The organism is Streptosporangium sp. NPDC050284 (assembly GCF_044459525.1).
Taxonomy (GTDB): Bacteria; Actinomycetota; Actinomycetes; order Streptosporangiales; family Streptosporangiaceae; genus Streptosporangium.
On the sequence record NZ_JBITIZ010000021.1, the window covers coordinates 55566 to 112229 of the forward strand.

Below are 56664 nucleotides of genomic sequence, written 5' to 3' on the forward strand. Positions count from 1 at the left end.
GGAACAACGGCTGGGGCTTTTGGCAGCTGTCGTTCAAGGAATGGCGCAGCGGCAGCGCCCTGGCCTGAGCCCTCAACCTTCGAAGCCCTCCCGAGCCCCCGGGGAGGGCTTCGGGGGTGTGATGGCCGCATGAGCTCACGGGCTCCCCGGCGCGGCGGAAAACAGGACGCGCCGGGCCCGGCGGGCGCGGTAGCGTGTGCGCCGGACACGGTGAAGGCACGATGAAGGCGGCCAAGACCGCCGATGACGACGTTCTCGGGGGAGGACCGGGTGAGACTCCAGGGGCAGGTGCTCATCTTCGACGCCGACGACACGCTGTGGGAGAACAACGTGCTGTTCGAGCGAGTCGTGGAGGACTTCCTCGACTGGCTGGCGCACCCGACCCTGGAGCGCGCGCAGATCCGCGCCGTCCTCGACGACATCCAGGCGGCCAACGCCGTCACCCACGGCTATGGCAGCACGATGTTCCTGCGCAGCCTCGGCGAGTGCTTCGAGCGGCTGCGCGAACGCCCGGCGACCGCGGCCGAGCGCCGCCACATCGACGAGCTGGCCCTGGCCCTCCTGCAGCGCCGCCTGGAGCTGGTCGCGGGCGTCACCGAGACGCTCACCGCGCTCGGCGAGCGCCACGAACTGCTCCTGCTCACCAAGGGCGACCTGCAAGAGCAGCGGCGAAAACTGGAGGCCTCACAGCTGGCCCACCACTTTCGCGACGTGCACATCGTGGCCGAAAAAGACGTCACCACCTATCGGTGGCTGGCCCGCGAGCACGCCCTGGCGCCCGCGACGACCTGGATGATCGGCAACTCCCCGAAGTCGGACATCCTTCCCGCCCGGCAGGCGGGCCTGAACGCCGTCTTCATCCCCAACGACCACACCTGGGCGCTGGAGCACAGCGAGCTGGACCCCGGCGACGAGCGGGTGCTGCGGCTGGACAGGTTCTCCGAACTGCTGGACCACTTCTGAGACCCCCGGGGGCCGCCAGGAGAGGCCGCCGGCCTACAGCAGGGTGAGCTGGGCCTGCCGGGGCAACGCCAGCGGCAGAGGCTGCTCGGGCCGGGTCGGCCCCATCCCGTAGCGGGCGGCCAGCTGCAGGATCTGGCCGGTCAGGCGGCGCACATAGCCGGGTTCGGCGTCGGCGCCGCGGCCGTACAGCTCGGCGTAACGGGGCTCAAGCGCCGGATGGTGCTCTCGAAGCCAGGTCAGATACCACTCGCGCGCCCCGGAGGGCAGGCGCAGCACCTGAGGGACACAGCTGACGGCCCCGGCGTCGGCGATACGGCGCACGGTGGCCGACAGCTGGTCGGGGGAGTCGGTCAGCAGCGGCAGGATCGGCGCCATCGCCACCCCGCACGCCACCCCGCGCTCGTTCAGCTCCGCCACCAGCTCCAGGCGTTTTTGCGCGCCGACAGCACCGGGCTCCACCGTGCGGCGGATCCGGTCGTCGACGAACGCGATCGAGACCACCACCCCGGCCCCCGGTGTGGCGGCCAGCAGGTCGGCGTCGCGCAGGATCAACCGGCTCTTGGTGTGGACGGTGAACGGCGCCCCGGCCTCACGCAACGCGGTGACCAGGCCCGGCATCAGCCGGTAGACCTCCTCCACCTGCTGGTAGCAGTCGCCTCCCATCCCCACGGTGATGTGCTCGCCGTCCCAGCGTGACCTCAGCTCCGCGCGCAACCGCCGCACGATGTTGGTGCGCACCACGATCCGCGCGTCGAAGTCACCTTCGGCGTCCAGCCCCAGGTAGCGGTGTCCCCGGCGCGCCGAGCAGTAACGGCACGCCTGGGCGCACCCCCGATACGGACTGACCGCCCAGCCCTCGGGCGTAACGTCCAGCGCGGTGCGCGCCTGCACCTCGTAACAGGTCAGGGCCCCGTGGACCCTGGTCAGCGCGGAGCGCTCGATCCGCGGCCTGGCGTCGGGCGGCGCGGCGAGCAGGGGAGGCGCGTCCCATCGCATACGGCTCAGTGGAACACGCTTTCGATGCCGCTCGCAAGCCGGGCAGGTCGTGGCGCCGGACGGTCCCGCCCCGGGAGACCACCCATCTGTGATCAGCGAAAAATGGTATGTTTGGCCCGATTTACGGGGGAGTGGTGACAATGGCGTGGTTAATCCTGGCCGGGGCGATCATCGCCGAGATCGTGGCGACCACCGCCCTCAAACTGAGCGACGGATTCACCCACAAAGGCTGGTCGGTCCTCGTCGTCGCCGGCTACGCCGCCGCCTTCATCCTGCTGGCCCAGGCACTCAAGCTCCAGATGGAGGTCGGCACCGCCTACGCCGTCTGGGCCGGAGCCGGCACCGCCGCCATCGCCGCCATCGGCGTCCTCTTCCTCGGCGAGACGATCAACCTCGCCAAGATCGCCGGAATCGCCCTGATCATCGGCGGCGTCGTGGTCCTCAACCTGGCCGGAGGCACCCACTGACCCCCGCACGCCCCGCCCCCCAATATCCCCTCGCCCCCCACCCGGCCACTGTCCTAACCTGACCGGATGCTGAAGCCCGTCCTGCCCATCCGGACCGACCGCCTGACCCTGCGCGCCTACACCCCCGCCGACCTCGACGCCCTGCACGCCATCCACCGCCTGCCCCAGGTCGCCCGCTACCTGTACTGGGAGCCACGCGACCTCGAACAGACCCGCCAGGCACTGGAAAAGAAGATCAGCGAGACGGCGCTGCTGGAAGAAGGACAATCCCTCACCCTGGCGGTGGAACTGACCGCCACCGGCGAACTCCTCGGCGACGCCCTGCTCATCTGGCACAGCCGCTCACAACGCGCCGGCGAGATCGGCTACGTCCTGCACCCCGACCACCACGGCAAGGGCTACGCCACCGAGGCCGCCCGGGTCATGCTCGAACTCGGCTTCGAACACCTGAACCTGCACCGCATCGTCGGACGCCTCGACGCCCGCAACGAGGCCTCGGCCCGGGTGCTGGAGAAACTCGGCATGCGCCGCGAGGCCCACTTCCTCGACAACGAGATCGTCAAAGGCGTATGGACCAGCGAGATCGTCTACGCCATCCTGCACCGCGAGTGGCGCCCCCACCACTGACACCGCCCGCCCCCGGTTGAACGACGGCGACGCACACGGCACGATGTCTGCGATGACCATCCTGCATCTCGCCCTGGCCTCCGACTGGGAGGCCGCCCGCCAGGCGGGGGAGTACCGCGTCTCCACCCTCGGCCGCACCCTCGACGACGTCGGCTTCATCCACGCCTGCGCCGGCCACGAACAGCTACGCGGCGTCGCAGAACGCTTCTACCGCGACGTCACCGACCCCCTCGTGCTGCTCAGCGTCGACCCCACCGGACTCGACGTCCGCATGGAGGTCCCCGACGACACCCCCGAGGCCTTCCCCCACATCTACGGGCCCCTCCCTCTCAGCGCGGTGACCTCCGTCCTGCCCTTCACCCCGCCCGGTCCCGGCCCCGCCAGTAGGGTCCCTGCATGACCGACGTATCCGGACCGACGATCCGCACCCTCGACTCCATGGTCGTCTACACCAACCCGTGGATCAGCGTGCGCGAGGACCGTATCGAACGCCCCGACGGCTCCCACGGCATCTACGGCGTCGTGGACATCCCCGACTTCGCCATCATCATCCCCATGGAGAACGACGGCTTCCACCTCGTGGAGGAATACCGCTACCCGGTCAGACGGCGCACCTGGAACTTCCCCCAGGGCGGGGTCAAGGACAGTCCCTCGCCCCTGTTCACCGCCCACACCGAACTCACCCAGGAGACCGGTCTGCGAGCCACCTCGATGACCCATCTGGGACGCCTGGACAACGCCCACGGCACCTCAGGCCAAAATTACGACATCTTCCTCGCCACGGGCCTGACCGCCGGCGCCCACGAGCGCGAGCACACCGAACAGGACATGCGCCAGACCTGGGTCCCCCACGCCGAACTGGAACGGATGATCTTGTGCGGCGCCATCACCGACAGCAACTCGATCGCCGCCTACGCCATGCTCCTGCTGCGCGGCGTGACCCGGCAGACCTGACAGGGCGGCCCCGCGCCTTCGGCGCTCTCAAGCCGCATCACCGTCAAATCCGGTGATCTCACCCCACACACGCGGACCTCACGGCGGTACGCTCACCCCATGTCGAACCTGATCGTCATCCTCCTCCTGACGGCGGTCATCGTGGCGGCGCTCATCGCCCTGATCGTCTTCGCGGTGCGAGCGGCACAGCGCCCCAGAAACGCCCTGGTCGGTGGGGGAGTAGGCCCCGAGTTCATCGAACGGCTCCTGGAACTCAAGGCGGCCGGCCAGTTCGACCAGGCCGTCTTCCTGGTACGCGGCGAAACCGGCATGAGCCACCGCACCGCCGCCCGCTTCGTCAGAAGACTCAAGCCGGCACCTCCGCCCTGACCCCACCGCCTGCCCCGGCACAGGAGGCCGCCCACACGGCCGACAGCGCACGCCCCGCGAGGGCCCTCACCCGACGCTTCCGGCCGCCCAGTTCCGTACGGCCGGAACGTACCCGGCCGGCTTGTCGCCGACCTTGACACCGGGACTGACCAGCCGGCCCTGATAGCCGGGCATGAACATCTGGTAGACCGACGAGGGCGGCACGCGACTCGCCTCGTCGAGCCGGGCGCGCAGTTCGGCCGGCAGCTCGAAATCCAGTGCGGTCACGGTGACGTCGAGCTGGTCGGCGCCACTCGCCCCGACGATCGCGGAGGCGCCCCCGGGCTGGGTGGCGACCCAGTTGACCGCGACCTGAGCCATCGTCACCTCCAACGTGGCGGCGACCTCCTCCAGGCCGGCCAGGAGGTGAGGTCACCGAGCTGGGGCCGCTGGTCCTCCAGCACGCGATCGGCTTCGAAACGGGCCACGGCCAGCAGCAACTCCTCCCGCCCACCCGGAAAACAGTGAAACAGCTGGCTCTTGCTCGTCGCCGTCCTGGCCAGGATGTCGTCAAGGGTCGTGCCCACCACGCCGTACTCGCCGATGTCGGCGGCCGCGCCCTCGAGAGTGCGCTGCCGCGTCGCGGCCCCCTTGCGGGTCAGCGAACGCATGGCACCCCCCAGATCAGACTTTCCAGTCACTGTAGTGCGGACGCTCCGGCGACATACGAGGAGCGCGACCCCAAGGACCCGGCGGGCATGGTCGGCGCGGGCCGCTTGGGCGGCGAGATCCTGACCTCAGACCAGGCCCTGACCCGACGGCGCCAGGTCGCCTCCAAGGCCATCCGCCGCGCCCCTCGCCGTCGACGAAGGTCTTTCACACATCACCAAATAAAACCAATAAACGACCCAATTTATTATAGATCAATATAAATTTGGATAAACCAGGGAGATCTATGCGCCGATATCAAGAAGATATGTGCCAATATCGAGACGGGTCGAAAAACACAGAAGGAAGAGATGGTCAATGGTGGCCACCGAAGACAACGCCGCCACTGCCGGCGAGTGCTTCACGGCCGCCGTCGGCGGCACCGGACAACGCCTGCTCCAACAGCACCCAAACCAGGCGTTCCCCCAACCCCTTTCCGGCGCGAAACCTCCCGCCCACGACACGGAAGCCCCCGTGACCGACAGATGGCTGCTCGCCGTGAGCGAACCAGGCATCGGCCGACTCGCCCTGCAGGCACGCGAACGACTCAACCTGCTGTGCGACGCCGGCTCCCACATCGGCACCTCACTGAGCGTGACCCGAACCGCCGAAGAACTGACCGAAGTCGCCGTCCCCCGCTTCGCCGACTACGTCGGCGTCGACCTGTACGACCGCGTGCCACGCGGACAGGAACCCACCGGCATCAACGACGGACTACGCCGAGTCGCCTTCCTGGGCGTACGCAAACACTCCTGCCTGCACCCGGTCAACGCACTCATCCAACTGCTCGCCTCCACACCACAGGCCCGCAGCGTGGCCGCCGGACAACCGGTACTCGAACCGGCGCTACCCACCAACCTCGGCTGGATAGCACAAGATCCCGAACGCTGCCGGAAAGCCTGCGAACACGGCATCCACTCCCTCGTCGCGGTACCGATGCGGGCCCGCGGCATCACCCTGGGGGTGGTGAGCTTCTACCGTTGCAGGACCAGGAAGACATTCGAGGAAGACGACCTCTCGCTGGCCGAGGACCTGGTCAACCGCACGGCGCTGTGCGTGGACAACGCCCGCCTCTACACCCGCGAGCGCATGATCTCCACAGAGTTGGAGCAGACCACCGTGTCACTGCGAGACGCGCTCGAGCGCCAACGGCGCTTCACCGCCGACGCCTCCCACGAACTACGCACCCCCCTCGCAGGACTACGGGTCCAACTGGAGGAAGCCCGGCTCCACCCCGGCGAGACCGACCTCACCGACCTACTCGGCCACGCGCTGAACGACGTGGACCGACTGCAGGCCATCATCACCGACCTGCTCTCACTGGCCCGGACCGGAACGGCCCCGCTCACCGCCCTGGAGCCCGTCGACCTCGCCGAACTCGTCGAAGCCGAAGTCACACGCCGGATCGGCGACCATCACCCGACACGGCTCGACCTCGCCCCCAAAGTGCTGGCCAGCGCCGTCCCCATACAAATCTGCCGGGTGCTGAACAACCTGCTCGACAACGCCCAACGGCACGCCGCCCACCACATCACCGTAGAGGTACGCCGCACCGGCGACACCGGCGACACCGGCGACACCGCCGAACTCAGCGTCACCGACGACGGCCCCGGAGTCCCCCCGGCCGAACGTGAACACGTCTTCCAGCCCTTCACCCGGCTGGACAGCGCTCGCAGCCGCGACCGCGGCGGCACCGGACTCGGCCTGGCCATCGCCCGCGCCATCGCCCGCGACCACCACGGCACCCTCCACGTCGAGGACGCCTTTCCGAACGGGGCACGCTTCACCCTCCACCTCCCAGCCACCACCTCGTGAAACGACCGACTCGCCAACGCACCCATCGAGCACACAGAAAAGTCAGCCACAAAGAACCGGCAGCAATTCACCGGCCCGACAAGAAAACCCGCGCACAAAGGATTTGTTCATTGTGAGGACGTTGTGGGCGTGAGCCGAACGGCGAATGTCTTGAACACCACGGGACAACACGCCGGCGAGATCATGGAGCGCCTCCTGGACGGGACGCTCACGGAGGACGAGATGCGCACTCCGATCTTGAATTCGTGGCGACGCTGTCAAGCCGCCGGACTGCCCCCCGGCGGCTTCCGAACACGCCTGCTCGACGACCTCGACTACGACAACATCCTGATACGCGCGGCCCGGCCCGTACTCGACCGACTGCAAACGACCATCGCCGGCACCTCCTCAGGGGTGTTCCTGAGCGACTCCTCCGGAGTGCTGTTCCTACGCGCCCTGGGCGACACCTCAATGCGGGCGGCAGCCGACGCCACCGGCGTCATTCCGGGCTTCAGCTACGCCGAGTCCGACATAGGCACCAACGCCGTCGGCTCCACGCTGCTGGAACGGCGAACCTACCAGGTCTCAGGCAACGAGCACCTGTGGGAAAAACTCCACAAGTTCGCCGCCGTGGGAACACCCGTGCTCAACCCCCTCAGCGGACGCGTGGAAGGAGTCATGTGCATCGCCTCCCTCGACGAGCGGGCGAACACGCAGATGACGGCCATGGCCCAGCGATCAGCCCACGACATCGAGCAAAGACTGCTCGAATTCAGCGCCGAACGCGAACGGGCCCTGCTGAAAAGATTCCTCGGCGCGGCACGGGAAAGCGGAAACACACACGCCTCGCCGGGGTCCATGCCCTCAGACCTGTGCCATCGCGACCGGACCGCCCTGGAAGACGCCGCTGTCAGCCTGGTAGCGCAAGGCCGGGAAGCCACGGCGAAGATAGCCCTCTCCGACGGCCGGACCGCCACGGTCACCGCACACCTGGTGACCGACTCCACCGACCTGACCGGCATCGCCGTACAAGCGCGACTCTCAGAGGAAACCCCGCGAAATCGGCGATAGCGGCCGCCATCCCCTCGGGCCGCAGCCGACGCGGCAGCGGGGGAGCGGCGACGCCGAGCCGATGAAGACGACCCGCCCAAAACGGCTGATCACCCAGGAACGGGCGGACAACCTGCGGGACACCCGCGCGCAGCGCCGCCAGGCCCGTACGGCCCCGCGACGCGGGCCTCGACCGCCGACAAGGCGCGCCAGGTCACCCGATTGAACACCGCAGGCACCCGTGCAGGCAGGCTGGGGGAGGGGAAGGCGGCCCTGCCACACCCCCGAACCGGGGGAGTCGCCCGATCCAGGACGGGTTGCCGGCCGTGAGCATCTTCACAACAGCGCCGAGCTACCCACATTCGTCCACCGAAGCGGGTAACTGCTCTGACGACCCAGGGGAGAGCCATCCGGGCGCCGATTTCGTGGACGACCGCCACCGCCGTCAAACAGCCAAAGAAAGACATCCAACAGAACAGAACAAATAAGACAAATCGACCATGGGGCAGAGCGCTCGAGATAACCATGATCACAAAGCGGGTCGACCTGGACGCGACCCCCGGTCACATCCACCGGGCGGCTACCGGGCAGAACGGCTGCGACGGAACCGGTCCCGGGCGGCACGCATCGACGAAACCGCGCCATTTCTTGATCGCTTTAGGCGACCCGGAAGATCGTGGATCTTGCTCAACGGAACGATCAAGCGGGGGTGATCATGCACAGAAGGAGACTCCGGCGCCATGACGCACCCGTGAGGGAGTCGCCCCGTTCTTCGCGCTCCCGCGCGACGGGGAGCATCCGACGGTAACAACCTTCACGCCGCACCAAATAGGTCCTATCAGCACAAAGCATCGTATACCAGACAGAAGCTCAATTCTGTCTGGTATAAAATATAGCCGTTTAGACCCCTATGGATGCCTAACAGGCTGGCGATGATCCGGCTCCGCGGTAGCGACACCTCGGTTCTCGCCGCAGGTGTCCCTCCGGGCGCGTGTTCGCGCTCGACCGCCCGCACGTGCTGACCGGCGGCCTGAGCGCGCTGCCGGTCACCTGGTGACGCGATGCCCAGCCCTGGTCGGTGCGGCAGGCGCTCGCCCTGGCCGATCGTCTGCGTGCGGTCCTGGCCCCAGGCGGTGAGGGGGTGATCTTTCAGAAGGTCTGCCCGGTGGCGGGGTTCACAGGTGCATGACGCTGCTGTGGTGGTCGATGTGGTCGGCGGTGTCGTCGTCGAACCACAGGCCGCCGGTGGCGAGGTAGCGGAAGCGGTGGATTCCGGGGGGCAGGATGATCGAGATGGTGCGGGTGCCGTTGCGGCGGCGGCGCATCTCGTGGCGGCCGGGTTGCCAGTCGTTGAAGTCGCCGACGACGCTGACGACGCCGAGGGGGTGGTCGGCGGGCAGGGCGAAGGTGACGCGGGTCTTGCGGCCGAACAGTTGGGTGCGTTTGAGCATGTGCGTCCTTTCCGGGGCTTTCCGGGGCTTTCCGGGGGTGGGGGTGAGGTCAGCTTCCCGGTTGGCGTGGTGATTCGGTAGAGGGGTGTGCAGGCCGTAACACACTGTTCACGCTGGTTTCGTGTTGTTCGCCACCTGGGTGATTCGCGGAGATCGGCTACGTGTGACCTGCTGAAGGACGCGGGGTCTCACCGGCGGGTGCTGGCCGGGGTCTCCCCTGCCATGACTCCGCGCGGTGTGAGCGGGCCGGAGGCGAGGCGGTAAAGCCATTCCGTCAACGCAGATCAGTCGAATCCGGTAAAAACATCTTCGGGACTTCCGTGAGGCCGGGCGGCGGGGCTTTTCTCGGCGGCCCTGCGGCGGGCGGGCGTTCGTCTACCGTGGGGGAATGAACATGATCGGCGAGGTGGCCGGTGGGCCACTCCCCCGCAGCCGCGACCGGCTGTGGCGTCGGTAGCCGGTGGCGGCATGTGGGAGGCGGGGTGTTTCGGCGGGCGGGGATGTGGCACTGGTGGCGGGTGAGCGGCCGTTGACGACGGCCAGGATGCGAAAGGGGTGTCGCCGGGATCATGCGGCCTGCTGATCTGAATCGTCTCAGCGTGGGCGAGTCGGCCGATCGTTATGTGGAGTTGGTGCGGGCCAAGACCCTGACCGGCGCGTTGTCGGCGTCGACGGCGGAGGTGTACGCGCGTGATGTGGCCACTTTCGTGGATCTGGCGGGTGAGGAGACGGTCCTGGACGATCTGACCGGTGAGGATGTCGACGCCGTCCTGCTGGCGTTCGCCCGTAAGCCCGACGGGCGAAGGCGTTCGCGGCCCGAGGAGGCGGCGGGCTCCACCTCTCAGCCGGTCTCCTCCGCCTCGCAGTCGGCCTCCTCTCAGGCGCGGTTTCGGCGGTCGATCTCGGCGTTGTTCAAGCACGCGGTGCTGGCGGGGTGGGTGCAGGTCAATCCGATGGCGACGGCGACGGTGACGGCCAAGGAGCGCGGCGGGCTGCGGCCGCAGCGGCGGGCGCTCACCCGCGAGCAGGCGCGAGGGCTGATCGGCGCGGCGCGTGAGCTGGGAGACGGGGCCGAGGCCGCAGCACCGCAGGAGGTGCCTGCGGCGAGGGCGGGGCGGGTGCGCCGGCGTGACCAGCACACCGAGTTGCGTGACGGGCTGATCGTGTTGATGCTCTCGACGATGGGGCCGCGGGTGTCGGAGCTGGTCCGGGCCAACGTGGAGGATTTCTACACCAACGACGGGGTGCGTTACTGGCGGATCTTCGGCAAGGGCGGCAAGACGAGGGATGTGCCGCTGCCGGGCGACGTCGCGCTGGTGCTGGAGGCCTATCTGTTGCACGGGCGGATGGCTTCCGCCGACAAGGCGTTGCTGCTGTCGTGGCGGGGGCGGCGGCTGGCGCGGGGGGATGTGCAGGCGGTGATCGACCGGGTGCAGCGCAGGGTGGATCCCGATCGCCGTCGTTCGGTGACCCCGCACGGGTTGCGTCACACCACGGCCACCCATCTGCTGGCCGACGCGGTGGACATGGACGCGGTGCGGCGGGTTCTGGGCCACAGTGATCTGGCGACGCTGGGGCGTTACCGCGATGAGCTGCCCGGGGAGTTGGAGGTGGCGATGCGCTCGCATCCGTTGCTGCGCGGTCCCTCGTCGAGCTGAGCGGCAGGCGGCCCGCCTCGGTCTCTGCGTCGTGTGAGGGGGGCAGGCGGCGCGGTGTTCGACGGCGCGCGGTCAAAGGCGCGAAGGTTCGATCGGGTACGGTGCGGCCGGGCGCCTGCCGAAGGTTCTTACCCGAGCAGGCGATGGTCCCGGCCGCTGTTGTTCAGGCCAGCAACTCCCCTACCAGCTGCCGCATGGAGCGGGCGAACCTGCCGGGGTCGGTGTGGGGGGTGAGGCGGCGCACCATGTCGGCGTCGAACATGCCCAGCAGGGTGTGGGCCACGAAGTCGGCGTCCAGGTCGGGGCGAGTCTGGGTGATCAGGGTTTCCAGGTGGGTGTGCCAGCGCACGTAGGTGGGGTCGGCGTGGCGGTCGGGGGCGCAGGAGCGTTCGTGGGCGGCCAGCAGGGCGAGGTTGTCGGCGGCCAGCCGGCACAGGGCATCCAGGAAGGCGACGATGCGCTCGAAGGAAGGCGCGCCCGGTCCCAGGGGTGGCGGTCCCGACTCCAGTGCCTCGCGCAGTTGCGCGGCCCGTTCCTGCAGCAGGGCCTGCATCAGCCCGGTGCGATTGCCGAAGCGTCGAAAGACGGTGCCCTTGCCGACTTGGGCGTGCGCGGCGACCTGGTCCAAGGAGATGTGGGCGCTGTCGCGGGTGTCGTGGGCGGCCAGTAGTTCTTCCGTGGCGCGCAGGATGGCGCGGCGGTTGCGGGCGGCGTCGGCGCGCTCGCTCACCGTTTCTCCCCTCGGTTTTTCTTTGCACAATCGGACTGTCGGTCCGTATATTAGCCCACAGCTAACCGGACCAGCGGTCCGATTGGTTCGGTGCGCCGAGACCTCCCGCACACCGCCCTCTCCCCACAGGAGCCTTTCTCGTGCACGCTCTCCTCGTCGACCCCTCCGCCCCGTGCGGGCTGCGCCTGGGGGAGGCCGCCGACCCCGAACCCGACCCCGGCCAGGTGCTCGTGCAGGTGTACCACGCCTCCCTCAACCCCGGAGAGCTGGGCATGCTCGCCCAACTGCCCACCGGCCACGTGGGAGGCTACGACGCCGCCGGGGTCGTCGTGCGCCCCGCCGCCGACGGCACCGGCCCCGCGGCGGGCACCCGTGTGCTGGCCTTCGGGCCCGGCGCCTGGGCCGAGTTGCTGGCGGTCCGTGTCGCCGACGTCGCTCCCCTGCCCGACGCGGCCGCCCTGGCCGAAGCCGCGGCGCTGCCCATGGCGGGCATGACGGCCCTGCGAACCCTGCGCGCCGCCGGTTCCCTCCTGGGCCGGCGGGTGCTGATCACCGGCGCCACCGGTGCCGTGGGCCGCTACGGGGTGCAACTGGCCTTTCTGTCCGGCGCCCACGTCGTCGCCTCGGTTCGCGACGGCGCCCAGGCCCCCGCTCTCGCCGCGCTCGGCGCCCACGAGGTCGTCGTCGGCCTCACCGGCCTGCGGCAGGTGAGCGAGCCGTTCGACGTGGTGCTGGAGACGGTCGGCGGGCCGCACCTGGTGGCCGCGTGGGCGCTGCTCGCCCCCGGCGCCATCTTGCACAGCATCGGGTGGGCAGGCGCCGAGCCGGCCGTCTTCCCTGCCGGTTCCACCTTCTTTCCCGGTCAGGCCCGCACCTTGAGCTCCTTCGGCGACGCCGCCGCGGTCGGGGCCGACCTAGGCCTGCTCGCCGGCCTGCTCGCCTCGGGCGCGCTGTCGGCGCAGGTCGGCTGGCGTGGGTCCTGGGAGCGGGCCGAGGAGGCCATAGGGGTGGTCCGCGAGCGGAAGGTCGCCGGCAAGGTCGTCGTCGACATCACCGGGGCCCACGCCGACGAACCTGGCGCGGGCCCCGGTGCGACCCCGGCACGAGCGTGAGGACGCAAAATCTTCATGAAGGAGCGGTGAAGGCGGGCGCGCCGGGGCGCGCCCGTTGACCCGGCCACCTCCCCCGCGTTTTCGTGCCCTCATACCGGCGGCGCGAAGGGCCCGCATGCTCAGCGGGTGGCCGCGGTGGTGGCCTGCCGGTCGAACTGGGTGCGATACAGCTGCGCGTAGCGGCCTCCGGCGGCCAGCAGGCCGGCGTGCGTGCCGCGCTCGACGATCCGCCCATCCTCGACCACCAAGATCAGGTCAGCGGTGCGGATCGTCGACAGCCGGTGGGCGATGACCAGCGCGGTCCGTCCGGCCAGCGCCTCGGTCAGCGCTTCGGCGACCGCGGCCTCACTGGTGGAGTCCAGGTGGGCGGTGGCCTCGTCCAGCACCACCACCCGGGGGCGGGCCAGCAGCAGCCGGGCGATGGTCAGCCGCTGGCGCTCCCCGCCCGAGAGCCGGTAGCCGCGCTCGCCGACCACGGTGTCCAGCCCATCGGGCAGCGCCGAGACCAGATCGGCCAGCCGGGCGCGCCGCAGCACCTGCCACAGCTCCTCGGTCGTGGCCTCGGGGCGGGCCAGCAGCAGGTTGGCGCGGATGGAGTCGTGAAACAGGTGCCCGTCCTGGGTCACAACGCCCAAGGTCTGACGGATCGAGGCTGCCGACAAGTCGCGTACATCCACCCCCGACAACCGCACCGCGCCGCTGTCGACGTCGTACAGGCGGGCCAGCAGCTGCGCGATCGTCGACTTGCCCGCTCCCGAGGAGCCCACCAGCGCGACCATCTGCCCGGCCTCGGCGCGAAAGGACACCTCCTGCAGCACCGTCGCACCGCCGCGCGCATCCAAGGTGGCGACCTCCTCCAGGGAGGCCAGCGACACCTTCTCGGCCGAAGGGTAGGCGAAGCCGACGTGGTCGAACTCCACCGTCACCGGCCCTTCCGGCACCGCCCGGGCGTCGGGCCTGTCGGTGATCAGTGGCCGCAGGTCCAAGATCTCGAAGACCCGCTCGAAGCTGACCAGGGCGCTCATCACCTCCACCCGCGCCCCGGCCAGCGCCGTCAGCGGCGCGTACAGGCGGGTCAGCAGCAACGCCAGCGCCACCAGCGCGCCCGGCTCCAGGTCACCGCGCAACGCGTAGAAGCCTCCCGCTCCGTACACCAGGGCGAGCGCCAGCGCCGAGACCAGGGTGAGGGCGGTGACGAACACCGACTGCACCATCGCGGTGCGCACCCCGATGTCACGTACCCGCCGCGCCCGCGCCAGGAACTCGGCCGACTCCTGGGCGGGGCGGCCGAACAGCTTGACGAGGGTGGCGCCGGGGGCGGAGAAACGCTCGGTCATCTGGGTGCTCATCGCCGCATTGTGGTCGGCGGCCTCGCGTTCCATCCGGGCCAGCCGGCTGCCCACGCGCCGGGCCGGCACAACGAACACCGGCAGCAGCACCAGTGCCAGCGCGGTCAGCTGCCAGGAGATGCCGGCCATCACCACCAGGGTCAAGGTGAGCGTCACCAGGTTGCCCGCCACGCCCGACAGGGTGTCGCTGAAGGCGCGCTGGGCGCCGATGACGTCGTTGTTCAACCGGCTGACCAGCGCGCCGGTACGGGTGCGGGTGAAGAAGGCCACAGGCATACGCTGCACGTGGTCGAAGACGGCGCCGCGCAACCGCAGGATCAGTCCTTCACCGATGCTCGCCGACATCCACCGCGTCAGCAGGCCCAGCGCCGCCTCGGCCAGCGCGATCACCGCGATCACCGCGGCCAGCCGGACCACGACGCCCGCCGCGGCACCGCCGACGATCGCGTCGACGACCCGGCCGGCCAGCACCGGCGTGGCCACCGCCAGCACCGCCGACACCACACTCAGCAGCAGGAACCACGCCAGCAGAAAACGGTGCGGGCGGGCGAAGGCCGCGATACGCCGCAGCGTGGCCACCGAGAAGGGCCGCCGGTCCTGCTGGGCGTGCATCGTGGCGTACAGCGAATGCCAGGCCGCCATCTCCATGCTCATGGTGCGTCACCGTGCTTTCCGTGCTCGTCGGGTGAAAGACGGGCGGCCTCGCCGCCGCCCGGCGGCGGGGGGCGAAAAGCCCGGCGGGCGCCGCCTCTGCGAGGCTAGAAGCTGAAGTTAACTTCAGGTCAAGGGTGGGGTGTCCCGGCCAGGGCCCTCCCCCTCCCCCGCCCCCGGGCACTGCGCCTGCCCTTCGCGCACCCGTGGCCGTGCCCCGGCGGGGCGGGCGCCACCTCGCCCCCATAGGCTGAAGGCCGTATTCCCCTGTCCGGACGCCCCCTCGTCTCGACGTCTTCCCCTTCTGAGAGGTGTACGCGCCGTGCCGACCGCACTCCGCCTGTTCCGTTACGTGGCGATCGCCGAAGCGTGCTCGTGGGCCGGCCTGCTCATCGGCATGTACTTCAAGTACGTCGCCGCCACCGGAGGCCTCGGTGTGAAGATCTTCGGCCCGGTGCACGGCGCCTTGTTCGTCCTGTACCTGGCCGCGGTGTTGTACGCGGCCCGCCAGGACGGCTGGAGCCGGGGCACGGTCATCGTCGGCCTGGTGTGCTCGGTGCCGCCGCTGGCCACCTTGTGGTTCGAGCGGCGTGTGCTGGCCCGCCGCGGCGAACCGCTCGCCGCCTGACCAGCGCCCTGCGGCTTCACAGGTCCAACACGGCGCGGGTGGCCGCCCGGCAGCGCCGCGGATCGGTCAGCAGGTCGGCGCAGTCGCCGAACTGGTCGATCGAGCCCACCGCGGGCAGCGCCCGCACGCGGGCGTCGGTGATGGCCGCGCTCAGAGCGTCGGCGAACCGGCCGGCGCCGATCACCTGGAAGGGCCGCCGGTGATAGGGGCGCAGGCTCCCCTCCAGCGCCGCGGCGCCCCCCATCCGGTTGTGCCAGGCGGCCACCCGCCGATACACCGCCCCCAGGTGCTCTTCTCGTTCACGCCAGGCGGTGGCCGCCACCGCCGCCGACAATGCCTCCCCCAGCTCTGCCGTCCCCGGCAGGCGGGCGAACGCGCTGCCCAGCCACTTGGCGTACGGCGGGTAGCGCCGCCGCATCAGCACGACCAGCCGCATCAGGTCGCGCGCCAGGTCCGCGCTGACCAGCGCCGAGCCCAGGTCGTCGCCGACCTCCCCGCACCGCCCGGGGAAGGCCTCCTGCTGGGCCAGGCGCCTCCACTGCCCGGCCAGCACGTAGCGTTCCAGATCGGGCGGATACCAGCGCAGCGCGGCGCGGGAGCGCCCCATGACCTCCAGGCCGTCGTGGAAGACCTCCCCGCTGGTGACCTCCGCCAGCCGCTGCCAGGGAGTCGACAGCCAGTCCAGCACGCTCACCCCGCCCAGCGGGTCGAATCCCAGCCGGTCGGTGAACCAGGTCCGCGGATCGCTCACCTGCACCCCGTGACGCTCACCGCCCACGGCGGTGCGATAGCCGCCGAAGTCCGCGGGCAGGCCCTCGCCGACGGCGCGCCGCACCTCCTCGGCGCGGTGGGCGGCCACGAACACCACCACCCTGGGCCCCCAGTCATGGTCGGTGGAGCGTTCGGTGTCGAACGCCAAAACCTCCGACCCGGCGCCGATCAGCGCGGCACTGTGCGGCACGTCGGCCACGATCGGTCCCACGACCTGGGCGTAGAAAGCACGCGAAAGCTCCAGGCCAGGTATGAAACTGGACATCATTTCGTCCACTCTGCCTGGCGTGACCGCGCCCCGCACCAGGTTTTCCTCCCTGGGCGCCCGCCCCGAGACCACACGGGACCGCGCGAGGGCCCCACCTTCGTCACCTGCTCGCGCAACTCCTTGTCCGGGACGGAAAACTCAGGCGTCCTGAAGGGCAGCGGCCGCCAGCGGGCGCCCGCGCAACCCCAGCCGCTCGTACAGGGCGATGGCGGCGTGGTTGCCGGTGTCGACCATCAACGCGACCCGCTCGTGCGCGGCCGCCAGCTCCCCCAGCACGAACCGGCACACCCTGCCGCCATGGCCGTGGCCGCGCACGGCCGGCGCGGTGGCGACCCCGGCGACGAAACCCACCTGCGCGCACGACCAGGCGTCGGCGGCCACCGCCACCAGATGGCCGTCCTGGCCGCGCACCCCCGCCCAGCGCCGCACCCCCGCCACGCCCGGCGCCGCCCAGGAGCCGGGAGCCGCCCGCGCCAGCAGGGCGGCGACCTGCCCCTCCTCGGCCTCCCCCAGCCACCCCACCCGCCCCGCTTCCGCCTCCGGCCGGGGCCAGGTGAGCGCGGACGCGGCCGCCTCCATCCACTCGAACACCCCCAGCGGGCGCAGCCGCGCCGATCGGGCGACCAGCCGCTCCATCAGTTTTCGCTCCCCCACCACCCGGTAGGAGGGGCCGACCTCGGCCGCCAGCGGCTCCAGCAGGGCGGCGACCGCATCGGCCTGCCCGTACACCGTGAGGCGATCACGGCGGTTGAGGTCGGGGCAGGCCACCGCCACCGCCTCCCCCAGCGCCCACGCCCGCACCCCCGGCCCCATCGCCTGCGCCCCCCACAACACGAGCGCATCCCCCGAGCAGGCCTGCGCCAACTGTGCGACGTCGCGCAACCGCACCGGCACGCCGCTCAGAGGATCGCCCCCGGCCGGTAGGCGGCCGCCTGCGGGTAGCGGGCCACGACCCGCTCCACCCGCTCCACGACCGCCTCCACCTGGGCCGAGGCCGCCCCGGTGAAGGAGATCGGCTCGCCCAGCAACGCCTCCAGCTGTGCCCGCTCCAGCGGGAAACGCTCGTCTGCTCCCAGCCGGGCGATCAGCTCGTTGCCGCCGGAGCCCTCGCGCATCGCCAGTGCCGACGCCACCGCGTGTTCCTTGATCAGCTCATGGGCGCTTTCGCGGCCCATCCCGGCCCGTACCGCGGCCATCAGCATCTTCGTCGTCGCCAGGAACGGCAGGTAGCGATCCAGCTCGGCGGCGATCACCGCGGGGAAGGCGCCGAACTCCTCCAGCACCGTCAGCATGGTCTCCACCAGCCCGTCGAACGCGAAGAAGGCGTCCGGCAGCGCCACCCGGCGCACCACCGAACACGACACATCCCCCTCGTTCCACTGGTCACCGGCCAGTTCCCCGGCCATCGACGCATACCCCCGCACAACGACCGCCAGTCCGTTGACCCGCTCACACGAGCGGGTGTTCATCTTGTGCGGCATCGCCGAGGAGCCGACCTGCCCCTCGGCGAACCCCTCGGTGACCAGCTCGTGCCCGGCCATCAGCCGGATCGTCTTGGCCAGCGAGGAGGGGGCCGCCGCCAGCTGCACCAGCGCGCTGAGCACCTCGTAGTCCAGCGACCGCGGATACACCTGCCCCACGCTGGTCAGCCGGTGGGCGAACCCCAGGTGGGCGGCCACCTCCTCCTCCAGCGCCGCCAGCTTGGCCGCATCCCCGCCCAGCAGGTCCAGCATGTCCTGGGCGGTGCCGACCGGCCCCTTGACGCCGCGCAGCGGATAGCGGCCGATCAGCTCCTCCAGCCGGGCGAACGCCACCAGCAGCTCGTCGGCGGCCGAGGCGAACCGCTTGCCCAGCGTCGTCGACTGCGCGGCCACGTTGTGCGAACGCCCGGCCATCACCAGCTGCGAGTGCCGCGTCGCCAGGCCCGCCAGCGCGGCCAGCATCGCCACGCACCGGTCCCGCACCAGCACCAGGCTGTCGCGGATCTGCAGCTGCTCGACGTTCTCGGTCAGATCCCGCGACGTCATGCCCTTGTGCACCTGCTCGTGGCCGGCCAGCGCGTTGAACTCCTCGATGCGGGCCTTGACGTCGTGGCGGGTGACGCGCTCACGGGCGGCGATCGACTCCAGGTCGACCTGCTCGACCACCTTCTCGTAATCCCGCAACACCGCGGGGGAAACCTCCACCCCCAGCCGCGCCTGCGCGGCCAGCACGGCCAGCCACAGGCGCCGCTCGGCCACCACCTTGTACTCGGAAGACCACAGGCCGGCCAGCTGCGCGGAGGCATAGCGGGCGGCAAGAACATTGGGGATACGCGGCTTGGCAGTCACGTTGGGTCAGTATATTCCGCCGCCCGCACCCACCCGGCCCCCGGGCGCCACACCTGCGCAGACCAAGGTGAAACCGGGTGAAAGGGGGGCAGGCCGGTGGGTCCCGCGCGGGACCCACCGGCCTGCCCCCCTTCGAAACGGGCTACTGCCGGGCCGTCGGCGCCAGCTCGTCCTTGTCGTAGACCTTCAGCCGCGAGTGCTCACCCCTGGGCTTACGCCGCAGCCGCTCCTTGAGCCGTTCCACCGTCACATACAGGGTCGGCACCAGCACCAGCGTCAGCAGCGTCGACGACAGCAGCCCGCCGATCACCACGATCGCCAGCGGCTGGGAGATGAACCCGCCGGAACCGGTCAGCCCCAGCGCCATCGGGATCAACGCGCAGATCGTCGCCACCGCGGTCATCAGGATCGGCCGCAGCCTGCGCCGGCCGCCCTCGATCACCGCCTCCACGATGCCCATGCCCTGCTCGCGGTACTGGTTGATCAGGTCGATCAGCACGATCGCGTTGGTCACCACGACGCCGATCAGCATCAGCATGCCGATCAGGGCGGGAACCCCCATCGGCGTGCCCGTCGCCAGCAGCAGACCGACCGCGCCGGTCGCCGCGAACGGCACCGACACCAGCAAGATCAGCGGCTGTACGAAACTCCGGAACGTCGCCACCATGATCATGAAGACGATCGCGATCGCCGCCAGCATCGCCAGCCCCAGCTGCCCGAACGCCTCGTCCTGGTCCGCGCTGACCCCTCCCATGGTGAAGCTCGCCCCCGCCGGCAACGCCAGAGCGTCCAGCTTCGACGTCAGCTCCGTCGTCACGCTGCCCAGGTCACTGGCCGTCGCCGTACCCGACACCGTCGCGCTGCGCTCACCGTCGATCCGCGTCACCTGCGTGGGACCGTCCACTACTGCCACCTGCGCCACCTGCGACAACCTCACCACCCCCGTGGCCGTCGGCAACCTCAGCGCCTCCACCGCCTTGACATCCTCGGGCGCGTCCGCGGTCCGCAACACCACCGCACCCACGCGGCCGTCCAGCGTCAGCTCACCCAGCGGCGCCCCCCGGAACTGCTGCGCCACCAACTGGCCGATCTGCGTCTCGGTCAGCCCCCTGGCCGCCGCCTTCTCCCGGTCGACCCGCACCTCGACCCGCTCGGCACCGTCCTCCAGGTTGGAGGTCACATCCCGCAACCCGCCCAGATCCGCCATCGCCGTGCGAACCGTCTCGGTCGCGGTGCGCAGCGTCTCCACATCCGGCGCCTGGACGATCACCTGCAACTGGTCGGTCGACCCGCCGCCGGGGCCACCCTGGCCGCCACCCACCGTGACCGTGCCGATCTCCGAGGAGTCCAGCCGCGCCAACCGCTCGCGCAGCTCCTCCTCCAGCACCGAGCTGTCGGCCTGCTCGGCGACCGTCACCGAGTACGACGCCCGATCACCCCCGCCGCCGCCACCGCCCAGGAAACCGCCGCCACCGCCCACGTTCACCTGGTAGTCGCGCACCCCCTCCAGCGACGACAAAACCTCCTCGACCTTCTTGGCCGCCGCGTCCGTCGCCGCCAGGTCGGTGCCCGCCGGCATCCGCTGGCTGATCGAGACCGTGTCCTGCCCGGAGGAGTCGATGAAGTTGGTCTCCAACCGGCCCGCCAGCCCCATCGTCGCGGCGAACACCACCACCCCCACGATCACCGTCACCAGCCGCCGCCGCGTCGCGAACCGCAGCACCGGCAGATACGCCCGCTGCAGCGGGCTGCGCAACTCCTTGGCCTCTGCCTTCTCACGCACCACCCGCGCCTGCTCCGGCGACAACACCGGCGCCTTCAAGAACCAGTACGCCAGCACCGGCACCACCGTCAACGACACCAGCAACGACGCCAGCAACGCCACCGTCACCGTGATCGCGAACGGCGCGAACAGCTGCCCCACCATGCCGCCCACCACCGCGATCGGCAAGAACACCGCCACCGTCGTCAGCGTCGAGGCCGTCACCGCGCCACTGACCTCGCGCACCCCCGCCAGCACCGCCTTGCGCTTGGCCTCCCCATAGCTCAGATGACGCTTGATGTTCTCCAAGACCACGATGGAGTCGTCGACCACCCGGCCCACCGCGATCGTCAGCGCCCCCAGCGTCAGCAGGTTCAGCGAGTAGTCGCCCACCCACAACGCGATCAACGCGATGATCACCGACAGCGGGATCGACGCCGCCGTCACCAGCGTCGAGCGCACCGACAACAAGAAGACCAAGATGACCAAAACCGCGAACGCCAGTCCCAGCAACCCCTCGGTCGTCAGGTCCTCGATCGACCGCTCCACATACGGCGCCTGATCGAAGATCACCGTGATCTCCGAGGAGTCCCCGATCGCCCGCACCATCTCCGGGAGCTTCTCGCGCACCGCGTGCGAGATCGCCACCGCGTTGCCGTCCGCCGCCATCGTCACCGACAGGCCCAGGCTCGGCTGCCCGTTGGTCCGCGTCAGCGACGTCGCCTCGGCCGGCGTCCGCTCCACCGTCGCCACCTCACCCAGCCGCACCGGCCTGGGAGCCGCCTGCACACGCGTCTGCCCCTGCGGTGCCTGCGCGGCCGCTCCGCCCCCCGGCGCCTGCCGGGCCTGCGGCGGTGCCTGCGGTGCCTGCGGCGCCGCCGCGGGCATCAGATACAGCTCCTTCAGCTCCTCCAGCGTCTCGACCCGCGCCCCCACCTGAACCGTGAGCGACACCTTGTCCTCGGTCACGCTGCCCGCCGGAACCGGCTGCCCGTTGGCCCGCAGCACGTCTCCCACCGCGGCCGGCGACAACCCCAGCGCCGCCAGCTTCCCGACATCCGGAGTGATCGTCACGACCTCGTCACGGGCGCCCGTCACCGTCGCCTCGCGCACCCCCTCCACAGCCCGCAACTCCGGCACCACCAGCCGCTCAAGCCGCTCGGCCATGGCCCGCTGATCACCGCCGTCGCCCACCGCCAGCTGCATCACCGGGATGTCGTCGGTCCCGCCCGACAGGACCTGCGGATCGACCGCCTCCGGCAGCTGCGTCCTGATCCGCGAGATCGCCTGCTGCATCTGCGCGACCGCCGCGTCGATGTCGGTGCCGTACTCGAACGCCACCTGGACCTGCGCCATCCCCTCCCGGGAGGTCGAGGTCACCTCCGAGACCCCCTCCAGACCCTGGAAACTGTTCTCGATCGGCTTGGTCACCTGCTCCTCGACGATCTCAGGGGAGGCGCCCGGATACGGGGCCGCCACGAACGCTCCCGGGAACGACAGCGAGGGCAGCAGCTGTTGTTTCAATGAGGGGATCGCGAAAAGGCCGAACGCGCTCAACACCAGCGTGATCATTATCACGAGGCTGCGGTTGGCGAGGCTCAACCTGGCCAGGGACGTCATGGAGGCAGGCTCCTCAGGGAGGGACATCACAACAAGATTCGCCCCAGACTAACACTTCGCCTCAGGCGAATATTTAACGATGCTTACCAATCCTGATAACCTTCTCAGGAAGCGAGAGGTGAGCGTGAACAACGACGACCGCGAACAACTGATCGACCACATCGGCGCCGTCCAGCGCGCCCTGGGCCGGCTCCTCGCCCAGCAAGGCCCCCCAACGCCGCTGTTCGACTCCAACCTCACCATGCGCCAGCTCAAAGTCGTCCTGATCCTCTCCGGCCAGGACCTCGCCTCCGGCCAGGACCTCGCCACCCACCTGGGCGTCGGCCTCGGCACCGTCACCGGCATCGTCGACCGCCTCGTCGCCCGCGGCCTCGTCGCCCGCCGCGAAGACCCCCACGACCGCCGCATCCGCCGCGTCGAACTCACCCCCGCCGGGCGCGCCCTCACCGAGGAGATCACCGACGCCGGCCTCAACGAGTTCCGCCGCCTCCTGCAACACCTCGACACCCCCACCCTGCGCGACCTCGCCGCGATCATGAACAAGATCCAACACGCCGCGCTCACCCGCTGAAAACACCACTCACCAGCCAAAAACCACTCCCGCACCAAAAGGTAGGATGATAGGTTCTGTCGCTGTGACAGAACCCACAAACACCCTCTTCTCCCTCACCGGCCGCACCGCCCTCATCACCGGCGGCAGCTCCGGCATCGGACACACCATCGCCCACGCCCTCGGCCACGCCGGCGCCAACATCGTCATCGCCGCCCGCCGCACCACCCACCTCACCCAAACCCTCACCGAACTCCACCACCACAACATCAACGCCGCCGCCATCACCACCGACCTCGCCAACCCCGACGACATCACCCACCTCTGCCACCAAGCCCCCACCTTCTTCGGCGACATCGACATCCTCGTCAACAACGCCGCCAACAACATCCGCCCCCCCATGACAGAACTCACCACCGACGACTACCAACAGACAATGGCCGTCAACATCACCGCCCCCTACCTCCTCGGCCAACACTTCGGCCCCCTCATGGCCCAACGCCGCTGGGGCCGCATCATCAACATCGGCTCCCAGCAATCCATCAGAGCCTTCGGCAACAGCGGCGCCTACGGCATCTCCAAAGCCGCCATCACCGGCCTCACCCGCTCCCAAGCAGAAGCCTGGTCCCCCCACGGCGTCTGCGCCAACACCATCATCCCCGGCTTCGTCCTCACCCCCCTCACCCAATCCGTCCAAGACACCCCCGGCCGCCTCGAAGCACTCGCCGCCCGCACCCTCACCCGCCGCAACGGCCACCCCTCCGACTACGCCGGCATCGCCGTCCTCCTCGCCGGCGACGCCAGCGCCTACATCACCGGCCAAACCATCTGCGTCGACGGCGGCTTCTCCGTCCACTGACCACCCAGCACCCCGCCACCACAAAACCCACATGATTGAATACGCCCCGGATCCAACACACCGGCCGGGAAACACCCATGACCACCACCCAGCGCCCCACCAACGCCCGCAAAGCCCTCTCCTACTTCTTCATCCTCCTCGGCATCACCTCCGGAGCCTGGGCCGCCCGCATCCCCGCCGTCAAACACACCCTCGACCTCAGCGACGGCCAACTCAGCTACGGCCTCCTCGCCACCGCCCTCGGACTCGTCACCGGCATGCGCTTCGCCGGACACCTCACCGACCGCCTCGGCAGCGCCCGCCTCATCACCCCCGCCGCCATCGCCACCGCACTATCCGTCATCCCACCCGGCTACGCCACCACCCTGCCCACCCTCATCGCCGCCCTATTCCTCTTCGGCCTCACCAACGCCTTCCTCGACGTCTCCATGAACGCCCACGGCGTCGAAGTCGAACGCGCCTACCACCGCCCCCTCCTGTCCTCCTTCCACGGCATGTTCAGCATCGGCGGCCTCATCGGCGCCGGCATCGGCGCCACCTTCGCCTACCTCCACCTCAGCGCCGCCGCCACCCTCACCGCCGTCGGCATCCCCCTCGCCCTCATCTCCCTGTACGCCCGCCGCCACCTCCTGCCCACCCCGCCGCCTCCCACAACCCCCACCCACCACCGCGCCCCCGCCCGCGCCCCATGGACCGGCTGGATCATCCTCATGGGAATCGTCGCCTTCGCAGGCCTCGTCGGAGAAGGCGCCGCCAACGACTGGACCGCCGTCTACCTCTTCCAGAACCTCGGCGCCCCCCAGGCCCTCGCCGCCGCCGGATTCGCCGTCTTCTCCACCACCATGACCATCGGCCGCTTCGCCGGAGACCACCTCGCCCAACGCTTCGGACCGGTACGCCTGGTGCGCTACTGCGGCCTCATCGCCGCCCTCGGCCTCGGTACAGCACTGCTCGCCGGCCAGATCCCCATCGCCTTCATCGGATTCGCCCTGTTCGGCTTTGGCCTGTCCACCATCGTTCCCCAAATCTTCTCCGCCGCGGGCAACCACGCCCCCGCCCGCGCCGGCCGAGCCATCGCCCAGGTCGCCACCGTCGGCTACGCCGGCCTTCTCGCGGGCCCCGCCATCATCGGCGGCGCCGCAGAGCTCATCGGCCTGCCCGCGGCCCTGGGCATCCCCGCCCTGCTCGCCGCCTTCATGGCCGCCTCCGCCGGAGCACTGCGCCCCCGTACGACATCATGACCGGCCAACGGCGCGGCCCTGCTTTTGGTGGGATGGTCTTTAGTCCGCTGTAAATGATCTTGAGCCTCGCCGGACGCCTTTACAATGTAGATTAATAGATGTTGATGCCGCACACCACAGGCAGGCGAAATCCGGATGAGCCCAGGGCGCCCGGGTTGTTAGAGTGACCGTCATGGCACGAGGTATCTGGTCGCAGAAGATCCGCTCCGCCCGCTGACGGCGGCGCCTTCTTCCTGCTGAATCCGCGCTCGCCGTCCCGGTTCCCGCCGGGCGGCCTCTTACCGCTGCCCGGCTCCACTGCGAGCTGCGGAGCACCGTTGAACCTCACCCCGACCCCCGAAACCATCTCCCTGCCCATCGAGGCAGGCGACAGCGCACACGTCCGCGCCACGAACGTCACCGTCACCCTTGGATCCCGGCGTGTCCTGAACGACGTCTCGGTCACCGTCTCCGCCCGATCGAAAGTCGCCGTCGTCGGCGAGAACGGCCGCGGCAAGACGACACTGCTGCACGTCCTCGCCGGACTGATCACGCCGGACGAGGGCACCGTGCACCGGGCCGGCACGATCGGCCTGGCCCGTCAGGAACTGTTCGCACGAGACGGTGAGACCGTCGCCACCTTGATCTCCCAGGCACTGGCCGCCTCCCTCGCGGCTCTCGGCGCGCTGCAAGAGGCGACCCTCGCCATGGCCGAGGGCGATCCCAGCGCCGACGACCGCTACGCCGCCGCGCTCGACGCCGCCACCCGGCTCGACGCATGGGACGCCGAACGCCGCCTCGACGTCGCCCTCGAATCCCTCGGCGCCTGCACCGACCGAGACCGTCCCCTGGCGAGGCTGTCGGTCGGGCAGCGCTACCGGGTGCGGCTGGCGTGCCTGCTCGGCGCACGGTACGACGTTCTACTGCTCGACGAGCCGACCAACCACCTTGACGCCGGCGGGCTGGACTTCCTGACCGGCAGACTGCGCGAGCACGACGGTGCCCTCGCCGTCGTCAGCCACGACCGGGCACTGCTGCGCGACGTCGCGGACCGCTTCCTCGACCTCGACCCGGCCCGCGACGGCAAACCGCATCTGTACGCCGGCGGTTATGACGCCTGGCAGGACGCCCGGCGTCGCGAACGTGAGCGCTGGGAGCAGGACCACGAGCAGCAGCAGGCCGAGCGCCGGCGACTGCAGGAGGCGGTCTCGAAGGCCCGCGACCGGCTCTCCACCGGCTGGCGGCCGGACAAGGGAACCGGCAAGCACCAGCGCCAGTCCCGCGCGCCGGGCGTGGTACAGGCCCTGAACCGGCAGCAGGACGCCCTGCGGGCGCACCGTATCGACGTGCCGCAGCCGCCGTCGGCACTGCGGTGGCCGGACCTGGGCGTCCGGCAGGGTGCGCCGCAGTTGCGCGCGCACGGCGTCGCCGTCGACGGGCGGCTGGCCGGCCCGGTCGACCTCACTCTCGACGGGGGCGACCGGCTGCTCGTCACCGGGCCGAACGGCGCCGGGAAGTCCACATTGCTCGCGGTGCTGGCCGGCTCGCTCCAACCCACCGACGGGCATCTCTGGACGGCGAAGGGTGCGCGAATCGCCTGGGTCACCCAGGAGACCGCCGAGCAGGTCCCCGGACTCACCGCCCTCGAGGCGCACGCCCGCCAGGTGGGACGACTGGTGGCCTGCGGGGCGCTGCGCGACGCCGACGCCGTCCCGCTCGGAGCGCTCGGGCTTTTGGACTCCGCCGCGATGCGCGTCCCGGTCGAGCGGATGTCGCAGGGACAACAGCGGCGCCTCGGCCTGGCGCTGGCGCTGGCCGGGCGGCCCGGTCTGATCCTGCTCGACGAACCGACCAATCACCTGTCGTCGACGCTGGTCGAGGAGTTGACCGACGCGATCCGCGACACGAGCGCCGCCGTCGTCGTGGCCACACACGACCGGCAACTGCTGCGCGACCTCGCCGACTGGCCGCGCCTGGAGATAGGCGGGTCAGCACCGCGATCCGGCTGATGTGACGCTCGGTCGCATAGGCTCGCAGAACCCGATGACTCCTCGACGTGCTCGGCCGGTGAGTCCTGGCCGTTCGGCCCGTTCACCGTCGTGACGCCGGTGATGAGAGCATCGGCTGCCGAAGGAGACGAGAAGAAGGCGGTGTCGATGTCCGACCCGGTGTCGTGGCCGTCCAGGCTGCCGGTCATGCAGGCCCCCATGGCCGGTGGGGCGTCCACCCCCGAACTGGCCGCGGCCGTGTCCGAAGCCGGCGGCCTGGGGTTTCTCGCGGCCGGCTACAAGACGGCCGCGCAGATGCGTCAGGAGATCGAGCGGACACGTGAGCTCACCTCCCGCCCGTTCGGGGTGAACGTGTTCATGCCCACGGCCGACGACGTCGACCAGGCCGAGATCGACGACTACGCGCGGGCCATCGAGAAAGAGGCACGGCGGCTGAGCACCACTTTGGGAGTCCCGCTCGGGGGCGACGACGACTTCCCCGCCAAGGTCGCCGACCTGCTGGCGGATCCTCCGGCGATGGTGGGGTTCACCTTCGGATGCCCGCGAGACGAGCTGATCCAGGCGTTCCGCCACAGGGGTACCACCGTGGTGGTCACTGTGACGTCGGCGGCCGAGGCGCGGCTGGCCTCGGCCGCCGACATGCTGTGCGTCCAAGGTGAGGAGGCCGGCGGCCACCGCGGGTCGTTCACCAACGCGGACGCCGGGGCGATACCCCTGGAGCGCCTGCTGTCTCAGGTACGGGAGGTCTCACGGCTCCCCCTCGTCGCGGGCGGCGCCATCGCCACGGCCGCCGACGTCTCCTGGGTCCTGTCCGCGGGAGCGACCGCGGCCGCGGCGGGTACCGCCTTCCTGCTCTGTCCCGAGAGCGGCACCGGCGTGACCCACCGCGCGGCGCTGACCGATCCTCACTTCACCCGCACCGCCGTTACCAGAGCCTTCACCGGGCGTCCGGCACGCGGCCTGGTCAACCGGTTCATGACGGAGTACTCCGGCCGGGCCCCGGCGGCCTACCCGCAGATCCACCATCTGACGGCGCCGCTGCGCCGCGCCGCGGCGGCCGCCGGGGACGCGCAGACGCTGCACCTGTGGGCCGGGACCTCCTGGAGGCAGGCACGCGAGGCGCCCGCGGCGGAGGTCACCGCCGACCTGGCCGCGATCTGAAAAACGGCTCCCAGCCCACACACCACCTGAAAAAATCCGGACTCGAACCAGGCTCCGGCCTGGAAACCATCTCCGCGAGGGGCCACGGACAGCACGGACAGCACGGACAGCCACGTGTCCGGCACGCGCCGCGATGCGAGAAAGACCGCCGACTCGTCCCCCTCCCCCACCGAACACAGCTTCGGCGGTCTCACCTGGGGAGGGAGCGTTCCCACCAAAAATGGATGATTGAGCAGGTCAGGATGGGTAGTGACCTTGCACAACTTTCACAGCGACCGTTCTGGTTCTGGCGGATACGTCGGTAGCGCCCCCGGTGAAAGCCACAGACGGCACTCACGTAAAGGGGACGGGCATGCACACCGACCAGCGTGGCCACTGGCCGATCAGCACTGACCTGATCGGCCTGCGCCGGCATCTGCACCGCTACATGAGTCAGGTCGGCCTGGCCGGAACCCGGCGCGACGACCTGCTGCTGGCGGCCAACGAGGCGGTCATCAACGTGCTGGAGCACGGCGACGCGGCCGGAAGCGTGAGCGTCTGGCACGACGAGGCGGACCTCGTCATCGACGTCGTCGACGACGCCGGACGCCTCACCCCCGAGCAGGCCGACCGCCCCCGGCCCGCCCCGGGCTCGGTGCGCGGGTTCGGGCTGTGGCTGATGGGCCGGCTTTGTGATGAGTTCAGCATCCGCCAGAGCGATGGCCGATCCCTCGTCCGGCTGCGGATGCACCTGAACGCCGTCTCCGGCGCCGCCGGATAACCCGCCGGACTCTTTTGGCCGGGTCGACGTCGTGACGTGACCGGTGTCGCAGGAGAACCGCCGCGAGAGGCGACATCACGGCCGGCGCCGTAAGAGGGCCGGGCTGCGGTTGCGGTCGCCACACGCCGGCCCGCGGCCTGCGACGAGACCGCGTTCCGCACGCACGGCAGGCCGCCGGGCTCAGCCGGTGCGCGTGTCCGGCTCCTGCGAGCGGGCGGCCGTGAACATCAGCGGGGTGCCGACCCCGTACCGGGCACCGGCGTCGGCGAGGAGGGCGGCCAGCCATCCCAGAGCGTCCAACGACCACTCGGCCAGGGTGCCGCGCAGGGCGACTCGGTGACGGGCGGGACCGCGCCACAGCTCGTCGATGACGGCGGGCTCCAGGATCACGTCGTCCGTCACGGTGAGCGAGTCGCACGAGAAGACGTCCTGGTCGAGTTCCCGTATCCACCTGAGCATCTCGGGCGCCGCCGAGCGGATGGACGGATCCTGCCCGCCGTCCAGCGTCACCCGCACCCGTGTTCGCAGGTGCGGGTCAACGTCGGCGAACCAGCCCGCGTCCTGGAGCAGGGTCATCACCGCGCTCCCCTGCGACGAGGTGTCCGTCGGCGCGTCAAGACCCTGCACGGGCAGCAGGACCTGAACCGCCGCCAGACGTAAAGCGCCGATACGGGCCACGACGTCGTCCGCGCACGACAGGAACGCCTGCACCGGCAACGGCCGACCGGCCGGGACCGGCGTGGTCAACGACACCTGAAACCACGCGACGCGCGCCGGTCGCGATGACTCCGGAAGCGGATCCTGCCCGGCGTCGTTCATACCCCACAGGCCGCCGGACGCGTTCCGTGTGGCCTCGGTGAGCCATCCCATCGCGGAGGCTCTCGCGACGAACAGGCTGTAGGCGTCGGAGGAGGCGACGAGAGGATCTCGCCACGGGTGCGGCGTCAGCTCGCCGTGCAAAGCCGCGAGCATGGTGCTGCCGGGTCTGATACTCACGTCGCCCCCTCGGGTCACCGCCTGCAGTAGATGTTCTGGCCCGGGGTGACGAGCTTGCCCGGGTCGTCGGCCAGGCCGACCAGGTCCACGTCGATGACGCTACGCCACCCGGTCAGGCTGCTGCTGTTGCAGCCCGCGCGCCCGGTCGCGCGGTTGCCGGCCCCGCCGCCGGACCTCACCGTCGCGCTGCCCACCGTGCCGGCGTTTCTCCAGCTGCCGTCAGCGTAATACTGCTGCAGCTGCACCGTGACGATCGCGAGCGTGGCGTTGCAGTTGCCGTTGATCCACCAGCCGTGCCCGGACGCCTCGAAGGCGGAGCTGGAGACGTGGACGTAGTCGCCCCTGGTCTCGAAGAAACACACCGCGGAAAGCGATCGGCCGTTCTCCGGGGAACTCGTGTTTCTCGAGGTCGCCTCGCCACCCGCGGGGGCGGGTGCCGGAACGGGAGCGGGCGCGGGCGGCGGGGCGGGCGCGGGTCGCGCCGGGACCGCGCTCGCCGAGGTCGGCGACATCCCGAGCAGCAACGCGCCCATGATGCCGACCATCGTGGAGATCGTACGAAAAGAGTGACGCATGACCGCACCTCCGAGCTGAGTCGAGCAGGATCGAGGGCTGTCGCGCACCCCCGTCCGGCGGTTGAAAGCACGCGCGGCGCCGACCTGGATCGGCGCACGGCAAAAACAAACGTGTCATTGGCGTTCTATTGTGTCAAGAAAATTAAAATCGCTAAGCGATGCTTCGCCGCCATATGATTTACAATTTCGCATACATCCCGAAATTTGACTCTTAATTATTTTGACGGCGGTTTAGGGGAAATGCCCAATAATCCCGAGATTGGGAATTAAATATGCATCCTGTCGAGGATGTGAGCCGGAGATCCCGAGCGTCACGCCGACGGGCGGGCGAGCTTGGCGGCCACGGCGTCGAGGACCCACTCCAGGCCGGTCGTGAAGGACGTCTCGGCGTCCACCTCCGTGCCGTCGTGTACGGCCTTGGCGAGCGCCGGGAAGCGGCCCGTGGCCAGCATCCTGCTCACGTACGGGCCGGAGGCGCGCTGCCAGTCGCGCTTGGACAGGCCCGTGGCGCGCTCGGCCCGCAGGTCCGCGACCTCGCGCCTGATCGCGCCGGTGAAGTAGGCGCCGACGGTCTCCACGGCGCGCAGGACGGTGTCGAGGTCGGCGAGACCGTCGAGGGCGGCCAGCGTGGTCTCATTCACGGCGAGGGCGTTCGGCCCCAGGGCCGGCCTGCCGCCGAGCAGGTCGGCCAGCCATTCGTGACGGAGGGCGGCCCGCCTGGTGCGGTGGGCGCGGACACGCAGCACCTCCCGCCAGTCACCGGACCGCTCCTCGGGGAGGATCTCGGCGTGAACCTCGTCCACCATGAGGTCGAACAACTCCTCCTTGGTGGAGATGTATCCGTACAACCGCATCGGACCGACGTCCAGCCGGGCGGCGACCTTGCGCAACGACACCGCCTCCAGTCCGCCCTCGTCGGCCAGCGCGATGGCGGCGGCGACGATTCGCTCCCTGTCGAGCGGCACGGGGCGAGCCGGCGGCTCCGGTCGATCCCACACAGTCATGGGTTGCATCGTACTGTTGCGATACATCGTAGCGATTAAATACAGTGTATCGACATGAGACATCGTATCGCCGTGATCGGCGGCGGCCCCGCCGGCCTCACCTTCGCCCGCGTCCTGCACCGCCACGGTCACCACGCCACCGTTCTCGAACGCGATCCCGCACCCGACGCCCGTCCCCCGGGCGGCACACTGGACCTGCACGAGAAGATGGGCCAGCTCGCGCTGGACAAGGCAGGACTGCTGGCGCGTTTCCAGACGCTGTCTCGCCCCGAGGGACAGGCCATGCGCATCCTGGACACGGACGGGACCGTCCTGCGCGACTGGCGACCGCGCCCGGGTGACCGCGCCAATCCCGAGATCGACCGGGGGCAACTTCGTGACCTGCTGCTCGGCCCGCTCGACGCCCAATGGGGGCGGGGCGTGACGCAGGTGGTGCCGAAAACCGAGGATGGCGTGCTGATCCGTTTCGCGGACGGACGACAGGAGACGTTCGATCTCGTGATCGGCGCGGACGGCGCCTGGTCCCGGGTCCGCCCGGCGGTCTCGTCCGCGACACCGCACTACACCGGCGTCACCCTGGTCGAGACCTCCCTGGACGACGTCGACACCCGCCACCCCGACCTCGCCCGGCTGATCGGCGACGGTTCCGTCGCCGTCTACGGCGTGAACCGCGCCCTCGTCGCCCAGCGCAACAGCGGAGGCCACGTCAAGGTGTACGCCCAGTTCCGCGCGCCGCTGGACCGGCACACGAACCTGGACCGGCGCACGGACCCGGACGCAGGTTTGAACCCGGCCGACGTCGAGGCCGTGCGATCAAGCCTGCTGGCCCTGTTCGACGGCTGGGCCGCCCCCGTCCTCAACCTCCTCCGCCACGGCACCGCCTTCTTCCACCGCCCCCTCCATGTCCTGCCCGTGTCCCACACCTGGACCCACGTCCCCGGTGTGACGCTACTGGGCGACGCCGCCCACCTGATGCCCCCGTTGGGGGTGGGCGCGAACCTCGCGATGCTGGAAGGCGCAGAACTCGCCGAGGCCGTCGCCGCCGCCCCCGGCCCAGAAGAACTGGACGAGGCCGTGCGCGCCTTCGAGGAACGGATGTGGGCACGGGCCGGCAGGTGGGCGAAATTCACGACGGCCGGTCTGGAACGCCTCGTGAGCCCGGACCCCGCCGAAGCCCTCGCCCTCTTCGACGAGGTCCAGGCCTCCTGACCGCCAGGCGCGAGAGCACCGACGCCCAACCGTCTCCCTGCGGTGTCCCTGTGGTCACCGTAGACGGACGCGCCCCTTGGCAGCGGATGCGGCGACCGCGTTTCTCCACATGGCCGGAGCGCACCGGCGCGCCCCCGTCTCCGCGTTCACCGCGTCGGCCCCTGACCGAGATCGTGGGCCGTGATCCGGTACCCCACTCCGGGAGTGGTGGTGATGGCCGAGGGCTCGCCAAGCTTACGGCGCAGGCGGCCGATGGTGACCGTGACGGTGTTGGTCAGGGGGTTGGCGTGCTCGTCCCACACCTGTTCGAGCAGGTCCTCGGCACCGAGAAACGCGGGAGCGGCGTGGAGAAGAGCTTCGAGCAGGGCGAACTCCTTGACCGACAGGTCCAGGTGGCGGCCGTCGCGAGTGGCGGTGCGGCGCAGCGGGTCGAGCTCGATGCCGGCCGCGCGCAGCGTGCGAGGCCGGGCCGTGGGCCGGCGACGGGCCAGGGAGCGGATGCGCAACACCAGCTCGGGGAAGTGGAAGGGCTTGGCCAGGTAGTCGTCGGCCCCCAAGGTCAGGCCGGTGACCCGGTCGGCGGGCGAGTCGGCGGCGGTCAGCATCAAGACCATGACGCGCTCGTCGCGTTCGGCGATCATCTGGCAGAGGGTGTCGCCGTGGATGCCCGGCAGGTCGCGGTCGAGGACGACCACGTCGTAGGCGTTGAGATCGAGCTTGGCGGCGGCCTCCAGGCCGTCGTGGGCCACGTCCACGGCCATACCCTGATCGCTCAGGCCTTCGACGAGTACGGCGGCGAGAGAGCGGGCGTCTTCGACCACGAGCACTCTCACGCCGGAACCTCCGCCGGCACGGCCACCAGAGGCAGCGAGATGGCGACGCGGAGACCACCTTCTGGCCGGGCCCGCAGGTCGAGGGTACCGCCGTGCGCGGCGACGATGGCCGCGACGATCGAAAGGCCGAGCCCTGAGCCGTTGCCGGAGTGCGTACGGTCGGCGCCAAGACGCTGGAAGGGCTCCACCAGTCGGTCGACCTGCTCCTGCTCGAAGACGCGTCCGCCGGTCTCGACGACGAGCCGGGCCATGGTGTCGTCGGTGGTGACGAGACGGATCCAGCCCTCTTCACGGTTGTGGGTGATGGCGTTGTCGATGACGTTGTCGATCATCCGGGTGAGGAGCGTGCTGTTCCCCCGCGTCCACGCGCCGTCGTCGACACAGCCCGCCGAGTCGACGACGAGGCGATGGGCGGTGATGTCGGCGGCCCGGGCGTGCAGGGCGGTGCTCGCCAGTTCGCCCAGCGAGAGCGTCGTGCGGTCGGCCAGGGCACCGCGCTGGGTGCGGGCGAGCGTGAGGAAACCTTCCAGCAGCCGATCGACCTGATCGAGTTCGGTGCGCAGCCGGTCGGCCAGCGCCACCGTCTGCACCGGCACGGGCTCCGGCTTGGCCAAGGCCACGTCCAGGGACGCGCGCATGGTGGCCAGCGGAGTGCGGAGCTCGTGGGAGGCGTTGGCGACGAACCGGCGTTGCGCGGCGAACGAGCTCTCCAGCCGTTCCAGCAGCTCGTCGATGGTGTCGGCGAGATCTTTGACCTCGTCGGCCGGGCCTCGCAGGGCCAGCCGCTCGTGCAGGTTGTCGGCCGAGATCCGCCGGGTGGACGCGGTGATGATCCGCAGCGGGCGCAGCACCCTGCCCGCGACGATCCGGCCCAGGACGACCGACACCACGGCCATGACCGCGAGTGCCAGCGCCGAGCCGACCAGGAGCCGGCGTGACTGATCCGCATGGATGTCGGAAAGCCGGGCCTGGAGCCAGGCGATGCGATCCATGGCGTCGGCGAGCGTGGCCGGCTCGACCGGCGAGGTCCCAGGGGGTGCGACCTGGCTGACCTTCGTCCCTCCGAGCCCCACCAGGTTGTTGATGGCCAGCAGCCCGACGGCGGACAGCAGGAACATGGCACCGTACAGAACGGTGAAGCGCAATCGTACGGTGCGTGCAGGTCGTCGCCACTTTCGCATGGCATCCAGGATGCCGTGCCTGACCTAACAACGATGTGACAGCGCCTGTTCGACCCGTGTTAGGGCCGAGTCCGTACAACCGATCGCATGCGAGCGAACATCGAAGTCAGCGGGCTGCGTAAACGATTCGGCCCGACCCTGGCGCTGGACGGCATGTCGTTCACCGTCGCGCCCGGTCAGGTCACCGGGTTCGTCGGCCCCAACGGGGCGGGCAAGTCCACCACGATGCGGGTGATCCTCGGCCTGGACGCGGCCGACGAGGGTCACGCGCTGATCGGCGGACGGCCCTACACCGGCCTGCCCAACCCGCTCACCCACGTCGGCGCGCTGCTCGACGCCGGCGCGCTTCAACCGAGCCGCACGGCACGCAACCACCTGCTGTGGCTGGCCCACTCCCAGGGCCTGGACGGCAGGCGGGTCGACGAGGTGCTCCACCAGGTCGGGATGCAGACCGTCGCCCGGCGCAAGGCGGGCGGCTTCTCGCTGGGCATGCGCCAGCGGCTCGGTATCGCGGCCGCGCTGCTTGGAGACCCGCCGGTGCTCATGCTGGACGAGCCGGTCAACGGCCTGGATCCCGAGGGCATCGTGTGGATGCGCGGTTTCCTGCGGTCGCTGGCCCGTGAAGGGCGCACCGTGCTGGTGTCCAGCCATCTGATGAGCGAACTGGAGGACACCGCCGACCATCTCGTGGCGGTGGGCAAGGGCCGCGTCATCGCCGACACCAGTGTGGCCGATCTCATCACGACCGCCTCCCGCGGCCGGGTCACCCTGCGTACCGCCGCGCGCTCGGAGGCCCTGTCCGCACTGGGTCACGCCGGCGCCACGACGGCCGTGACCGACCGCGACACGATCGTCGTCTCAGGGCTGCCGTCGGAGCACATCGTCGCGGTGCTCAACGCCAACGGGGTGCCGTTCTCCGAGGTGGCGGCGCACCGAGTGACGCTGGAACAGGCCTACATGGACCTCACCGCCGATGCGGTCGAATACCGGGGAGCGGCACGATGAGCACCCACCCCTCACGCTCCGCCGGGCGCGAGGGCTTTCGGCGGCTGCTGCGCGCCGAGTGGACCAAGTTCAGGACGGTACGCGGCTGGGGGGTCACCATGAGCCTGGCCACGCTGGTCACCGTGCTGATCGGGCTGCTGTCGGCCTCCGGCAGCCACGCCTCCTGCAGCTCCGGCCCGGTCGAGGTCGCCTGCCCGCCGCCACTGACAGGTCCGGGCGGCGAAGCGGTGGACGACAAGTTCTATTTCGTGCACCGGCCGCTGTCCGGAGACGGCGGCATCACCGTCCGCCTCACCTCCATGACCGGGCAGATCCGTAAACCCGATGTCACGCCGGGGCGGCGTAACGTGGTTCCCGGCCTCGTGCCGTGGGCGAAGGCCGGAGTCATGATCAAGGAGAGCGTCAGGCAGGGCTCCGCCTACGCGGCGGTGATGATGACCGGCGAGCACGGGGTGCGGATGCAGTACGACTTCACTCACGACGTGGCCGGCCGGCCGGGTGGCGTCTCCCGGCAATCGCCGCGCTGGCTCCGGCTGACCCGCTCCGGCGACACCCTCACCGGGTACGAATCCGCCGACGGTACGAACTGGACCCAGACCGGCATCGCACCCCTGGCCGGGCTGCCACAGACCGTCCAGATCGGCATGTTCGCCACATCGCCTGGAGATCTGACCATCACACAGGGGGATCTCGGCGGGTCCGTCGCGGCGGCCCGCTTCACCGAAGCCACCGGCGAGTTCGACCAGGTCAAGCTCGAGGGCAACGTCTCCGGCCCGTGGCGAGACGACGACATCGGCGTCACCATCGCACCCGACGGGACGAAGCACCACCCGGGCCGCGCCGGCCGGTCCGACGGCACCTTCTCCATAACCGGCGTCGGTGACGTCGCGCCGGCCATCGAGGGCCCGACCCCCGAACACCCCCTCAGCGGCGCGCTGATCGGCCTGATCCTCGTGATCGTGGTGGCGGTCATGTTCATCACCGCCGAATACCGGCACGGCCTCATCCGGACGACCCTGCTGGCCTGCCCGCCCCGCGACCGGATGCTGGCGGCCAAGGCACTGGTGCTCGGCTCGATCACCTTCGCCGCCGCCCTGCCCGCCACCACGATCACGTTCACGGTCGGCGGGCGAATTCTGCGTGACAACGGCAATGCCGTCCTCCCGGTGTCCCCGCTCACCCAGGTGCGCATCATCGTCGGCGTGGCGGCGTTGTTCGCGCTGGCCGCCGTGCTCTCCCTCGCCCTCGGCGCGCTGCTGCGGCGCGGCGTCGCGGCGGTCGTCACCGCCGTCACGGTGATCGTGGTCCCGCACGTCCTCGCAGTCACCTCGATCCTGCCCGACAGCGCCGCACAGTGGCTACTGCGCGTCACACCGGCGGCCGGCTTCGCCGCGCAGCAGAGCATCCCGCAGTACGCGCACGTGCTCGGCCACTACGCGCCCATCGCCGGGTTCTACCCGCTGCCGCCGTGGGCCGGTCTGACCGTGCTGGCCGGTTATACAGCGCTCGCTTTCTGCCTGGCCGCCCTCCGGCTCAGCCGGAGGGACGCATGAGACACCCCCACCGGCGCCCTTCCCGGCGACGCGGGAGGAGCGCATGAGCAGAAACCTGCATGCGGAGTGGACGAAACTTCGCAGCCTGGCCGATACCGGCTGGCTGCTGCTCGCGATCGTGGTGCTGACCGTCGCCGTCGGCGTCGCGGCCTCCGCCGTCGTGTCGTGTTCCCCGGCTGCCTGCGACCACGACCCTGCCAAGATCATCTTTTTCGGGGTCCAGGTGAGCCAGGCGGTCGTCGCCATCCTGGCCGTCCTGGCGATCACCGGCGAATACGACACCGGCATGATCCACCTCACCCTGGCCGCCATGCCGCGCCGGACCGGTGTCCTGGCCGCCAAGGCGATCATTCTGGCCGCCTTGACCCTGGTCGCCGGGAGCGTCGCCGTGCTCGCCTCCGCGCTGTCCGCACCGCACATCCTGCTCGGCAACGGCTTTCCCGCCGAAACGCTCGTCCTCACCAGCGCTCCCATGCTGCGTGCCGCCGTCGGCTCGGTCCTCTATCTGGCACTGATCGCCCTGTTCGGCCTGGGGGTCGCCACCGTCGTCCGAGACTCCGCCACCGCCGTCGGGGTCGTACTCGGCCTGCTCTACCTCTTCCCCGCCCTCATCCTCATGGTCGCCGACGCCGACTGGCAGCGGCTTCTCTGGCGGATCTCCCCGATGAACGCCGGGCTCGCCGTACAGGCCACCACCGGCCTCGCCACCCTCCCCCTCGGCCCATGGAGCGGCCTGAGCGTACCGGCGGCATGGGCCGCCGCCGCGCTTCTGGGTGGTGGGTTGTCTTTGAGGATGCGTGATGTATGACCAGCCGAACAGCTTTACAATGTAGATCAAATTGAACAAGCGACCCGCGGGTCGTCAGCCGTGGAGCCGCGGCAGTACTTCGGCGCCCAACCGGCGGATGTTCTCCAGGGTGCGGGCGTGCTCACCCGCACCCTCGACCATGAGGATCAGGTGTTCGAGCCCGGTCGCCTCGCGGGTGCGCCTGATCGTCTCCACGCAGTGGTCTGCGTCACCCACCGGATGGACATCGGTGAGGAAGTCGACGTACTCCCCCACGTCTCGCCCGGGCCGCCTGCGGCCGTCCACCGGCACGTACCCCTTCAGGCCCGGCTCCAGCCAGCGGGGCATGGCGCTCCTCAGCTCGCGTACGGCCGCCGCCGTCGAGTCGGCGACGTATCCGACGACGGCGGCCACGTGCCGGACCGCGTCCGCGCCCGGTGAAAGCGACGCGAGGGCTCCCGGCGCCAGTGGAGGCGCCGCGTCGTAGCCGGCGAGCATCGCGGCCTTGCCCGCGTCGTCCATGTGCATGCCGAGCAGCATCGGCAGTCCCCGCGCGGCCGCGAGGAGCGCCGTCTCCGGCGAGGTGCACGCCACGACCGGCCGCAGCGACGCCACCGGTACCATCGCGACCTCGCGGAAACGGAAGAACTCCCCCGCGGCCGACACCGTACGCTCCCCCAGTGCCCGGCACAGCAGGTCGAGCGACTCGGCGAAACCGCGTTCGAATCTCGCCAGGCCGGTGCCGAAGACCTCAAGGTCCACCCACGGCCCGCCTCTGCCGACCCCCAGCGCGAAACGCCCGTCCGACAGGTGGTGCAACATCGCCGCCTGCTCGGCCAGCGCCACCGGGTGCTGCGTGGACAGCACGCTCACGGCCGTCCCCACCCCGATCGTCCGCGTGCCTCCGAGCGCCACCGCCGCCAGCGTGGCCGCCGACGGGCACACCCCGTACGACATGAAGTGGTGCTCGGCGATCCAGGCGTCGTCGAACCCCGCCTCCTCCGCGACCGCGATCGCCTCCACGCAGTCGCGGAGCACCTGTCCCTGCGGCCTGCCGGGGAAACCCGCCGCGACCAGGAAGATTCCGATCCGCATCCTGCCCATCGAACACCTCCGGCGTGGATCTCCTCCGTACGGTCCCGGGCCGCCTTGCCGGGCACGGTCCGCTCCGGCGCTCTCAGGCCGCGGGCCGGGTGAGGTGCTGGAGGATCAGGGAGGTGATCTCCCCGGGCCGCTCCATACTCGGCAGGTGCCCGGCCCACTCCAGGTGCACCGCCGTCACCGAGGCCAGCCTGTCGGCCAGGTGGCGGGCCGTCATCTGGAAGCAGGGCAGGTCGTGGGCGCCGCTGACCACCAGGGTGGGCATGGTCACCCGGCCCAGGTCGATCTCCCCCTCCAGCTGCGAAGGCTCGGGGTCGGCGGCGAGCTGGACCTCGAAGGCGTGGCGCTGCATGGCCATCTGCCTGGCGCGGGCCTGCCCGTCCGCCTCGGGGCCGAGCCAGGTGCGGGCGTTGAGCTCCACCGCGGCCTCGACCTCCCCCGCCTCCAGCAGCCGGTCCTCCTCCTCGCCGAACGCGACGAGGTCGGGGGTGGGTCGCAGCCCGCAGCCCGGGTTGAGCAGCACCAGCCGGGAGACCAGAGCGGGGTGTGCGGTGGCCACCTCCAGCGCGACCTGGCCTCCATAGGAGGCCCCGACCAGCGCGGCCCTCTCCACCGCGAGGGCGGCGAGGAGATCCGCCACGTCGCCGGGATCGGAGTAGGGGGTCTCGCAGGCGTACGGTGTGCGGCCGTAACCCCGCAGATCCGGCCGGATCACTCGGAAGCGGGCGGTCAGCGTCTCCCACTGCGGGTCCCACATCCGCGAGTCGGCGGCGCTGGAGTGCAGCAGCACCACGGCCTCGCCCACTCCCGCTTCGTCGTAGGCGAGTGTCATCGGGCCGCAGGGGAACGAGGATCGTCCAGGGTGAGCAAGAGCATTCGGCCATCGTCGCGGCTGTCCCCGGTCTCCGCAATCGGTTAACCGCGGGGGGACGGCCCTGTAGCGGGCGGGGCCGACCTCAGCCGGGCCCCGTGCCGTACAGCGCGGCGAGGTCGGCCACGGTGGCGGCCATCCGCTCGCGCAACTCGGGCGGCTCCAGGACCTCGATGTCGGCGCCCATGCTCAGCAGCTGCCAGTGGGCTTGCAAGATGGACTGGGTCTGCAGGCGCAGCACGACCCAGCCGTGCTCGTCGGGCGGGCCCGCCTTGGCCAGCGCGGCCTCGGCGACCTCCGCGCCCACCGTGTGGCGCAGCATCCTCTCACTGCCCGGCGCCATCCGCACCACGGCCTCGCCGGTGTGCATCCGCTCACGGAAGCCGGCGGTGTAGTCGCGCCAGAAGGCGGGCAGGTCGAAGTCGGCGGGACGCTCGAAGTGCCCCTGGGCGAACTCGGCGCTCAGGATCCGCGACACCCGGTAGGTGCGCGGTCCTCCCTCACCGACGCTCGCCACCATGTACCACGCCCCGCCCTTGAGGACCAGGCCGTACGGGTGGGCCAGGCGCTCGACGTCGCGAGGGCCCCAGCGGCGGTAGGTCATCCGCAGCGGCCGCTGCTCCCACACCGCTTCGGCGACCTCACCCAGGAAGGGGGCCGAGTCGGCGTCGCCGTACCAGCCGGGAACGTCCAGGTGGAAGCGCCGGCGCATCCGGGAGGCGTGCGAGCGCGGCTCGGGAGGAAGCGCGGCGAGCATCTTCAGCTCGGCGTTGGCCGCGACCTCGGCCAACCCCAGGTCGGCGGCGGGGCCTGGCAGTCCGGCCAAAAACAGGGAGGAGGCCTCAGCGGCGGTCAGCCCGTTGAGGCGGGTGCGGTAGCCGTCCAGCAGGCGGTATCCGCCGACGGGGCCGCGGTCGGCGTAGACCGGCACCCCGGCCGCCGACAGCGCCTCCACGTCTCGGTAGACCGTGCGGACGGAGACCTCCAGCTTCTCGGCCAGCTCGGTGGCCGTCATCCGACCGCGGCTCTGCAGGAGCAGCAGAAGTGAGAGCAGACGACTCGCGCGCATGGTGGCCATTGTCCCGCACGTTTGCCAATCGCACACAGCCTATGTTCAAATGAACACGTGGAGAGTAACAATCGCATTCGTGCGATCATGTCGGCGCTGCGCGCCAGCGACGTCGTCTCGGTCGCGGAGCTGGCGGTCGAGCACGCCGTCTCCGAGATGACCATCCGCCGCGACCTCGACGAGCTCGCCCAGCAAGGCGTGGTCAGGCGGGTGAGGGGTGGCGCGGTGAGCCTGCTGCTGCGCGGGGAGGAGCCGCCCTTCGGGGTGCGCGAGCGCGAGGCGGTGGAGGCCAAGAAACGGATCGCCGCCGAGGTCGCGGCCCTGCTCGCCGACGGGGAGGCCGTGCTGCTCGACAGCGGCACCACCTCTCTGGAGATCGCGCGCGTGATCCGCGACCGCCGCCTCACGGTGCTGCCACTCTGCCTGCAGTCGGCCACCGAGCTCAGTTCGGCCTCCCGGATCCGCCTGGTGCTCCCCGGGGGTGAGGTCCGCCCGGGCGAGCTGAGCTTCACCGGCCCGCTGACGGAGAGTGCCATCCGGTCCCTGCGCTTCGACACCGCGGTCATCGGCTGCTGCGGCCTGTCCGCCGAGCACGGCCTCACCGCCCACGACCTGTCCGATGTCGCCGTCAAGCAGGCCGCGATCGCCTCGGCCCGGCGCGTGATCGCGGCAGCCGACTCCGGCAAGTTCACCCGCACCGCGTTCGGAGCCGTCTGCCCGCTGGACCGCCTCGACATGGTCATCACCGACACCGCGCTGCCCCCCGCCGAGCACGACGCCATGATCGCCGCAGGCGTCGCCGTCCGCACGGTCTGAGCCACACGACCCGATCCGCATCACCTGCGCCGCCCCACCTGTCCCACTCGATCCGCCGCTCCTGGTCCGCGCTGTCCGAGCCATGCCATCCGCCCCACGTCGCCCGACCCCGGCGACCGGCCGGAACCGGAATCCTCACTCGGCGAACCTGCCGGAGACGCAACGGCCCACCCGTCCTCCTCCGATCCGCACCGTCCGACTGGAGCTCTCCCCCATGCACGTCACCACCTTCGACCGGAGCGCGCTGCTACGCGGCCGGGTCGCGGTCTACCTGCTCTTCCTGCTCTCGGGCATGTCCATCGGCACCTGGACGGCGCGCATCCCGTCGATCAAACAGGGGCTGGGGCTGAGCGAGGGCGAGCTCAGTCTCGGGCTGCTCGGCATCGCCGCCGGGGCGATCGCCGGCATGCAGGTGGTCGGCCGCCTGGTCGACCGCTACGGCAGCGTCAAGGTGATGCTGCCGATGGCCTTCGCGCAGGCCCTCGTGCTGATCCTGCCCGCCTTCATGCCGAACCTCGCCGGCCTCGCCCTCGCGCTGTTCGCCTTCGGCGCGGTGCACGGCACGCTGGATGTGGCGATGAACGCCAACGCCGTCGAGGTCGAGCAGGCCACGGGCCGTCCGATCATGTCGTCCTTCCACGCCGTGTTCAGCATCGGCGGCTTCCTCGGCGCCGCCGCGGGAGGGCTGCTCGCCCAGGCCGCGTTCAGTCCTGGGCAGACGTTCACCGCGGCCGCCGTCGTGATCGTCGCGCTCGCGCTCTGGGCCACCCGCTGGGCGCTGTCCCTGACCGTGCCTACCGCCCCCGCGGGGACGGGACCAGCGGCCGGCGGCGGAAGCGGAGGCGGTGGGGTGTTGCTGCTGGGTGTCCTCGCCTTCTGCTGCATGATCGGCGAAGGGGCGGCGGCCGACTGGAGCTCGGTCTATCTACGCGAGAGTCTCAACAGTTCCGACGGGTTCGCCGCGGTCGCCTACGCCGCCTTCTCGATCATGATGACCGCGGGCCGTCTCGCCGGTGACAGGCTGGCAGCCCTGCTGGGGCCGGTGAACCTGGTACGCGCGTGCGGGGCGTTGGCCGCCTCCGGGCTCGGCTTCGGCCTGCTCGCCGGGAACCAGATCGCCGCGGTGATCGGTTTCGGCTGTTTCGGGGCCGGCCTGTCCTGCATCGTCCCGCAGGTCTTCTCCGCGGCCGGCAGGCGCGACCCGGCCCGTGCCGGAAAGGCGCTGGCCAGGGTGGCGAGCCTGGGGTATGTGGGATTTCTCAGCGGACCCGTGCTGATCGGCGGCGCCGCCGAGCTGGTCGGCCTGCCTCGTGCGCTCGCCATCCCCGCCCTGCTCGCTCTTTTCGTCGCACTGGCCGCGAGAGCGCTCAGAACCCCGCCCTTTACAAAGTAGATCAAAAATTCAGAATGACCCGAGGGAGGTGCCTTCCAAGAGTCGGGAAGTGCCCTCCGAGAGGGCGGATGCCCAGGACGCGCGGCATCGGCCGACGCGACGCCGGAGAGTCGTGATCTGATCCATTCTGATCCATCCGGCACTCCTCGACACCGGTGAGCCTGATCGCAGCGGCCTTGATCACAGCGCGGGGAAGAGAGCGCACCCCGCCAGACACTCAAAGAAGTGACAGGGCCCGGGCGGCGACCCCGGCCATGCCGAGGCGTTCGGCCAGGCGCAGCGCGCGGCGGAGCAGATGGGCGGCCTCCCTGCCGGAATCCCTCTCCCCCTCCCCTGCCGAGGCCCCCGATGAGCCTGGTACGGAGCCTCCCGCAGCGTAGCCGGAGGCGCTCTCGCAGACGTTCCGCGGGGAATTCTCGCCGTCTCGCACAAGCAGAGCCCTGGCACGGTCGAGGTGGAGGTGTGCGATCAGCGGGGAGGCGGCGTCGGCGAGCAGCAACGCCTCGCCGAAGCACCGCAGCGCCTCCTCTGTGTCCCCCTCGGCCAGCGCGAGCAACCCGAGATAGCGCTCCGCCGGCCCCAGCAGGATCGCGGGCCACCCGGCGAGCGCGATCTGCCCTCGGTGGGCCGACAAACGCCTTCGCACCAGAGCGGCGTACCGCGACAGTTCGGGGTCGCCCCGCCCCGCCTCGATGAGAAGCGCGCACGACTCGGCCAGCAGGGCGAGCGTCGGGACCGACCACCCCTCGGGCGGCAGCGCGCCGAGATCGGAGGTCTCGCGGAAGAACGCCCTCAGCCGGTCCTTCGCGTCCTCGTGCCCGCCGAGCTCGCAGAGCGCCAGGATGAGTGCCGCGCGCCAGATCGGGAAGTACTCGTACTCGACCGCCTGCCTGGCGAGCCCGGAGTCGAAGATCTCCCCGAGCCGTCCCTGCTCGCGCAGCAGCCAGTAGTGCTGCGCGAGCAGGGTCTGCCGCAGGGTGTCGGCGAAGGCCGTCTCGCCCTCGCTCTCCTCGTCCAGTCGACGCCACTCGGCCTGGACCCGCTCCTCGGCCCGGCCGAACTCCCCGTGCCAGACGTCCATCAGCGTGTCCAGAGTGTTCTGCAGCCAAGCCCCGAAGACCCGGTGGTTGCGTGCGACGTGCCTGCGGTGACCGGCCACGGTGGCGGCGGCCTCCCTCAGACGGCCCAGCCGGAGCCGGTCGATCGTGAGGGCGACCATGGCCTCGCTGCGAAAGTGCGCGGACGCCGCCTCGATGCTCGCCTCCCCGAGCCGTTCGGCGATGCCCAGCAGCTCTTTCGGCGGCGCGAAGTCGTACAGGCCCCATCTGCACTCGTTGAGCACCTCGCAGCGGATGAGCGGCCCGGCCCCCGACCTCTCCAGCTCGCCCAACGTCGCGCGGGCCAACTCCACCCCGGGCCGCAGGCCCGCGTACGTGGGGTCGAGGCTGTCGCTGACCGCCATCGTCAGCTTGTGGGCGAGGTGCGCCTGCAGTTGCAGTCGCAGCGCGACCGCCTCCTCACCGGTGTCGTCGCGAAGCGCCTCCAGGCTGTTGCCCAGCACGTGCAGCAGTTGCCGGTCGGCCTGTCCTGGGGCCGACCAGCGGCGCGCCAGCCTGATGGCCGCCACCGCCGCGAGCCTCGGCAGTTTCTCGCCGTCGCGATGGGCTCGCAGGTACAGGCGTTCGGCCTCCTCCAGGTCACCGGCGTCGGTGCGCGCGTCCCCCAGCGTGATCAGCAGGCCGACCCGGGTCTCGGCGTCGCACCGCATTCCCAGCCCGGCCAGTGCCCAGGTGATCGCACCCTCGGTGGCGAAGCCGCGTTGCTGTGCCCGCGCGGCGCCGAGGCAGGCCGCGGCGACGCGTTCCTCAGACAGCCCGCTCCCCGAGGAGCGGGCGTGTTCTGCGACGCGTACCGGCAGCGCCGGGTCGATCCAGCCGTCGCCGCTCATCCGCGCCAGTCGCTCGTCCAGGATCTCGAACGCCCGCCGGTGCAGTTCCATCGCGAGTGCCGGGTGGTGCTTCAGCTCCCGCAGCAGGCTCTCCCTGATCGTGTCGTGGCCGAAGCGCAGCCCTTGGCGGTCGATGAGCGTTCCGGCCGTCACGGCCACCGCGCGCCTGCGGTTCGCCTCATCGGTGTCGATCTCCAGCATGTCCGCGACGAGATCGGGGTCGATCTCCCTGCCCAGGGCGGTGACGGCCGCCGCGGCGAACCAGCGGAACATCGGGCTGGAGGCGGTGTCGTGCCCGGGGAGGTCGCGGGGCAGGTCACCGGCCTCGGTGATCCGGCACAGGTCCAGTGGCAGCCCTCCGGTGCCGTCCATCGCCCTGCCGGTCTCCGCGCGTGTCGGCTCGCGGCCCCGGGTCGCGCCCAGCCACTCCGCCACCTCCTCGATCCCCAGCCGTGACAACGTCAGCACGTCCATCCGCCCTCGCCAGCGCGAGGGCTCTGAACGGTCGGTGAGCACGAAGCCGACGGGAGCCTCTCCGAGCTTTCCGAGGGCCTCTCGCACCTTGTGCAGCAGGTCCTCGGCGTCGGAACGGAGCAGGTGGGCGTCGTCGAAGACGACGAGCAGGCCCGCGCCGCAGGTCAGGCGCAACAGGGCGACCAGCAGGTCGACCAGTCGTCGCGGGTCGCGTTCGTGGCCGGGTCCGCCGAGCGAGACGAACAGGCCCGCCGACATCAGTCCCTCCAGCGTCTCGCGCTCCTCGGGGCCGATCGGGACGGCCGGGCCGGCCAGGTCGCGCCGCAGATCCTCCCACAGGGTCCCGACCAGTACCCGCCACGGCTGGAGGTCGCCGAGTTCCTGGCACGGGACGGTCACCATGCGCACCTTAGGGGGCAGCAGCACGGTCAGCTCCTCCACGAGCCTGGTCTTGCCGACTCCGGGCACGCCGCAGACGGCCAGGGCCACCGGCTCGCCGCGTCCGAGCCGCCCGGCCAGGGTGGACAGCCGCAGGATCTCGTCCCTGCGGCCGATCAGGACCCGCGGGGCGCCGTGACCGTAGGCGCGGGCGGCGGGGGGCGACGGCGGACGGCCGAGACCGTGACCGCGCAGGGCCAGCAGGTCCTGCGCCCGGCTCACCGCGTCGTCCCCGGGGGAGATCGCGCGGCGCCGTTCGATCATCTGCCTCGCGACGACCGCCCCCTCGTCGCGCAGCGCGATGAGGAAGCGCAACAGCCACAGCGGGCCGCTGTCCTGCTGCCCGTCGGCGACGACCTCGCCGGTGAGGAATTCCGCGTCGCCCAGCAGGTCGAGCCGGATGGCGACGCGGGCGACGAGCCTGATCAGCTCACGGCGGCGCTCCCGCAGCCTGGCGTGGTAGCTCTCGCAGACCCTGGGCGGGATCCACGCGCCCGCCAGCGACACGAACGGGTCGCCGGACCACTGTCCGAGCGCCTCTCTCAGCGTTCGCAGGGACGCGGCGAGGTCGCCCTGTTCCAGCAGCGTCCGTCCGTCGCGCAGGTACGCCTCGAAGCGCCGCGTGTCGACGGTGGCGGCGAGGCGGCCGGGCGCGTCCTCGACCAGCTCGTAGACGTGTGAGCGTCTGGCCCCGGGGATGTCCAGCCCACTGCCGCGCAGCAGTGCGCGCAGCCGCGAGACCGGCGGCGCCACCTCCACGTGCCTGTCCGAGGCCGGTTCGGACAGCCCGGAGGCCAGGGCTGCCGGGGAGATCGGGCCGCGGGCGGAGACGAGCATGGCCAGCGTCTTCGCCAGCTGCGGGTTGATCTCCTGTGGTACTCCGTCGATCACGATGTCCACGGTGCCGAACAGCCTGATCTCGAAGCTCGCCACATCCACCGCCCAAAAGGATCGATTCGTGTTTTTCCGGCGACGGCTCCGGCTGCAAGGTCATCGCAAGGTTGTTCGCCGCATCGTGGAGATGAGCGCGGAAAACAGCTCGAAGCGCTCGACAACGATGTCACAGGAGACGCCCTCATGGCCAAGATCGAGGACTTTTCCATCGGCCCGCTGGGCGACGACCAGATGAAAAAGGCCAGAGAGAATATCCGGCGCGAGAGAAGCGCAGGGTTAGATAAACCACTAAGTGTGGCGATAATGGGGCAAACAGGAGTAGGTAAGTCATCCCTCCTGAACAGCCTTTTCGGCACCGATCTCGCCGTCGGCCACGTCCGGCCGGTCACCCGAAGACCGGAACCGGTCTCGGTGCCCGGCACCTCAGGTCACATGCTCACCTTCTGGGACATGCCAGGCATCGGGGAGTCCGACGCCGCCGACGAGACTCACCTGGCCATGTATCTGGAGAGACTGATCCACTGCGATATCGCCATCTGGGCCTGCCACGCCGACAGCCCATCCACCGCCTATGACGAGCAGTGCCTGCGCAGGCTGCTCGACACCGTCGCGATCGAGACGCGACGGCTCATCATGAGCAAGCTCACCTTCGTCCTCACCAAGGCGGACGTGCTCACCCCTCCCCCGTGGATCTTCGACATGCGCGGGGATCGGGGCACCTTCGGCCCCGGCGGGGCTCTCCTGCGTCGCCTGGAGGAGAAGGCCGCCTACCACGAGAGCGTCTTCCTCGAACCCCGCGCGGACCTGCTCCTGGCGAGCACCTACGGCACCGGGGAGTTCACCGTCTCCGACGAAAGGCTCGGCTTCGACCGTCGAGGGGTTCACTACCGCGGTTATTTCTCCCAGCAGGTGTGCGACACCTACTCGGAGCGCTATCCGGCGCACAGGGAGGTTTTCTCCCGCCTACGCGACAACCATCGGGTGCTGCCCTGTTCGGCGCTGTTCAGGTTCAACCTCACGAGGCTGATGACCGGTGTCGTGAACAGGCTCGGTCCCACCGCCGTCTTCCGCTTCCGGCGCCTTCTCCAGGAGGTGGAGGAGCTCACCGAGGTGCCGGTGTCCACGGCGCGCACGTACGGCAATCTGATGATCTGGGACGGTGAACACGGCACCAAGGCGTTCGACCTCGCCGAGATCCCCCTCTGAGCGGAAGACGGGGATCCCGGCGGCGACCGACCGGAGCGAAAGGTCAGGCCGTTCGGAGCCAGACGGCGGTGTCGGAAGGAAGGAGGTTCTCCTCCAGCGGGCCGCTGGCGAGCAGGACCGACTCGTGGGCGGGCAGGGCCACCGGCTCCGCGCCGAGGTTGACCACGCAGACCAATCCCGACTCCCGGCGGAAGGCCAGCACCCCCTCCTGTGCCTCCAGCCACGTCAGCGTGCCGTCGCCGAGCAACTCGCGGCGCAGGTGCAGCCCGGCGCGGTAGAGGGTGAACATGGAGGTGGGGTTGGCGGCCTGGGCCTCGGCCGTCAGCGCCTTCCACTCCAGCGGCTGCGGCAGCCACGCAGGCCCGGCACCGAACCCGAACGGCGGCTCGTCACCCGACCACGGCAGCGGCACCCGGCAGCCGTCGCGACCCGGGTCGCTGCGGCCCGAACGCACCCAGATCGGGTCCTGGCGCAGCCCGTCGGGGATGTCCTCGACCTCCGGCAGTCCCAGCTCCTCACCCTGGTAGACGTAGAGCCCGCCGGGGAGCGCCATCGCCAGCAGCGCCGCCGCCCGGGCCCTGCGCTCACCCAGCACCGGGTCGGCGGGCATGCCGTGCTTGCGGTCGGCGTGGCTGAAGGAGGTGTCGGCCCTGCCGTACCTGGTCACCGGGCGGGTCACGTCGTGGTTGGACAGCACCCAGGTGGGGGGTGCTCCCAGCGGGACGTGCGTGGCCAGGGTGAGGTCGATCGACCCGCGCAGCGCGGCCGCGTCCCAGGCGCACGCCAGGAAGTCGAAGTTGAACGCGGTGTGCATCTCGTCCGGGCGCAGATACTGGGCGAACCGCTCCTGGTCGGGCAGCCACACCTCGCCGATCAGGATCCGGTCGTCGTACTCCTCGGCCACCCGGCGCCAGCCGCGGTAGATCTCGTGGACGCCGTCGAGGTCGGTGTAGGCCTCCTCTCCGCCCAGGCTGTCCATGTCCTTGACCAGCAGGGCGGCCGAGTCGATCCTGATGCCGTCCACGCCCCGGTCGAACCAGAACCGCAGCACGTCGTGGAACTCCTCGACGACTTCTGGGTTGTCCCAGTTGAAGTCGGGTTGTTCCGGCGCGAACAGGTGCAGGTACCACTCGCCGTCGGCGATCCGGGTCCACGCGGGGCCACCGAAGATCGACTGCCAGTCGTTGGGCGGTGACTCGCCGCTCTCGCCCCGTCCCCGGCGGAAGTGGAAGCGTTCGCGCTCGGGTGAGCCCGGCCCGGCCTGCAGCGCCCGCAGGAACCACCGCTGCCGGTCGGATCCGTGGTTGGGGACGATGTCGGTGATCGTCTTGATCCCCAGGGCATGCGCTTCGGCGATGAACTCCTCCGCCTCGGCGAGCGTGCCGAACGACGGCTCGATGTCACGGTAGTCGGCCACGTCGTACCCACCGTCGGCCATCGGCGACGGGTACCAGGGGTTGAGCCAGATCGCGCCGACGCCCAGGTCGGAGAGGTACGGCAGGCGCGCGCGCAGTCCCGCGAGGTCGCCGATGCCGTCGCCGTTGCCGTCGGCGAAGCTCCGGAGATAGACCTGGTAGATCGCGGCTCCCCGCCACCACGTTTCGGACATGCTGGAACAACTCCTTAGTAAGTCGTAGGTGGGTGACGAGGTCAGCCCTTGAGGCTGCCGGCGGTGAGGCCGGCCATGATGCTGCGCTGGAAGACGAAAAAGACGATCATCGTCGGGATGCTCGCGATCACCAGCGAGGCGATCAGCACGTTCTGCGGCATCTGCGCCGAGAGTGAGGCGATGCCCACGCTGATCGTCATCTTCTCCCCGTCCGGCAGCACCAGCAGAGGCCAGACGAAGTCCTTCCAGACGTTGACCACCGAGAGGATGGACACCACCCCGAGGATCGGCCGGGAGACGGGGAGCACGATCGACCACAGGATGCGCACCGGAGAGGCGCCGTCGATCTGGGCGGCCTCCAGTAGTTCCCTGGGAATCGAGTCGAAGAAGCGCTTGAGCAGGAAGATGAAGAACCCGTTGGCCGCGGCGGGAAGCCAGATCACCCAGGGGGTGTTCAGCAGGTCCCAGCCGAAGATCGGCATGTCCTTCACCGTCAGATAGGCGGGCAGCAGGATGACCATCGGCGGGATCATGAGCGTGGCGAGCATCATGCCCAGGACCACGTTGCCCAGCACCGGCCGCAGCTTCGACAGCGCGTAGGCGGCCGAGACGTCGACGGCGAGCGTGAACAGCCAGGCGCCGCCGGCGTAGACGACGGTGTTGGTGAGGAACACTCCCAGGTCCAGCTGGTCCCACGCCTCGGCGTACACCCCGAAGTCGAAGGAGGTCGGGAAGAAGCTCGGCGGGATCTGGGCGAGCTCCTCCGGGGTCTTGAGCGCGCCGGTGACCATCCAGTAGAGCGGGAAGACGAACACGGCGGTGAACACGAGCACCACCGCGGTCAGCACGAGGCGGTAGATCAGCCGCCCGTGCGGGGTGGTGAGGGTGTGCGGGGAGACCAGGCTGCGCACCTCCCTCGCCGCTGCCCTGGGCCTGCGCCGCCCGGCCCTCTTTCCCCCGTGAGGGTCCGGTGACCGGACCGGAGCCGGGCGACTGGGTTGAACGGTGAGGTTCGACATCGGCGCTGCCTCCTTAGCTCTGGTTGTCCCGCGACAGGCGCAGGTAGAAGGCGGAGAACACCATCAGCACGACCATGAGCATCAGCCCGAGCGCGCCTCCGGCGCCGAAGTCACCGAAGTTGAAGGCGTACTGGTACATGAGGTAGGCGACGGTGAGCGTCGCGTTCTCCGGGCCGCCGCCGGTGAGCAGGTACGGCTCGATGAAGACCTGCATGGTCGCCACGATCTGCAGCAGCAGCATCACCAGCAGGATGAGCCTGGTCTGCGGGATCGTCACGTGCCAGACCCGCCGAATGAGCCCCGCGCCGTCCAGCTCCGCGGCCTCGTACAGCTCGCCGGGGATGCTCTGCAGCGCGGCGAGGTAGATCAGCGTGCCGGTTCCCAAATTCATCCAGGTGGAGACGATGACGAGGGAGATGAGCGCGGTGTCGGTGGAGTCGAGCCAGCTCAGTGCCGGCAGGCGTGCCAGGTCCAGGATCTGGTTGAACAGGCCCGCTCCCGGGTCGTAGAACCACTTGAACAGCAGCACCCCGACGGCGGGCGGCAGCATCACCGGCAGGTAGACGACGAACCTCAGGTAGGCCCGCGCGTGACGCAGCTCGTTCAACACGATCGCCGCCACGAACGGGACGAGGTAGCCGAACACGAGCGCCAGGCCGGTGAAGGCGAGGGTGTTGAGCCACGCCTGGGCGAACGCCGAGTCCTCCGTCACGGTACGGAAGTTCTCCAGGCCGACCCAGGTGGGCTCGTCGACGAAGTTCGTCTGCTGGAAGCTGAGCAGGACCTCCCTCACCATGGGGTACCAGGAGAAGAAGGCGAAACAGATCAGCGCCGCGCACAGGAACCCGTAGGCGGTCAGATTGCGCCGCAGTCCTTGCCGCAACGCTCCCGGCTTTCGCCTTCGTGGACCTTTCACGGTCATTGTGGTCATCGGTTGACTCCCGATATCGACATGAGTGCCGGGGTGCCGGCCCACGGGCCGGCACCCCGGGCATCAGCGGGTCAGCTCGACTTCGCCAGCACCTTGTTCGCCTTGGCCTCGGCGTCGGCCAACAGCTTGTCGATGTCGGCGTCCTGCCTGGTCAGCACCGCCGACATGGGCACGTCGAGGATCGCGTAGAGCTCCTGGGACTTCGGCGGCTCAAGCTTGTTCTGGATGGCCGCGGAACCGTCCACGAAGGGGGTGAAGTTCTCCACGGGCACGGTGGCGTTCGCCTTGCGCAGCTCGGTGATCTCCTTGCCGGGCGCGGTGTCGCCGTACAGGTCGGGGATCGGCAGGCCGACGGGGCGGCCCTGCTGCTTGCTGCGCGCGTAGTCGAACTGGCCCTGGCCGGGGGTGAGCTCGTGGAACTCCAGCCACAGCAGGGCTGCCTTGATCTTCTCGGGGGTGGCCTTGGGGTGGATCATGTAGCCGTCGCCGCCGTTGAGCGAGGCCTTGGCCTCGGGCAGCGCGGTGACCCCGTAGTCCTCGAACTTGCCCTTGAAGTCGTTGTTGACCGCCTGGACGACGTCGGGGGCGCCGATCATCATGCCGAGCTTGCCGCCGCCCATCATCCGCATCAGGTCCTCCCACTGCAGGAGCTGCTTGGCGCCCATGCTGTTGTCGGTCCAGCGCATGGTCTTGAGGTTCTCCAGGACGGCCTTGCCCTCGGGGCTGTTGAAGGCCGCGGCCCTGCCGTCGGGGGTGACCATCTCGCCACCGCGCCCGTAGAGGGAGGCCGCGAAGTGCCAGCCGCCGGTGTTGCCGGCGCTGTACTCACCGAAACCGACGTATCCGGGGCCGAGGTCGCTGATCTTCTTGGCGGCGTCGCGCACCTCGGCCCAGGTCTTGGGCGGCGCGTCGGGGTCGAGGCCGGCCTGGGTGAAGAGTTTGCGGTTGTAGACCAGGCCCATCGAGTAGTTGTTCCTGGGCAGGCCGTAGAGCTTCTCGCCCTCCTTGAAGATGCCGAGGACGTCGGGGCGCAGGTCGTTCAACTTGGTGACGCCGCCGGCGTACGGGGTGATGTCGGCGGCCTGGCCCGCACTGATGATCTTCTTGACATCGGTGTAGTAGACGTAGAAGACGTCCTCCATGGACCCGCCGGCCAGCTTCGCCTGGAAGGTGTCCGGGTTGATGCAGGGGAAGGCGTCCTTGCTCTCGATCGTGATGTTCGGGTGCAACTTCTTGAACGCCGCCACGTCCTCGTCCCAGGCGGTCCGCTCCAGCGGGTTGCTCTTCGGCGGCTGACAGCCGACGGAAATCGTGACCGGAGCCTCGGCCCCGGCGGCACCCGGCGTGGTGTCCGCGGCCGGGGATCCGCTGTCGTCGTTGCCGCACCCGGCGGCGGTGAGCGCGATGGCCGCGGCGAGCAGCATCGCGAGCTTGGGGGATTTCATCCGAGGCACTCCTTGGCGGGTCGGTTACGAGAAACATATAGAGGCGTGCAGAGTGCAGCAAGAGTCCGCCTATTCAGATGCAAAAAAGTGACAGTGATCGGCCCGTCATCCCCCCGTAACTTCTTCACCCCCTAGAGAGACCCCCTCCCCATCCGCGGGATCGACGGCGGCGCGAAGGAATCGGTGACACGGAACGGTCAGGACGATATGGGCTCAGACCTCCGTCGGGGAGCGACGGAGGCACAGGGCCGCCGATTCGGGACCGACCGACGGCTCGCCCTCGACAAAGCCTCGGCGTCGATCCGCGCCACACATGAAACTGCATGACATTCTTCGCAAATATTTGCATCACTTACCAGAAAGGCGGCATCCGTTCGCAGGGATGACGCGCCGTGAACGGATCCGACGCCTCCCGGCCGGCGCACCCTTCCCGCCTCCGGCGCGGCGGCCCCGCATACTCCCTTGGCCGTACACCCCGGGGCGCGGTCGCACCCTCCTACGTCACCGGGAGTACGGCCAGGCCCCGCCCTCGGGGTGACGACGCCCGAGCCCGTGGCCGACAGCCTGGACACCATCAATCCGACGGAGGTGTCCATGATTTCCCCGCCCGCCCAGCCGGACCCGCCTGGGTGGATGACCGCCTGGACCTGGCGGGGACGGCGGAGGTCCGCGGCATGTCCTCCAAACTGTGCTCACAGTGCGGGAGCGTCGCCGCCGCCCTGCCGCTGAACGGCGGCACGGAGTGAATCCTCGGCCCTCAGGCCGGGGAGCGCGTCAAAATGCTGCACTGCCACAATCTCGAACACGAGGACATGGCGATGACGGCCGACTTCGAGGTGGTCTGCGGGCTCGCCGGGGGCACACGGCGTGGCGGCGTGCGCGTTTGGGCGTGTTCCGGGGAGGAAGCCGTAGCATCGGCGGTCCACACGAGGGATGAGGCGATGACGGAACGACTGGTGGTGATCGGCGGCGACGCCGCGGGGATGAGCGCGGCCTCCCAGGCCAGGCGTCGGCGCGGGCCCGAGGACCTGCGGATCGTCGCCTTCGAGAAGGGCTCGCACGCCTCCTACTCGGCCTGCGGCATCCCCTACCTGGTGGGCGGGGAGGTCGCCGACGTGGAGTCGCTGATCAGCCGTCGTCCCGAGGTGTTCCGCGACGAGTTCGCCATCGACCTGCGGCTGCGCAGCGAGGTCGTCGAGATCGACCTGGACCGGCGCGTGGTGACCGTGCGCGACGAGGAGGGCGGCCGCGGCCTGGAGCCCTTCGACCAGCTCGTGATCGCACCCGGTGCCGTACCGGCCAGGCCCGACCTGCCCGGCGCCGGCGCCAGGGGGGTGCACGGGGTGCAGACCCTGGACGACGGCATCGCGCTGCTGGAGGCCCTGGAGCGCGGGCCGCGCAGGGCCGTGGTGGTCGGCGCGGGCTACATCGGCCTGGAGATGGCCGAGGCGATGGTGCGGCGCGGGCTGGAGGTCTCGCTCGTCGACGGCGGCGAGCAGCCGATGAGCACGCTCGACCCGGACATGGGCGCCCTCATCACCGACGCCCTGCGCGACCTGGGGGTTCAGGTGCACCTCGGCGAGCGCATCGAGTGCTTCGAGGAGTCAGGGGGGCGGGTCCGCGCGGCACGCACCGGCAGCCGGGCTTTGCCCGCGGACCTGATCGTCCTGGGTCTGGGCACCCGGCCGAACAGCGCGCTGGCCGAGGCCGCGGGCATCCCGGTCGGCGAGACCTCGGGGATCAGGACGAACCGGCGGATGCGGACCCCGGTGGAGGGCGTCTGGGCCGCCGGTGACTGCGTCGAGACCTTCCACCGGGTCTCCCGGCAGCCGGTCGCGATCGCGCTGGGCACCCACGCCAACAAGCAGGGGCGCGTCGCGGGCATCAACATCGGTGGCGGGTACGCCTCCTTCCCCGGTGTCGTGGGCACCGCGGTCTCCAAGATCTGCCAGTACGAGGTGGCGCGTACCGGCCTGACGACCGCGGAGGCCCTGGAGGCCGGGTTCGAACCGGTCGGCGAGATCGTGGAGTCCACCACGCGCGCCGGATATTTTCCCGGCGCCCACATGATGAAGATCAAGATAATCGCCGACCGGGGCACGGGCCGCCTGCTGGGAGCCCAGATCGTCGGCCAGGAGGGCGCGGCCAAGCGCATCGACGCCCTGGCCGTCGCCCTGTGGCACGAGATGACGGTGGAGGAGATGACGGGGCTCGACCTGTCGTACGCTCCCCCGTTCGCCCCGGTGTGGGACCCGGTCCTGATCGCCGCGCGCAAGACGGCCGAGCGCCTCGACCGGCATTCCTCATGATCGGCCGATCGCGGCCGTCGCGAGAAAATCCGGGGGGATGGTTGGGGCGGATGAGAGCGGGCAAGGGCGAAGAATCCAAGTCCCGATACCGACAAGGAGTAGCAATGCTCACATTGACGGACACGGCAGCCCAGGTAATCCGGGATCTCAGCTCGCAGATGACAGACTCCCCCGATACCGGGGTTCGCATCTCATCCCAGAGCGACGGCACCGGATCGCTCGTGCTCTCGATCGCGGAACACCCCGAGTCCGCCGACAGGGTGGTGGAGTCGGAAGGAGCACGGATCTTCCTCGACCCGCAGGTCGTGGACATGCTCGACGACAAGTCGCTGGACGCCGACGTCGACGAGGGGGGCGGCGTCGCGTTTCTCGTCACCGAACAGCTTCCCTGAGCCGGAACGGACCCCGGCGCACGCGGGCCCCGGCCCCCCATCGGGGGGTCGGGGCCCGTGCGTGGCATGGGGTTCCCGCCCGGACCGGTCTCCCGAAGGCCGTTTCCGAGCCGGTGAGAAGACCCCCGCCCGCCGAGACGCCGTATCTCCTCGGGACCCGTCTCCGTGGAAGCGTGCCCCCTGCGAAGTTCGGAGGGGGCATGCCTCCACGGGAGCCGTACGGGCGCGTGAAGAGGGTCAGGCGCGGGCGCTGCTCAGGGCGAGCGGGTCTCTGGGGGCTCCGGCCTTGGCCTTCTCCATCTCCTCACCGATCTCCTGGAGCCTCTTGCGTCCCATCGCCTCCCGCACCTCCGGGAACCACTCCTCTTCCTCTTCCTTGACGTGATGGCGGACGTTCTCGATCAACACCGTGACCTTGGCGTCGAATCGCTCGTCCTTGGGGTCGAGCCCGGCCAGCTCGGAGAGCATCCAGACCACCACGTGGTGCTCCTCGACGCTCTCCAGGATGTGGTCGGAGGTCTCGGGAGCACCCTCACGGGCGGCCGGATAGAAGATCTGCTCCTCGATGTGAGCGTGGACGGTGAGCTCCTCGATGATCTGGTCGACGAGCTCCCGCTTCTTCTTGTACGCCCGCTCCCCCGCGCTCTCGAACTCCTTGAACAGCTTCTCGACGGTCTTGTGGTCGTCCTTCAGCAGAACGATCGCGTCCATTCTTCTCCTTTTCCCCTTCGTGTTCTTTGTTCTTCCGGTGACGTTCTTCGTGGTGCTTCTCGCGACCTGTCCGGTGCGTCAGGGATTGAGAAGAACCTT

52 protein-coding genes (2 of these 52 running past the window's edge) are annotated in these 56664 nt (G+C 70.1%); 27 read left to right on the top strand and 25 right to left on the bottom strand.

What is annotated here, in order from left to right; all coding sequences use genetic code 11:
* Positions 1-68: the final stretch of an Ig-like domain-containing protein gene (locus ACIBH4_RS34545; protein ID WP_362769296.1), read on the top strand. 1126 nt of this gene lie to the left of the window's left edge; the window shows 68 of its 1194 coding nt (coding positions 1127-1194); the start codon falls outside the window, past its left edge; the stop codon is at positions 66-68.
* Between the two features lie 175 nt (positions 69-243).
* A complete protein-coding gene (locus ACIBH4_RS34550; protein ID WP_362520072.1) occupies positions 244-963 on the top strand; it encodes an HAD family hydrolase in 720 nt (239 codons plus the stop codon).
* A 33-nt stretch (positions 964-996) separates the two neighbouring features.
* On the opposite strand, the gene ACIBH4_RS34555 is transcribed toward ACIBH4_RS34550, so the two are convergent.
* Complete coding sequence (locus ACIBH4_RS34555) at positions 997-1959, bottom strand: radical SAM protein (RefSeq protein WP_362520069.1); 963 nt, start codon at positions 1957-1959, stop codon at positions 997-999.
* Between the two features lie 140 nt (positions 1960-2099).
* Here ACIBH4_RS34555 and ACIBH4_RS34560 point away from each other — a divergent pair, with 140 nt between their 5' ends.
* The 5 genes from ACIBH4_RS34560 to ACIBH4_RS34580 all read left to right on the top strand — a co-directional run bounded on the left by ACIBH4_RS34560 (position 2100) and on the right by ACIBH4_RS34580 (position 4376).
* Entirely contained in the window at positions 2100-2426 is a 327-nt protein-coding gene (locus ACIBH4_RS34560) for a multidrug efflux SMR transporter (RefSeq protein ID WP_362520065.1), read from the top strand.
* A 66-nt stretch (positions 2427-2492) separates the two neighbouring features.
* Positions 2493-3053, top strand: coding sequence for a GNAT family N-acetyltransferase (locus tag ACIBH4_RS34565; RefSeq protein WP_362769299.1), 561 nt, complete (start codon positions 2493-2495; stop codon positions 3051-3053).
* A 52-nt stretch (positions 3054-3105) separates the two neighbouring features.
* Complete coding sequence (locus tag ACIBH4_RS34570; RefSeq protein WP_362520059.1) at positions 3106-3453, top strand: DUF952 domain-containing protein; 348 nt, start codon at positions 3106-3108, stop codon at positions 3451-3453.
* Positions 3450-4007, top strand: a complete 558-nt coding sequence (locus ACIBH4_RS34575; RefSeq protein ID WP_362520056.1) for an NUDIX hydrolase — start codon at positions 3450-3452, stop codon at positions 4005-4007. The genes ACIBH4_RS34570 and ACIBH4_RS34575 overlap by 4 nt, the downstream gene beginning before the upstream one ends.
* A gap of 99 nt (positions 4008-4106) precedes the next feature.
* Positions 4107-4376, top strand: a complete 270-nt coding sequence (locus ACIBH4_RS34580; RefSeq protein ID WP_362769302.1) for a hypothetical protein — start codon at positions 4107-4109, stop codon at positions 4374-4376.
* A gap of 66 nt (positions 4377-4442) precedes the next feature.
* Here ACIBH4_RS34580 and ACIBH4_RS34585 read toward each other — a convergent pair whose 3' ends face one another.
* Positions 4443-4736 carry an aldo/keto reductase gene (locus ACIBH4_RS34585; RefSeq protein WP_362520051.1) on the bottom strand — a complete coding sequence of 98 codons (294 nt, stop codon included), beginning with the start codon at positions 4734-4736 and terminating at the stop codon, positions 4443-4445.
* A gap of 2 nt (positions 4737-4738) precedes the next feature.
* Positions 4739-5026 carry a TetR family transcriptional regulator gene (locus ACIBH4_RS34590; RefSeq protein WP_362520045.1) on the bottom strand — a complete coding sequence of 96 codons (288 nt, stop codon included), beginning with the start codon at positions 5024-5026 and terminating at the stop codon, positions 4739-4741.
* Between the two features lie 511 nt (positions 5027-5537).
* On the opposite strand from ACIBH4_RS34590, the gene ACIBH4_RS34595 reads away from it, so the two are divergent.
* Complete coding sequence (locus ACIBH4_RS34595; protein ID WP_362769305.1) at positions 5538-6878, top strand: GAF domain-containing sensor histidine kinase; 1341 nt, start codon at positions 5538-5540, stop codon at positions 6876-6878.
* A 150-nt stretch (positions 6879-7028) separates the two neighbouring features.
* Entirely contained in the window at positions 7029-7928 is a 900-nt protein-coding gene (locus tag ACIBH4_RS34600) for a GAF domain-containing protein (protein ID WP_364235750.1), read from the top strand.
* A gap of 1154 nt (positions 7929-9082) precedes the next feature.
* Here ACIBH4_RS34600 and ACIBH4_RS34605 read toward each other — a convergent pair.
* Complete coding sequence (locus ACIBH4_RS34605) at positions 9083-9358, bottom strand: isoamylase early set domain-containing protein (RefSeq protein ID WP_362520037.1); 276 nt, start codon at positions 9356-9358, stop codon at positions 9083-9085.
* A gap of 569 nt (positions 9359-9927) precedes the next feature.
* Between ACIBH4_RS34605 and ACIBH4_RS34610 the strand changes: the two genes are divergently transcribed.
* The gene (locus tag ACIBH4_RS34610) at positions 9928-11016 is read left to right on the top strand and encodes a tyrosine-type recombinase/integrase (protein WP_364235747.1); all 1089 of its coding nucleotides are present in this window, start codon (positions 9928-9930) and stop codon (positions 11014-11016) included.
* Between the two features lie 163 nt (positions 11017-11179).
* Here ACIBH4_RS34610 and ACIBH4_RS34615 read toward each other — a convergent pair whose 3' ends face one another.
* Complete coding sequence (locus ACIBH4_RS34615) at positions 11180-11746, bottom strand: helix-turn-helix domain-containing protein (protein WP_362769311.1); 567 nt, start codon at positions 11744-11746, stop codon at positions 11180-11182.
* 140 nt (positions 11747-11886) lie between these two features.
* On the opposite strand from ACIBH4_RS34615, the gene ACIBH4_RS34620 reads away from it, so the two are divergent.
* Complete coding sequence (locus tag ACIBH4_RS34620) at positions 11887-12858, top strand: zinc-binding dehydrogenase (RefSeq protein WP_362769314.1); 972 nt, start codon at positions 11887-11889, stop codon at positions 12856-12858.
* Between the two features lie 119 nt (positions 12859-12977).
* Here ACIBH4_RS34620 and ACIBH4_RS34625 read toward each other — a convergent pair whose 3' ends face one another.
* A complete protein-coding gene (locus ACIBH4_RS34625) occupies positions 12978-14861 on the bottom strand; it encodes an ABC transporter ATP-binding protein (RefSeq protein ID WP_362520025.1) in 1884 nt (627 codons plus the stop codon).
* Positions 14862-15180: 319 nt separating this feature from the next.
* Here ACIBH4_RS34625 and ACIBH4_RS34630 point away from each other — a divergent pair, with 319 nt between their 5' ends.
* Complete coding sequence (locus ACIBH4_RS34630; RefSeq protein ID WP_362769317.1) at positions 15181-15486, top strand: DUF3817 domain-containing protein; 306 nt, start codon at positions 15181-15183, stop codon at positions 15484-15486.
* A 16-nt stretch (positions 15487-15502) separates the two neighbouring features.
* On the opposite strand, the gene ACIBH4_RS34635 is transcribed toward ACIBH4_RS34630, so the two are convergent.
* The 4 genes from ACIBH4_RS34635 to ACIBH4_RS34650 form a co-directional block, all read right to left on the bottom strand.
* On the bottom strand, positions 15503-16522 hold the full coding sequence (locus tag ACIBH4_RS34635) for a DUF4037 domain-containing protein (RefSeq protein ID WP_362769319.1): 1020 nt from the start codon (positions 16520-16522) through the stop codon (positions 15503-15505).
* Positions 16523-16663: 141 nt separating this feature from the next.
* Positions 16664-17419 carry a GNAT family N-acetyltransferase gene (locus ACIBH4_RS34640; protein ID WP_362520016.1) on the bottom strand — a complete coding sequence of 252 codons (756 nt, stop codon included), beginning with the start codon at positions 17417-17419 and terminating at the stop codon, positions 16664-16666.
* Between the two features lie 5 nt (positions 17420-17424).
* Positions 17425-18855: an adenylosuccinate lyase gene (purB, locus tag ACIBH4_RS34645; RefSeq protein WP_362520013.1), complete on the bottom strand. Its 1431-nt coding sequence runs from the start codon at positions 18853-18855 to the stop codon at positions 17425-17427.
* A 142-nt stretch (positions 18856-18997) separates the two neighbouring features.
* Positions 18998-22237, bottom strand: a complete 3240-nt coding sequence (locus tag ACIBH4_RS34650) for an efflux RND transporter permease subunit (RefSeq protein WP_362521821.1) — start codon at positions 22235-22237, stop codon at positions 18998-19000.
* 118 nt (positions 22238-22355) lie between these two features.
* Here ACIBH4_RS34650 and ACIBH4_RS34655 point away from each other — a divergent pair, with 118 nt between their 5' ends.
* The 6 genes from ACIBH4_RS34655 (at position 22356) to ACIBH4_RS34680 (ending at position 28796) form a co-directional block, all read left to right on the top strand.
* Positions 22356-22808, top strand: coding sequence for a MarR family transcriptional regulator (locus tag ACIBH4_RS34655; RefSeq protein WP_362769322.1), 453 nt, complete (start codon positions 22356-22358; stop codon positions 22806-22808).
* Between the two features lie 64 nt (positions 22809-22872).
* On the top strand, positions 22873-23646 hold the full coding sequence (locus ACIBH4_RS34660; protein ID WP_362521817.1) for an SDR family oxidoreductase: 774 nt from the start codon (positions 22873-22875) through the stop codon (positions 23644-23646).
* Between the two features lie 77 nt (positions 23647-23723).
* Positions 23724-24887: an MFS transporter gene (locus tag ACIBH4_RS34665; RefSeq protein WP_362769325.1), complete on the top strand. Its 1164-nt coding sequence runs from the start codon at positions 23724-23726 to the stop codon at positions 24885-24887.
* A 317-nt stretch (positions 24888-25204) separates the two neighbouring features.
* Positions 25205-26875: an ABC-F family ATP-binding cassette domain-containing protein gene (locus ACIBH4_RS34670; RefSeq protein WP_362521813.1), complete on the top strand. Its 1671-nt coding sequence runs from the start codon at positions 25205-25207 to the stop codon at positions 26873-26875.
* 147 nt (positions 26876-27022) lie between these two features.
* Positions 27023-28036, top strand: a complete 1014-nt coding sequence (locus ACIBH4_RS34675) for a nitronate monooxygenase (RefSeq protein ID WP_362521811.1) — start codon at positions 27023-27025, stop codon at positions 28034-28036.
* A 352-nt stretch (positions 28037-28388) separates the two neighbouring features.
* On the top strand, positions 28389-28796 hold the full coding sequence (locus ACIBH4_RS34680; protein ID WP_350949909.1) for an ATP-binding protein: 408 nt from the start codon (positions 28389-28391) through the stop codon (positions 28794-28796).
* A 180-nt stretch (positions 28797-28976) separates the two neighbouring features.
* Here ACIBH4_RS34680 and ACIBH4_RS34685 read toward each other — a convergent pair whose 3' ends face one another.
* The 3 genes from ACIBH4_RS34685 to ACIBH4_RS34695 all read right to left on the bottom strand — a co-directional run bounded on the left by ACIBH4_RS34685 (position 28977) and on the right by ACIBH4_RS34695 (position 31371).
* A complete protein-coding gene (locus tag ACIBH4_RS34685) occupies positions 28977-29792 on the bottom strand; it encodes a hypothetical protein (protein ID WP_362769915.1) in 816 nt (271 codons plus the stop codon).
* Between the two features lie 14 nt (positions 29793-29806).
* Positions 29807-30367, bottom strand: coding sequence for a hypothetical protein (locus ACIBH4_RS34690; protein WP_362521807.1), 561 nt, complete (start codon positions 30365-30367; stop codon positions 29807-29809).
* 311 nt (positions 30368-30678) lie between these two features.
* On the bottom strand, positions 30679-31371 hold the full coding sequence (locus tag ACIBH4_RS34695) for a TetR/AcrR family transcriptional regulator (protein ID WP_362769917.1): 693 nt from the start codon (positions 31369-31371) through the stop codon (positions 30679-30681).
* 54 nt (positions 31372-31425) lie between these two features.
* On the opposite strand from ACIBH4_RS34695, the gene ACIBH4_RS34700 reads away from it, so the two are divergent.
* Positions 31426-32580 (top strand): NAD(P)/FAD-dependent oxidoreductase, encoded by a 1155-nt coding sequence (locus tag ACIBH4_RS34700; protein ID WP_362769919.1) that lies wholly within the window; start codon positions 31426-31428, stop codon positions 32578-32580.
* Between the two features lie 146 nt (positions 32581-32726).
* On the opposite strand, the gene ACIBH4_RS34705 is transcribed toward ACIBH4_RS34700, so the two are convergent.
* Together ACIBH4_RS34705 and ACIBH4_RS34710 are read right to left on the bottom strand one after the other, a co-directional pair.
* A complete protein-coding gene (locus tag ACIBH4_RS34705; protein ID WP_362521802.1) occupies positions 32727-33413 on the bottom strand; it encodes a response regulator transcription factor in 687 nt (228 codons plus the stop codon).
* On the bottom strand, positions 33410-34594 hold the full coding sequence (locus tag ACIBH4_RS34710; RefSeq protein WP_362769921.1) for a HAMP domain-containing sensor histidine kinase: 1185 nt from the start codon (positions 34592-34594) through the stop codon (positions 33410-33412). The genes ACIBH4_RS34705 and ACIBH4_RS34710 overlap by 4 nt, the downstream gene beginning before the upstream one ends.
* Before the next feature lie 87 nt (positions 34595-34681).
* Between ACIBH4_RS34710 and ACIBH4_RS34715 the strand changes: the two genes are divergently transcribed.
* From ACIBH4_RS34715 to ACIBH4_RS34725, 3 genes are read left to right on the top strand one after another with little or no spacing between them, the layout of a single operon-like run.
* Positions 34682-35599, top strand: a complete 918-nt coding sequence (locus ACIBH4_RS34715; RefSeq protein ID WP_362769923.1) for an ATP-binding cassette domain-containing protein — start codon at positions 34682-34684, stop codon at positions 35597-35599.
* Positions 35596-37152, top strand: a complete 1557-nt coding sequence (locus tag ACIBH4_RS34720; RefSeq protein ID WP_362769924.1) for a hypothetical protein — start codon at positions 35596-35598, stop codon at positions 37150-37152. The genes ACIBH4_RS34715 and ACIBH4_RS34720 overlap by 4 nt, the downstream gene beginning before the upstream one ends.
* 43 nt (positions 37153-37195) lie before the next feature.
* Positions 37196-37960: an ABC transporter permease gene (locus ACIBH4_RS34725; protein ID WP_362769926.1), complete on the top strand. Its 765-nt coding sequence runs from the start codon at positions 37196-37198 to the stop codon at positions 37958-37960.
* A 54-nt stretch (positions 37961-38014) separates the two neighbouring features.
* Here the strand turns inward: ACIBH4_RS34725 and ACIBH4_RS34730 are convergent, their stop codons facing one another.
* The 3 genes from ACIBH4_RS34730 to ACIBH4_RS34740 all read right to left on the bottom strand — a co-directional run bounded on the left by ACIBH4_RS34730 (position 38015) and on the right by ACIBH4_RS34740 (position 40980).
* Positions 38015-39034: an LLM class flavin-dependent oxidoreductase gene (locus ACIBH4_RS34730; protein WP_362521793.1), complete on the bottom strand. Its 1020-nt coding sequence runs from the start codon at positions 39032-39034 to the stop codon at positions 38015-38017.
* An 82-nt stretch (positions 39035-39116) separates the two neighbouring features.
* Positions 39117-39872 carry an alpha/beta hydrolase gene (locus ACIBH4_RS34735; RefSeq protein WP_362769928.1) on the bottom strand — a complete coding sequence of 252 codons (756 nt, stop codon included), beginning with the start codon at positions 39870-39872 and terminating at the stop codon, positions 39117-39119.
* A 124-nt stretch (positions 39873-39996) separates the two neighbouring features.
* Entirely contained in the window at positions 39997-40980 is a 984-nt protein-coding gene (locus tag ACIBH4_RS34740) for a YafY family protein (RefSeq protein ID WP_362521789.1), read from the bottom strand.
* A 57-nt stretch (positions 40981-41037) separates the two neighbouring features.
* On the opposite strand from ACIBH4_RS34740, the gene ACIBH4_RS34745 reads away from it, so the two are divergent.
* Positions 41038-41796: a DeoR/GlpR family DNA-binding transcription regulator gene (locus ACIBH4_RS34745; protein WP_362521787.1), complete on the top strand. Its 759-nt coding sequence runs from the start codon at positions 41038-41040 to the stop codon at positions 41794-41796.
* A 214-nt stretch (positions 41797-42010) separates the two neighbouring features.
* The gene (locus ACIBH4_RS34750; RefSeq protein WP_362521785.1) at positions 42011-43189 is read left to right on the top strand and encodes an MFS transporter; all 1179 of its coding nucleotides are present in this window, start codon (positions 42011-42013) and stop codon (positions 43187-43189) included.
* Positions 43190-43406: 217 nt separating this feature from the next.
* On the opposite strand, the gene ACIBH4_RS34755 is transcribed toward ACIBH4_RS34750, so the two are convergent.
* Positions 43407-46988: an AAA family ATPase gene (locus tag ACIBH4_RS34755; RefSeq protein ID WP_362769930.1), complete on the bottom strand. Its 3582-nt coding sequence runs from the start codon at positions 46986-46988 to the stop codon at positions 43407-43409.
* A gap of 186 nt (positions 46989-47174) precedes the next feature.
* Here ACIBH4_RS34755 and ACIBH4_RS34760 point away from each other — a divergent pair, with 186 nt between their 5' ends.
* Entirely contained in the window at positions 47175-48149 is a 975-nt protein-coding gene (locus ACIBH4_RS34760; protein ID WP_362769935.1) for a GTPase, read from the top strand.
* Between the two features lie 43 nt (positions 48150-48192).
* Here ACIBH4_RS34760 and ACIBH4_RS34765 read toward each other — a convergent pair whose 3' ends face one another.
* From ACIBH4_RS34765 to ACIBH4_RS34780, 4 genes are all read right to left on the bottom strand, one after another.
* Positions 48193-49758 carry a glycoside hydrolase family 13 protein gene (locus ACIBH4_RS34765; protein ID WP_362521779.1) on the bottom strand — a complete coding sequence of 522 codons (1566 nt, stop codon included), beginning with the start codon at positions 49756-49758 and terminating at the stop codon, positions 48193-48195.
* Positions 49759-49799: 41 nt separating this feature from the next.
* Positions 49800-50669, bottom strand: coding sequence for a carbohydrate ABC transporter permease (locus ACIBH4_RS34770; RefSeq protein ID WP_362521777.1), 870 nt, complete (start codon positions 50667-50669; stop codon positions 49800-49802).
* A gap of 121 nt (positions 50670-50790) precedes the next feature.
* The gene (locus ACIBH4_RS34775) at positions 50791-51708 is read right to left on the bottom strand and encodes a carbohydrate ABC transporter permease (RefSeq protein WP_399173551.1); all 918 of its coding nucleotides are present in this window, start codon (positions 51706-51708) and stop codon (positions 50791-50793) included.
* A 71-nt stretch (positions 51709-51779) separates the two neighbouring features.
* Complete coding sequence (locus tag ACIBH4_RS34780; protein ID WP_362521773.1) at positions 51780-53153, bottom strand: extracellular solute-binding protein; 1374 nt, start codon at positions 53151-53153, stop codon at positions 51780-51782.
* 941 nt (positions 53154-54094) lie between these two features.
* Between ACIBH4_RS34780 and ACIBH4_RS34785 the strand changes: the two genes are divergently transcribed.
* The gene (locus tag ACIBH4_RS34785) at positions 54095-55462 is read left to right on the top strand and encodes an FAD-dependent oxidoreductase (protein ID WP_362769934.1); all 1368 of its coding nucleotides are present in this window, start codon (positions 54095-54097) and stop codon (positions 55460-55462) included.
* 104 nt (positions 55463-55566) lie between these two features.
* Positions 55567-55854 carry a Fe-S cluster assembly protein HesB gene (locus tag ACIBH4_RS34790; protein WP_350949887.1) on the top strand — a complete coding sequence of 96 codons (288 nt, stop codon included), beginning with the start codon at positions 55567-55569 and terminating at the stop codon, positions 55852-55854.
* 237 nt (positions 55855-56091) lie between these two features.
* On the opposite strand, the gene ACIBH4_RS34795 is transcribed toward ACIBH4_RS34790, so the two are convergent.
* Positions 56092-56565: a hemerythrin domain-containing protein gene (locus ACIBH4_RS34795; protein WP_362521768.1), complete on the bottom strand. Its 474-nt coding sequence runs from the start codon at positions 56563-56565 to the stop codon at positions 56092-56094.
* A 78-nt stretch (positions 56566-56643) separates the two neighbouring features.
* Positions 56644-56664: the final stretch of a zinc-dependent alcohol dehydrogenase gene (locus tag ACIBH4_RS34800; RefSeq protein WP_362521765.1), read on the bottom strand. 1161 nt of this gene lie beyond the right edge of the window; 21 of the gene's 1182 nt are visible here — the last part of the coding sequence; its start codon lies off the right edge, out of view; its stop codon occupies positions 56644-56646.

What these genes read in the sequence shown, in the direction of transcription:
- ACIBH4_RS34550 (WP_362520072.1), top strand. Translation starts at nt 244, where the DNA reads ATGACGACGTTCTCGGGGGAGGACCGGGTGAGACTCCAGGGGCAGGTG.
- ACIBH4_RS34555 (WP_362520069.1), bottom strand. Translation starts at nt 1,959, where the DNA reads ATGCGATGGGACGCGCCTCCCCTGCTCGCCGCGCCGCCCGACGCCAGG.
- ACIBH4_RS34560 (WP_362520065.1), top strand. Translation starts at nt 2,100, where the DNA reads ATGGCGTGGTTAATCCTGGCCGGGGCGATCATCGCCGAGATCGTGGCG.
- ACIBH4_RS34565 (WP_362769299.1), top strand. Translation starts at nt 2,493, where the DNA reads ATGCTGAAGCCCGTCCTGCCCATCCGGACCGACCGCCTGACCCTGCGC.
- ACIBH4_RS34570 (WP_362520059.1), top strand. Translation starts at nt 3,106, where the DNA reads ATGACCATCCTGCATCTCGCCCTGGCCTCCGACTGGGAGGCCGCCCGC.
- ACIBH4_RS34575 (WP_362520056.1), top strand. Translation starts at nt 3,450, where the DNA reads ATGACCGACGTATCCGGACCGACGATCCGCACCCTCGACTCCATGGTC.
- ACIBH4_RS34580 (WP_362769302.1), top strand. Translation starts at nt 4,107, where the DNA reads ATGTCGAACCTGATCGTCATCCTCCTCCTGACGGCGGTCATCGTGGCG.
- ACIBH4_RS34585 (WP_362520051.1), bottom strand. Translation starts at nt 4,736, where the DNA reads ATGGCTCAGGTCGCGGTCAACTGGGTCGCCACCCAGCCCGGGGGCGCC.
- ACIBH4_RS34590 (WP_362520045.1), bottom strand. Translation starts at nt 5,026, where the DNA reads ATGCGTTCGCTGACCCGCAAGGGGGCCGCGACGCGGCAGCGCACTCTC.
- ACIBH4_RS34605 (WP_362520037.1), bottom strand. Translation starts at nt 9,358, where the DNA reads ATGCTCAAACGCACCCAACTGTTCGGCCGCAAGACCCGCGTCACCTTC.
- ACIBH4_RS34610 (WP_364235747.1), top strand. Translation starts at nt 9,928, where the DNA reads ATGCGGCCTGCTGATCTGAATCGTCTCAGCGTGGGCGAGTCGGCCGAT.
- ACIBH4_RS34625 (WP_362520025.1), bottom strand. Translation starts at nt 14,861, where the DNA reads ATGAGCATGGAGATGGCGGCCTGGCATTCGCTGTACGCCACGATGCAC.
- ACIBH4_RS34635 (WP_362769319.1), bottom strand. Translation starts at nt 16,522, where the DNA reads ATGTCCAGTTTCATACCTGGCCTGGAGCTTTCGCGTGCTTTCTACGCC.
- ACIBH4_RS34650 (WP_362521821.1), bottom strand. Translation starts at nt 22,237, where the DNA reads ATGACGTCCCTGGCCAGGTTGAGCCTCGCCAACCGCAGCCTCGTGATA.
- ACIBH4_RS34665 (WP_362769325.1), top strand. Translation starts at nt 23,724, where the DNA reads ATGACCACCACCCAGCGCCCCACCAACGCCCGCAAAGCCCTCTCCTAC.
- ACIBH4_RS34675 (WP_362521811.1), top strand. Translation starts at nt 27,023, where the DNA reads ATGTCCGACCCGGTGTCGTGGCCGTCCAGGCTGCCGGTCATGCAGGCC.
- ACIBH4_RS34680 (WP_350949909.1), top strand. Translation starts at nt 28,389, where the DNA reads ATGCACACCGACCAGCGTGGCCACTGGCCGATCAGCACTGACCTGATC.
- ACIBH4_RS34690 (WP_362521807.1), bottom strand. Translation starts at nt 30,367, where the DNA reads ATGCGTCACTCTTTTCGTACGATCTCCACGATGGTCGGCATCATGGGC.
- ACIBH4_RS34695 (WP_362769917.1), bottom strand. Translation starts at nt 31,371, where the DNA reads ATGACTGTGTGGGATCGACCGGAGCCGCCGGCTCGCCCCGTGCCGCTC.
- ACIBH4_RS34700 (WP_362769919.1), top strand. Translation starts at nt 31,426, where the DNA reads ATGAGACATCGTATCGCCGTGATCGGCGGCGGCCCCGCCGGCCTCACC.
- ACIBH4_RS34710 (WP_362769921.1), bottom strand. Translation starts at nt 34,594, where the DNA reads ATGCGAAAGTGGCGACGACCTGCACGCACCGTACGATTGCGCTTCACC.
- ACIBH4_RS34715 (WP_362769923.1), top strand. Translation starts at nt 34,682, where the DNA reads ATGCGAGCGAACATCGAAGTCAGCGGGCTGCGTAAACGATTCGGCCCG.
- ACIBH4_RS34720 (WP_362769924.1), top strand. Translation starts at nt 35,596, where the DNA reads ATGAGCACCCACCCCTCACGCTCCGCCGGGCGCGAGGGCTTTCGGCGG.
- ACIBH4_RS34725 (WP_362769926.1), top strand. Translation starts at nt 37,196, where the DNA reads ATGAGCAGAAACCTGCATGCGGAGTGGACGAAACTTCGCAGCCTGGCC.
- ACIBH4_RS34730 (WP_362521793.1), bottom strand. Translation starts at nt 39,034, where the DNA reads ATGCGGATCGGAATCTTCCTGGTCGCGGCGGGTTTCCCCGGCAGGCCG.
- ACIBH4_RS34735 (WP_362769928.1), bottom strand. Translation starts at nt 39,872, where the DNA reads ATGACACTCGCCTACGACGAAGCGGGAGTGGGCGAGGCCGTGGTGCTG.
- ACIBH4_RS34740 (WP_362521789.1), bottom strand. Translation starts at nt 40,980, where the DNA reads ATGCGCGCGAGTCGTCTGCTCTCACTTCTGCTGCTCCTGCAGAGCCGC.
- ACIBH4_RS34750 (WP_362521785.1), top strand. Translation starts at nt 42,011, where the DNA reads ATGCACGTCACCACCTTCGACCGGAGCGCGCTGCTACGCGGCCGGGTC.
- ACIBH4_RS34760 (WP_362769935.1), top strand. Translation starts at nt 47,175, where the DNA reads ATGAAAAAGGCCAGAGAGAATATCCGGCGCGAGAGAAGCGCAGGGTTA.
- ACIBH4_RS34765 (WP_362521779.1), bottom strand. Translation starts at nt 49,758, where the DNA reads ATGTCCGAAACGTGGTGGCGGGGAGCCGCGATCTACCAGGTCTATCTC.
- ACIBH4_RS34775 (WP_399173551.1), bottom strand. Translation starts at nt 51,708, where the DNA reads ATGACCACAATGACCGTGAAAGGTCCACGAAGGCGAAAGCCGGGAGCG.
- ACIBH4_RS34780 (WP_362521773.1), bottom strand. Translation starts at nt 53,153, where the DNA reads ATGAAATCCCCCAAGCTCGCGATGCTGCTCGCCGCGGCCATCGCGCTC.
- ACIBH4_RS34785 (WP_362769934.1), top strand. Translation starts at nt 54,095, where the DNA reads ATGACGGAACGACTGGTGGTGATCGGCGGCGACGCCGCGGGGATGAGC.
- ACIBH4_RS34790 (WP_350949887.1), top strand. Translation starts at nt 55,567, where the DNA reads ATGCTCACATTGACGGACACGGCAGCCCAGGTAATCCGGGATCTCAGC.
- ACIBH4_RS34795 (WP_362521768.1), bottom strand. Translation starts at nt 56,565, where the DNA reads ATGGACGCGATCGTTCTGCTGAAGGACGACCACAAGACCGTCGAGAAG.